The sequence below is a fragment of the Massilia sp. CFBP 13721 genome (assembly GCF_014842025.1).
Lineage (GTDB): Bacteria > Pseudomonadota > Gammaproteobacteria > Burkholderiales > Burkholderiaceae_D > Telluria.
Map to the genome: position 1 here is coordinate 112,889 of NZ_JACYUY010000011.1, position 57,121 is coordinate 170,009.

Genomic DNA, 57,121 nt, shown 5'->3' on the forward strand with positions numbered 1-57,121 from the left:
CTGCTCGGCTATGCCAACAGCCACCTGAACCAGCTGGCGCGGCGCTACCGCCTGGAACGCGTCGACAACGCCGGCGCCCCCTCGCTGGCGCTGATGGTGCGCGACCAGGACATGGGCGGCGAGATCCGCTCGGTCAATTCGCTCTCGGGCGGCGAATCCTTCCTGGTCTCGCTGGCGCTGGCGCTCGGTTTGGCCTCGCTGTCGTCGAACCGCGTGCGGGTCGAGTCGCTGTTCATCGACGAAGGGTTTGGCTCGCTCGACAGCGATACGCTGGGCGTGGCGATGGATGCGCTCGATGCGCTGCAATCGATGGGCAGGAAGGTTGGCGTGATCTCGCACGTGCAGGAGATGACGGAGCGGATCGCGGCCAAGATCCAGGTGCGGCCGGCGGGTGGTGGGAGCAGCGCGGTGAGCGTGGGTGTTTAAACTTGTGATGAACCCTGCGTCGCCCCGTGAGGTGAGCAGCTTTCACGCTGCGGGTCGGCAAGCATCCAGGTAGTCGTTCACCTCAAGGGGGTTCCATAGACAAATTCGGGCCGCCATCCTGACGCCGCACCTCCTTCCCGGTCTGGCAGCCTGATTTTCCGCAGCTCATCGCTTTCAGTTGGTTAGTTACAAAAATTCCCAGGACTGGTAATGGCGCTCCATGCCTGGACGCGCTGAAGTCGATAGGGAATGAAGTCGGCGCCATCTCGCACCTGCAGGAGATGACGTAGTGAATTTCCCGCAATAATCAAGATGCGGCCAGCGGGCAAAAGCAGCGTGGTAAGCAGGGGCTAAATAGACAATCTCATCGCGGGTTTTACTTTGGCTGGTCTTTCTTTCGCCTTGGTTCGGCAACTGCCCGGTCAAAGGAAAACGCAAAGTCGTCCGACATCCGCCATTCTTTACCCGCTGCGTTGCGTTCGAACGTGAACTCGGCGTCGATTATCCTCGGCAACTGCCCCATCATCGTTCGAATGGGATCGTTATGTTCAATCAGGACCCGGCAAATGTACCGCGTTTCTGCCTGCAACGCGCGGCAAGCGCCGATCGGTTCGATATCGGCAATTTCGCGCATCCTATCCTGGTTGACCGGGCTGAACAAATCCATGACTTGATCGATTGCGCTTTTTGGCAGAAAAGCCGCGCGCCCTTCCCTGTTTTGCGCCACGCCTGCGCGGAAAGCAGCTTCCAGATTCTCTCGACCAATCGGCTCGGCCTTGTTACCAAAATCGCCGTCGATTCCGATATTGCTGAAACGCGCCTCGACGATTTCCCTGTTTGCGCCTGCCACGCCTGTCTTGTTCCTCTTGCTTGGAAGTGGTCCGACGATGTAACTGTAAGGAATTGAATCGTCGCCGGCCACCACGTCTGCGGTGCAGCCTCGCTGGCGACGCGCCCAGGCATGGCCGACTTGCCTGACATGTGTCAGTGTCGGATTGAAAACCTGACCGGCGGGAATCTCCCCTCGGACCACGCGGCGCAACGATGCTCCAATCGTTTTCGTCACGATTGGAGCATCGCATGCCGGCACCGACACGAAAACGTGATACAGCAGGTAGCTGCAAGCAAGTACAAAAAAAATAAGAAGTAGGCGCAGCACGGCGTGCAGCCGTGGACGTCGAGCTGTGGATGCCGACGGATAGAGCCTGCGTAGTCGCTCTATTTCGATTGCAGCGTTTTCAAGGAGCCGGAGACGTTGTTTATTCTCGGGGGATCCTTGCTCTGTCCTCACCCGCATCGTCAGCGCATCGAAATCCGCTAGCGACATCGCATTTGCGAGGACAACATGTGCAAGCGCTTGTGCCGGCGTCTGCAGCACAAATGAATTGTATTGAGAGGCTTTCTTCTGCTGTCGCATGCTGATGAGTCCATCGGCCGCCAGTTGTTCAAATAGCTGAGCATTCATTCGGCTACTGAAGGCGTCGCAGGCCGATAAGGCCTCTTCATAGATATCCGACAGCTCCTCCCAATCGGCATCGTTCATGTCCTCATCATCTTCGCCCGTTAGCGCGATCAACTCCATATGCGAAACAATGCGCTGTTCGACCATCCAGGCGAGGCAACCGGCCGGGCTCGCGGTCCCACCGATCTCGTTTCGTTGTGGGTGGCGAACCGCCGCATCTTGCTGGGCGTTCGTGATAATGCCGAGCGCATTGAGACGAGAGTAACTCGTTGCGGTCGCATAGGTAGTCATCTGCATCTCCTGCAAGGTTTTTGCACGGGAACCATCCTAGCGGCCAATCCATACGTGCATTCCGGATAGCTCAACTGCCTGTGGATCTGGCGGCAAGACAGCGTCAGAACCCACTCATCCCTAGTACAATGCGCCCTTTGCACCACACTCCTCAACAGACATGAAACCCGCCCGCACCCTCACCTTCAAATGCGCCAAGTGCGCCAAACCCGTCACCGTCTACCTGCAGAAAGTCTCGGCCTGCTCGCACATCCAGCCTTACCAGGGCATTTGCGGCTGCGGCGAAGTGAAACGCCATGCGACCGGCAATCCGGACGCCGTAAAATCGTTCGTCGAGTCGGCCGACGGCAACTGGCATCACCATCACTGACATGACGCGCATCGAATGGGTTGAAAACGGCGAGTCGCGTTCGGCGCTGTGGCGGTCGGAGAGCGGCTGGCCGGCGCCGAAAAAGGTCGTGATCGCCGACGACACGATGGCGGCCGATACCGCCTACCGGCTGGCCCTGGACGGCACCGCCCTGCTCTGGCGCGGCGATTTCCAGAATGCGCGCCAGCTGGTGCAGGCGCTCGCACGCCGCATTGACCAGAAGCCGGCGCGCGCAAAGCGCGCCAGGGCGGGGACAACGCCGCCGACGCTCACCGAACAGTTCCACCGCCACCGCCTGGCGCAGCTGCAGCGCGCCCGCACGCTGGCGATGCTCTTGATTCCCTTCGATGCCGATTACACGATCCCGCTGCGGCGCGCGCCCGACGTGCGCCAGGCTTGCAACGAAGCCTATGGCGCCGCGACCGAACCGTTCGTGGTTTCGCTGCGCGAGCTGCTCGGGCTGATCGGGGCGCACGAGTGGCGCAGCAAGGGCGTGCCGATTGCGGCGCTAGACGATCGCATCCACCCCTGGTACGGCGTGTTCTCGCCGGTGCGTGGCGAATACGTCGAGCTGGTGGCGCAGGCGCCGCTGCCGCAGAAGACCGACCTTGCCTTCGACATCGGCGCCGGCACCGGCGTGCTGTCGGCCGTGCTGGCGCGGCGCGGCCTGCGCCGTGTCGTCGCCACCGACATGGATGCGCGCGCCCTCGGTTGCGCGCGCGAGAACATCGCGCGCCTGGGACTCGACGAGCAGGTCGAGATCGTCGAGGCCGACCTGTTCCCACAAGGCCAGGCCGACCTGGTGGTCTGCAATCCGCCCTGGCTGCCGGGCAAACCGAGTTCGGCGATCGAATACGCGATCTACGATCCGGACAGCCGCATGCTGCGCGGTTTCCTGAACGGCTTGAAGGCGCACCTGGCGCCGGGCGGCGAAGGCTGGTTGATCCTGTCGGACTTCGCCGAGCACCTGGGCTTGCGCACGCGCGAACAGCTGAGCGGCTGGATCGCCGCCGCCGGCCTCGAAGTGGCCGGCCGCCACGACGTGCGTCCGACCCACGCGAAAGCACAGGATGCGGACGACCCGCTGCACGCGGCGCGTGCACAAGAAGTGACTTCGTTGTGGCGTTTGCGCGCCATCTGAACGCCGATTTGCATTCTGGCGCACCCCGCAGTACAATAGCGCTGCGGGGTGGAGCAGTCTGGCAGCTCGTCGGGCTCATAACCCGAAGGTCACAGGTTCAAATCCTGTCCCCGCAACCAAACACTAGTTTCAGACAAGCCCGACTCTCGTAGCCGGGCTTTTGTTTTTGGGCCCAGCGACACCGGATGAGAGACAAGAAAGACAACGCGACGATCGACCTGCCGGGTTTCGAACCGGCCGCCCCGCTCGACAGCGGTGCCGTCGAGCCTGCGGTCGACCGCCCAGCTGAACCTAAACGCATTCCCCGTCCGCGCCGCACCGGCATGAAGCAGGAACAGATTTCCCTGCTCGAAGAAACCGACAACTCCGGCCTGCCAGTCTGGCGCCGCGACGACAACCTTGATCTGACCGGCTTGCCGGTCTGGGCGCCGGCTCCATAACCGGCTTTCCGGCTGGAGGCCGCATGACCACACCATTCAATACGCTGCCGCTGGCACCGCAATTCCTCGCCAACCTCGATGCGCTCGGCTACCACGCCATGACGCCGATCCAGGCCGCCAGCCTGCCGTCCGTGCTGCAGGGACGCGACCTGATCGCGCAGGCGAAAACCGGCAGCGGCAAGACCGCGGCCTTCGGCATCGGCCTGCTGCAAAAGCTCAATCCGGCCTGGTTCGCGGTCCAGGGCCTCGTCATGTGCCCGACGCGCGAACTGGCCGACCAGGTCGCGGGCGAACTGCGCCGCCTGGCGCGCGGCGTCGGCAACGTCAAGATCCTGACGCTGACCGGCGGCGTGTCGATGCGTCCGCAGATCGCCTCGCTCGAACACGGCGCCCACATCGTGGTCGGGACGCCTGGCCGCATCCGCGACCACCTGGGCCGCGCGACGATCGACCTGTCGAAAGTGCAGACGCTGGTGCTCGACGAAGCCGACCGCATGACCGACATGGGTTTCTACGACGAGATCGCCGGCATCGTCTCGGCCTGCCCGCAGCGGCGCCAGACCCTGCTGTTCTCGGCGACCTACCCGGACGACATCCGCCACGCCACCGCCGGCTTCCTCAACGACCCGGTCGAGATCGCGGTCGAAAGCCAGCACGACGCGTCCAAGATCGAGCAGCGTTTCTATGAAGTCGGCTTCGACAACCGCGACGACGCCGTGGCGCGCCTGCTGCGCCACTACAAGCCGGTATCGACCCTCGCCTTCTGCAACACCAAGGCGCATTGCCGCGAACTGGCCGATTCCCTGCGCGACCAGGGCTTCTCGGCCCTCGCCCTGTACGGCGAACTCGAGCAGCGCGAGCGCGACGAAATCCTGATCCTGTTCGCCAACCGCAGCTGCTCGGTGCTGGTGGCAACCGACGTCGCCGCGCGCGGCCTCGACATCGCCAACCTGGAAGCGGTGATCAACGTCGACGTGTCGAAGGACGCGGAAGTGCACGTACACCGCATCGGCCGCACCGGTCGCGGCGAAGAGACGGGCCTGGCCTTGTCGCTGTGCGCGCCGAACGAAAAGAAATGGGTGCGCGCGATCGAGGAATACCAGGACGCCCCGGCTTCCTGGTACAAGCTCGACGACCTGGGCGACTCGGTGCTGCCGGCCGAACCGGCGCCGATGTCCACGCTCATCATCGCCGGCGGCAAGAAGGACAAGCTGCGCCCGGGCGACGTGCTCGGCGCCCTGACCGGCGACGCCGGCTTGCTCAAGGACCAGGTCGGCAAGATCAACGTCACCGAATTCCAGACCTATGTCGCCATCGCGCGCGACGTGGCCGACGCCGCTTACCGCAAGCTGAATGCCGGCAACAAGCTGGGCCCGGACTTCGGCAGCTTCAAGGGGCGCAGTTTCAAGATGCGTTTCCTCGACGTCTAATCGATCCGACGCCGCGCACGCTTGATTAAAACGCGGCACCGATGCTGTAAATCTGGCATAGTTTTGCTAAAAATAAACGTTTAGCACAATGACCAGCCAACACACAACGATCTATACGCCGTTCGCGGACGGGCGCCCGGTGCGCGACATCGTCGAGCACACGCCCGCCCAGGTGGACGAGGCCTGGTGCCGCAAGCTGCTGCACCACACCCTCGATTCCCTCGAACGGCAATACGCGACCGGGGCGCCGCACCGCCCCATCACGCCCGAGTCGCTGGTGATGCTGGCCAATGGCGACGCCTTGCTGATGCCCGCGGCCGACGAGGCGCCGGGCGCCGCGGCGAACCTCCCGGCCGACCTGCATGCGCTGGCGCTGGTCGTGCATTACGCGATCACGGCCGAGCTGCCGCCGGAGGGACCGCTCGGCCCGCGCCTGTACGACAATTACAGTGAGCAATTGACCAAAGGACTGGATTGCTGCCTGGGGCCGAACCGGCGCCTGCGTCCGCAGTCGGTGGACGACATGCGCGCCCTGCTCGGCATTGAGGCGGGGTCGGGCGAGGTGATGGTGCCGGCGCCTGCTGCGCAGGAGCCGATCGCAGAGCCGGTCACGTTCGTGGAACCACCGGCCGCAACCGATGCAGCGGTTGACGCAGCGCCGCCGGCGGGCGACTTCGCCGCGCCGGCCAGTATCCCGGTGCCAGCAGCAAACCCGCTACCGGAACCGCTCAGCCTGCGCGAACGCACCGAAGCCGGGATGCTGCGCAAGCCGGCCAGCGCGGACGGCGCGGCCGCGGATGCGCCGCGCCCGGAACGAATCGCCCCGGCGCCCCTGCAAGAGCGCGTCGAACCGATCCAGATTGCGCCACGCAAGCCCTCCGCGGCCATACCGCCGAGCGCGCCGGGGACCGTGCGCGGCCCCACGCAGCCAACGAAAGGCCGCAGCAACCGCGCCCAGCGCTGGGGCATGATCGCGGGTGCGGCGATTGTCGTGCTGGCGGCCGGCGGCGCCCTCGTGTCGTACATGAACCAGAACGATGCGCGCGACCTGGTGCCGCTGACCCTGCCGCCGGCCGAACGCGCCGCGACCGGGCTCGATGGCGGCGAAACGGTCGTCGCGCCGCCGTCCGCCTCCGCTCCGGCCACCGACCAGCCTGCCGGTCGGCAGCCGGCCGACAGTGGGCTCGACGCGACCACGGGCGCGGCGCCGGACACCGGCCCGGCCCCGGTGGCGACGCCTCCAGCGCAAACGGCCGCTGTGGCAGCGTCCACCGAGGCGGTCGTCAACGGCACCACCTATAAACTGCTGATCAAGCCCTGGGCCACGGTCTATGTCGACGGCATCGAGCGCGGCGTCAGCCCGCCGATCAAGCGCCTGACGCTGGCGCCGGGCCGCCACACGATCCGGGTCACCAATCCGAACTTCGCCGAGCACACCATCACGGTCGATGCCGGCACGCGCGAAACGGCGACCATCACCTACGATTTCAGGGCCCCGGCCCAATAAGGAGGCTGCCATGTTCCCACTCCCTCCTCCACGCTTCATGGCAACGCTGCTGGCGGCGAGCCTGCTCGCCGGTTGCGCCGAACTAGCGCCGATGTTCGAGCGCAATCCCGAACGCAACCATCCGCGCATCAGCTCGCGCAGCGCCAGCCAGGAGGAGACCCGCCCGCGTGCCGAGACGGCCCGCGCCGACAACCCGTCCGGACGCGAACAGGCCGCGCTGCGCGACGGCATCCGCCTGTACCACGACGGCGATTTCGACGGCGCCATCAAGCGGCTCGGCTCGAACGACATCCGCGCCAACGCGCCGGCGCGCGTGCGCGTCATGGCGCTGAAGTACCAGGCGTTCAGCTATTGCGTGACGTCGCGCCCGAAACAGTGCGAGCAGGCGTTCGAGCGCGCCTTGAAGATCGACCCCGACTTCACGCTGGAAGCGGGCGAACAGGGGCATCCGCTCTGGGGTCCGGCGTTCGAGCGGGCCAAGCGCGGCTAAGGGCAATACGGCACCAACATTTGTTGGCACCGTATTAACATTTGTTTAGGCCTTGATGTTGACCGAGCCCGGGAAGGCCGGCGCGCGGCGCCGTTTCGAGGCTTGCTCGTAGGCATAGGCCATGCCGATCAGGGTCGCTTCGCTGTAGGCGCCGCCGACGAACGAGATGCCCACCGGCAGCCCGTGCGCAAAACCGGCCGGGACCGTGATGTGCGGATAGCCGGCCACCGCCGCCGGCGACGAGAAGCTCATGCCGTAGTGGTCGCCGTTGATGTAATCGGTCAGCCAGGCCAGGCCGCCGGTCGGCGCCACCAATGCGTCGAGCTTTTCTTCGCGCATGATCTTGTCGATGCCTTCTTCGCGCGAATAACGGCGGTTGTTGGCCAGCGCCTCGCGGTAGGCTTTCCCCTCCAGCCCCTCCTTGTCCTGGGCGGCGATCAGGTGTTCCTGGCCAAAGTGCGGCATTTCGCGCGCGGCGTGCTTGTCGTTGAAGGCGATCACGTCGGCCATGTTTTTCACGGGCGCGTGCGGGGCGTAGCCGGCCAGCCAGGCGGCCAGGTCCGGCTTGAATTCTGACAGCAGCACTTCGACTTCGGTTTCGTTGTACTTGTCGGTGTTCGGCAGCTTGACCTCGACCAGGATCGCGCCCTGCGCTTTTAACACCGCCAGTTCCTTTTCGACGACCTCGTCGACGGCCGTGCTGCCGCCAAAGAAATTGCGCGCCACGCCGATGCGCTTGCCGCGCAAGCCGTCCAGGCGCAGGGCTGCCGCGTAGTCGGCGATCTTGCCCTGGCTTTCGTTGGTGACGGCATCGTCCTTGTCGACGCCGGTCATGGCCGCCAGCATGAAGGCGGCATCGGCCACGCTGCGCGTCATCGGGCCGGCGGTGTCTTGCGAGTGGGCGATCGGGATGATGCCGCTGCGGCTGACCAGGCCCAGCGTCGGTTTCAGGCCGACGATGCCGCAGCTCGAACTGGGCGACACGATCGAGCCGTCGGTCTCGGTGCCGACCGCCAGCGTGGCCAGGCTGGCGGCAATCGCCGCGCCGGAACCGGAACTCGAGCCGCTGGTGTTGCGGTCGAGGGCGTGGGGATTCCTGGTCTGGCCACCGCGGCCGCTCCAGCCGCTGACCGAGTGGGTCGAGCGCATGTTGGCCCACTCCGACAAGTTCGTCTTGCCGATGATGACGGCGCCGGCCGCGCGCAGGCGCTCGGCAACGAAGGCGTCGCGGGTGGCGCGCACGCCGTCCAGTGCCAGCGAACCGGCGCTGGTGCTCATCTTGTCACCGGTGGCGATGTTGTCCTTCAGCAGGACCGGGATGCCGTGCAGCGGGCCGCGCAGCTTGCCGGCCGCGCGTTCGCGGTCGAGTTCGGCGGCAATGGTGAGGGCGTCGGGATTGAGTTCGATGACGGAATTCAGGCGCGGCCCCGCCTTGTCGACAGCGGCGATGCGCGCCAGGTAGCGTTTCACTAGTTGCTGCGAGCTGAGCTGGCCGGCCGCCATGGCCGCACCCTGCTCGCGCACGCCGGCGTCGAGCAGCTTGTCGAGTGCGACGCCTTTCGGCGCCGCGGCCGCTGCCTCCGCCACCACGCCTGCCACTGCGCCAGCAGCCACACCGAGTCGAACGAAATCCCTGCGATCCATGCTGCTCTCCACTTGTATTTTAGTAAAGCAATAGCATAGCAGTGCTTTCTGTTCGGCACCATTGCATGAGAAATGTCAGAACGAAAAAAAACGCTGCCGGTAAGGGCAGCGTTTTTCTTGACAGCTGGTCGATCAGTGACGTCTTAGTTACGTACCACGCGCTTGTATTCGTTGGTGCGGGTATCGATCTCGATGGTGTCATCTTGGCTCACGAACAGCGGCACCATGACGATGTGCTGGTGGGCTTCGATGGCGTTCTCGATCTTGGCTTCTTTCAGGACGTTGCCCGAGGTATTGCCCTTGACCGCTGGCTCCGAGTAGATGACCTGGCGTGCGATCGTGGTCGGCAGTTCGACCGAGATGGCCTTGCCGTCGTAGAACACGGCTTCGCATTCCATACCGTCTTTCAGGTAGTGCAGCGCGTCGCCCAGGTTCTCTTCTTCGATTTCGAACTGGTTGTACTCTTCGTCCATGAAGACATACAGCGGATCAGCGAAGTACGAGTAGGTCACCGGCTTCTTGTCCAGCACGACGACGTCGAACTTGTCATCGCCACGGAACACGTTTTCCAGCGGAGCATTGGTCAGAAGATTCTTCATCTTCCACTTGTAGGTGAAGCCCGTGCGGCTCGAGCCGTTGACATCGGAACGCAGCACGATAAAAGGCTTCTCATCAACCATGATGATGTTGCCGACACGGATCTCTTTTGCGGGTTTCATAGGAGTCTGAGTATTCTAAAAAGGGGTTGCAGTAACCGGGCATGATATCACGTAACCCGAGCCGTGCCTATCGAAGTGAAGCGGCAATCTGCGTAGCAAATGCGAGCAGGTTCGATGCGAGGTCGCCATTGGCCGTCATCTCCCGTTGCCACGTCCCGGCGCGGACGGCAATGGCGGCTTCGTCGGCCTGCAAAGCCGACCACAAGGCGGGCCAGTCGGCGTTTGCCGCGGCCGCGCCATTCCAATGCAACATGAATTCGTTGAGGCTAGCGAGGTCCGGCGCATAGCGCTCCAGGAAGGCGCGCAGCTTCTTGTGATGCAGGTTTTCGTCTTGCGGATAAATGTGCCAGACGAAAGGTTTGCCGGCCCACTGGGCGCGCACCCAGGAATCCTCGCCGCGCACCAGGTTCAGGTCGCAGGACCACAACAGGCGGTCGTAGTCGGGCTGGGGCACGAAAGGCAGCGCGCGCACGGTCAACATGCCGCGCGTGGCCACGGTGCCGGCACTTGCCTCCGTACCGAGGAAGGCGGCGACGGCATCGGCGGCCACGCCCTCGGGCACCAGGCAGGTCACTTTCCGCGCGCCACCCTGCCAGGCCGCGAACAATTCCGCAACCGGCGCGTGCGGGTAGCAGAACAGCGACACCTTATAAGCGTCGATCTCGGCGTCCGCCAGGCCGAGGCCCTGTAGGAAGGCATGCGCCCGCTCCGGCTGCGCGAGGAAGGCCAGGCGTTCGCGCTCGAGCCCAGCTTCGCGCAGCAGGCCGCCGGTGCGGGCCGTGAAGCCGGGGAAAAAGAAATGCTTGGTCAGCTTCAGGCGCGGATGCATCGACGGCAGCTTGTGGCAACCCTCGACCCATTCTTCCGCCGTCAAGCCTTCCAGGTTCAGCCAGACAGGCCGCGGCGTGCGCGCCGCCATCGCTTCGACGTAGCGCGGCGGAATATCGCAGGCGAAAAATTCGATGACGATGTCGGCGACCTCGGCCGGGGCGAATGCATCGTCCTGGCCGCGCCAGTGGCGCACCGCGACGCCGGCCACGGTCTGCGCTGCCGCCGCGGCATCGACTTCAGGGCAGATGCGGCGGAAGCTGGCCAGGTCATCGACCCACAGCGTCACCGCCACGCCATGCTCGCCATGCAACTGGCGCGCGAGGCGCCAGCAGATGCCGATGTCGCCATAGTTATCGACGACCTTGCAGAAAATGGCAAGCGATGGGGAGGTGGACATGGTGTTGAACAAAAAAACGGCTGGAAAAGCAAAAAGCCGCTCAAGGCGGCTTTTTGCAACTACTGGCGTCCCCACGGGGATTCGAACCCCGGTACTCACCGTGAAAGGGTGATGTCCTAGGCCTCTAGACGATGGGGACCCTGAACTACCGACACTACTAAAACTGCGAATTCTTCTACGTGGTGGAGGTAAGCGGGATCGAACCGCTGACCTCTTGCATGCCATGCAAGCGCTCTCCCAGCTGAGCTATACCCCCCACGGGGCAAAACAACATCATACCATACTGCTCTTGCTTCTACTACTCGCTGCCGCTGGCGCAGCGCCTGGCAAACTTCACCAGAACCTGGCGTCCCCACGGGGATTCGAACCCCGGTACTCACCGTGAAAGGGTGATGTCCTAGGCCTCTAGACGATGGGGACCTAAAACTGTTCCGATTACTACTTTACTGCACCTGCCAAATTCCTGGCGTCCCCACGGGGATTCGAACCCCGGTACTCACCGTGAAAGGGTGATGTCCTAGGCCTCTAGACGATGGGGACCCTGAACTACCGACACTACTAAAACTGCGAATTCTTCTACGTGGTGGAGGTAAGCGGGATCGAACCGCTGACCTCTTGCATGCCATGCAAGCGCTCTCCCAGCTGAGCTATACCCCCCACGGGGCAAAACAACATCATACCATACTGCTCTTGCTTCTACTACTCGCTGCCGCTGGCGCAGCGCCTGGCAAACTTCACCAGAACCTGGCGTCCCCACGGGGATTCGAACCCCGGTACTCACCGTGAAAGGGTGATGTCCTAGGCCTCTAGACGATGGGGACCCTGAACTACCGATTACTACTCTTTACTACGTACTGCACTTCAACTTGGTGGAGGTAAGCGGGATCGAACCGCTGACCTCTTGCATGCCATGCAAGCGCTCTCCCAGCTGAGCTATACCCCCGTACTGCTGAAGTGCGAGCATTATAGCGGGGGTTCTTGCATTACGCAAATACCGATTTAGCGAATCACAAACCGAATCACAAACCTTTCCCTACACGCGCCAAAACGGCCTCGCGTCCGAACAGTTCCAGCACCGCGTCGATGGCCGGCGTCTGCAGCTGGCCCGTGACCAGCAACCGCAGCGGCATGGCGATCTGCGGCATCTTCAAGCCGTGCGCGGCCAGCACTTCCTTGAGCATGGCGGCAATCGCCGCCTTGTTCCACTCGACCGCCTGGCAACGCTCGGCGAACGCCGCCAGCGCCGGGCGCACGGCATCGGTCAGGTGCTGGGCCAGCAGCGCCGCATCCGGCTGCGGCGTGCGGTAGAACAGCATCGCCGCATCGGCCAGCTCATTGATGGTGTTGGCGCGGTCTTTCACCAGCGCCAGCACGCCGGGCAGCGCCGGAGCACCGTCGAATTGCGCGCCCAGCCCTTCCAGCTTCGGACGCACCAGGCCGGCCAGGCGCTCGTTGTCGGCCGCCTTGATGTAATGGTTGTTCAGCCAGGCCAGCTTTTCGGGATTGAACTGGGCCGCCGACGCGGTCAGGTGCTCGAGGTTGAACCACTCGGTGAACTGCTCCATCGAGAAGATCTCGTCGTCGCCATGGCTCCAGCCGAGGCGCGCCAGATAATTGAGCATCGCTTCCGGCAAATAGCCTTGCTCCGGATACTGCATCACGCTGACCGCGCCGTGGCGCTTCGACAGCTTCTGGCCGTCCGGACCGAGGATCATCGGCAGGTGGCCGTACTCGGGCAGCTCGGCGCCGAGCGCGCGCAGGATGTTGATCTGGCGCGGCGTGTTGTTGACGTGGTCGTCGCCGCGCAGCACGTGGGTGATCTTCATGTCCCAGTCGTCGACCGACACGCAGAAGTTGTAGGTCGGGGTGCCGTCCGGGCGCGCGATGATCAGGTCGTCGAGCTCCTTGTTGGCGATCGTGATCGGGCCTTTCACCACGTCGTTCCAGGTCACTTCGCCGTCCAGTGGATTCTTGAAACGCACCACCGGCTTCACACCTTCAGGCACGGTCGGCAGGGTCTTGCCAGGCTCCGGACGCCAGGTGCCGTCGTAGCGCGGTTTTTCACCTAGAGCGCGCATGCGCTCGCGCATCGCCTCGACTTCTTCCGGCGAGCAGTAGCACAGGTAGGCGGTGCCGGCTTCGAGCATGCCCGCCACCACTTCGCGGTAGCGGTCCATGCGCTGCATCTGGTAGAACGGGCCTTCGTCGTGCACCAGGCCCAGCCACTGCATGCCGTCCAGGATCGCCTGCACCGCTTCCGGCGTCGAGCGCTCGAGGTCGGTGTCCTCGATGCGCAGGATGAAGGTGCCGCCGAAATGGCGGGCAAAGGCCCAGGAATACAGCGCGGTGCGGGCGCCGCCGAGGTGGAGGTAACCGGTCGGGCTGGGGGCGAATCGGGTGCGGACGGGTGTGCGGACGGTCATGGCGAAAAGCGTGAAGGTAAAGGGGCTATTCTACCCCGATGCGTCCGATGCGGGCAGTGCCGTGGCCCGCCTCTTTCTGTTCCTCGCGCTGTTCGTCGATATAGCCGGCCAGCAGCCGCACCGTCGGGTAATCGTAGAGCAGTTCGGCGCTGACCGGCACCCCGCTGGCCTGCTCGACTTCGAGCGCCAGCGGCACCGAGGCCAGCGAATCGATGCCGAGGTCGCTGAACGGCGTATCGACGCCCCAGGCCGCCAGCCCGGGTTCCGCCCCGCCGCCCATGCCGGCGTCGCCAAGACCGCCTTCGCGCAGCCAGCGCTGCAGGCAGGCGTGCACCAGGTCCAGGCTCGACGGCGCTGCTGCGGGCGGCGCCGCCACGGGCGCCACGTCGGCAGCCTGGGGCGCCGCCTGGCGCAGCAGGACGTCGAGTCCGCCCGCCTCGCCCGGCGCGCATTGTTCGACGTCGCCGATCGCCAGCGCATGCTGCGCAACCCGCGCCAGCAGCGCGCCGGCGGGCGGGCAATCGGCGACGGCCGCGCTTTCGGCTTCCACCTGGCGGCGCAGCGCGTCCAGGCGGCGTGCCGCCCAGGCCGCCGCGTCGCCACGGGCGGCGGCGGCCAGCAAGGTCCAGGCGGCGAACTCGCCGTTGCGTCCGTCCTGCCAGGCGCCGCTGCCCTGCGCCGGCAGGTTCGCCAGCAGCGCCAGGTAGTCGGGCGCGCCGCAGCGCTCGACCGTCTGCGCGATGGCATTGCCGGGCACGCGCACCAGCGCGCCCAGGTGCGCATACAAGGCTTCGCTCGGCCCCTCGAGGATGCGCAGCACGCGCGCGTCGCGCAGCAGTTGCGGCGCCAGGTTGGTCTCCAGGTAGCCACGCCCGCCCAGCATCTGCACCAGGCGGTCGACCGCCTCCCACAACAGTTCCGACAGCACGCATTTGCAGGCGCTGCAGGCGTCCAGCGGCAGCGCGGCGCCGTCGTCGCTGCTGCCTGCCAGGGCATCGACCAGGGCTTCGGCCGCGCCAATCGCGCAATCGAGTTCGTGCAGGCGCAGCAGCGTGAGCGGATTGTCGAACAGGCGCCCGCCGGCGATGTCGCGCCGCGCGGCGTAGCGCGTCATCAATTGCAGGCAGCGCTTCATGGCGCCCACGCACAGGGCGCCGATGCCGAGGCGCGCGAAACCCATCGCGTCCTGCGCCACGTCCATGCCGGCGCCGGGCGTGCCCAGCACCTGGGCGTCGGGCACGAACACGCCGTCGAAGCGCACCGCGCTCTGCGGCATCGCGCGCATGCCCATGGTCAGCGCTTCCGGCCCCAGGTGCAGGCCCGGCGCGTCGCCCGGGACCAGCAGCGCCACCGTGCCGAGCGCGCGTCCGGCGGGGTCGAAGGCGCGCGCGAACACGGTCAGCACGCCGGCCCAGGCCACCAGACCGATCAGGTGCTTTTCGCCGGTCAGGCGCCAGCCGTTGTCGAGGCGGTCGGCGCGGGCGCCGATGGCGCGCGGGTTCGATCCGGCCTGCGGCTCGCTCAGCGCAAAGGCGGCCAGCTGGCGGCCCGCGGCGAGCTGCGGCAGCCAGTGGGCGCGCAGCGGCGCGGGCGCGAAGCGCAGCAAGGGCCGCAGGCCCAGGCCATTGTGCACGCCGACCATGGTCGCCAGGGTCAGGTCGATCGCGGCCAGTTGCGCCATCACGCGCACCAGGTCGCGCGTCGCCAGCGCCAGGCCGCCGCTGCCCTGCGGCGCCTGCAGTCCGAGCAGGCCGCGCGCGCCGAAGTCGAGCAGCACGTGCGGCGCCAGCGAACGGCGTTCGTCGGCCAGGCGCGAATCGAGCCGGCGCGCCGCATAAGCGCGCAGCCAGCCGATGACGGCATCGGCGCGCGTGGCGCTGCCCTCCATGCCCGGAGAACGCATTGCCAGCAGCGCCAGGCTGCCCTTGTGCAGCGCCTCCTTGCAGCGCGCGCGCTGCACCTTGCCGCTGGTGGTGCGCGGGAAGCCGCCCGGCGCCACGAATGCCAGCGTATGCAGCGTCATGCCGGTGCCGAGCGCCACGGCCGCGCGGATGCGGCGCGCCAGCGCATCGACGTCGCCGCCGCGTGCCAGCGCGCGCGGCGCTTCCACCACCAGCGCCAGGCTTTCGTTCTCCTCGCCGTCGAGCGCGAAGGCCGCGCAGCTGTTCGGCGCCAGTTCGGCGCAGGCGTCCTCGGCCAGCGCCTCGACGTCGCGCGCATGGATCTTGCGCCCGCGCACGACGATGACATCCTTGCAGCGCCCGGTAATATAGACTTCGCCCGCGTGGACGAAACCGAGGTCGCCGCTGCGCAGCCAGCGCGCGCCGGCCAGCGCCGGCGGCGCACCGGCTACGCGCAGGTTGAATAGCTGGGCGCTGTCCTGAGGGCGGCCGTGATAGCCGCGCGCGACGCCCGGCCCGGCGATCCAGAGTTCGCCGATCGCCCCCATGGCGGCCGGCACGCAGCGCGCCGGGTCGACCACGGCCACCTCGACACCCGGCGCCGGCGCGCCGCAGCCCACCAGCGTGCGGCTGGCGGCCTGGCCGGCGTCCGCTTCTTGCACGTCGCCGCGCTCGAGCGCGGCGGCGTCGACGGTGAGCGTGCGCGGCGCCCGGGCGCGCGGCCCGCCGGCCACCAGCAGGGTCGCCTCGGCCATGCCGTAGCACGGAAACACCGCCTCGGGCCGCAGGCCGCAGGCGCCAAAGGTGGCGGCAAAGCGCGCCAGCGTGGCCGCGCGCACCGGTTCGGCGCCGTTGTAGAGCACCTCCAGGCTGGACAGGTCGAGCCCTTCCCTTTGCGCGGCGCCGATGCGGCGCAGGCACAGGTCCCATGCAAAATTCGGCCCGCCGCTGCAGGTGGCGCGGTAGCGCGTGACCGCTTCCAGCCAGGCGCTCGGGCGGCGCAGGAACACGCCGGACGCCATCAGCACCGAACGAAAGCCGATCGCCAGCGGCGCGGCGATGCTGCCGATCAGGCCCATGTCATGAAACGGCGGCAGCCAGCTGACCATGACGGTGTCGAGACCGAAGCCGAAGGCGCTGCCGATCGCGGCCACGTTGGCGCCGATGTTGGCGTGGGTGACTTCGACGCCCTTCGGCTGGCCGGTCGAGCCGGAGGTATATTGGAGAAAGGCGACGCTCTCCGCCGGCGGCAGCGGCAACACCGCGCTTGCCGCACCGGGCACAGCGCCGGCAACAGGCCCGAGCAGCGGCGCCGTGCAACCGGCACGCGCCAGCGCCGCGGCGGTGGCGACCTGCGCTTCAGGCGCGCATAGCACCAGCGCCGGGGCCGCGTCGCCTACCAGGCCGGCCAGGCGTGCCGCGTCGCGCGCACGGTTGGCCGGCGCCGCCGGCACCGCGACCACGCCGGCCGCGAGGCAGGCGAAAAAGGCGACGATGAAATCGATCCCGGCCGGATACAGCAGCAGGACGCGCGCGCCCGGGTCCGCGTGCCGGCGCAGGTGCGCAGCGAGCGCATCGACGCGCGCGGCCAGCGCGGCGTAGCCGATATCGTGTGCGCTGCCGTTTTCGCGCAGGAAGGTGTAGGCGATGCGCTCCGGGGTGCGCTCTGCCCGCTCGCGCAAGCGCTGCGCGAGGAGGAAACTGTCCGGCAGGAGACAGTCCGGCTCGGTAACGTCAGCCACGGGAGCGCTCCCGTGGCCCCGGCTGGCGTGCCGGCTCGACGCCGAGCGCGGCGCCGGCGCCGCTCACCGCCGCGCCGATCATGCGCGCGCCCTGGCGCAACTGGCCCGGCCGGTGCCCCGACATCACCTGCAGGCGCAGGCGCGCCGCCCCCAGCGGCACGCCCGGGTACTCGACGGCGTTGACGAAGACCCCTTCGCGCGCCAGCGTGCGTCCGGCCAGGCGCGCCACCTGTTCGCTGCCGATCCAGAGCGGCACGATCGCCGAAGGCACGCCCAGGCAGCGCATCCCGGTTTCGGCCAGGCCGGCGCGCAGTGCCAGCGCATTGGCCAGCAACGCTGCGCGCAACGCATCGCCCTCGGCGCCAGTGACGATGCGCAGCGCCGCCAGCACGCAGCCCGCCTGCACCGGCGAGAGCGCGTTCGAAAACAGGTGCGGGCCGGCGAACAGCTGCAGCTGGCGTTTCACTGCGCGCGAGGCGCAGGCGACGAAGCCGCCGTTCGAGGCGAAGGTCTTTGAAAACGCGCCCATCACCAGGTCGACCTTGCCCAGCATCGATTGCAGGCCCAGGCTGCCGCTGCCGCCCGGTCCGAGCGCGCCCAGGTCGTGCGCGACGTCCACCAGCAGGGTCGCGTTGTACTCGCGGCACAGGTGCTGCATCAGCGGCAGGTCGGGCATGTCGGCATCCATGCTGAACAGGCCTTCGGTGACGACCAGGATGCCGTTCTCGGTGTCGCGCGCGCGGATCGCGGCCAGCAGCTCGCGCACGTGGCCGGTGTCCAGGTGCCGGTGCAGCGCCACGTTGCGGGTGGCGGCGTTGGCGCCTTGGCGCAGCGAGGCGTGCGCGAGCTGGTCGACCAGCACGTAGTCGCGCGCATTCACCAGCGCCGTGATGACGCCGAAGGCGGCGCCCCAGCCGGTCGGGAACAGGGTCACGTGCTCCATCTGCACCAGCCCGGCGAGCGCCGCTTCCAGCGCCAGCGACAGGCGGTTGTTCCCGAGCAGGACCGCCGAACCGGCGCTGTGCGGACCGGCTTCGTCGAGCGCCGCCTGGGCCGCTTCGCGTATCGCCGGATGGGCGGCGAGCGACAGGTAGTCCTGCGAGGCGAAATTGATGCCGCGCGTCGCCGTATCGGGCGGCGCGCCTTCTTCGTGCAGGTTCGATTCCGGGCCCGGGGCGCCGTCGAGCGCGCGCGCGTACTGCCAGACGCCGTGCTGCGCGCGCAGGCGGCACCAGCTGTCGAGCGCCTCGGTGCGGCGCATCAGGTTGGCGCCGCGCGGCTGCGCGAACTGGGCGACGCTGCCGCGCAGCGCGCCGCAGGCTTCCAGTTGCGCCACGTCGGCGGCCCGCTCGAAGACGATCGTTTCCTCGTGCACGGTGTACTCCTCGCTAAAAGGGAAAAACGGGGGAACCAGGAATCAGGCCGGCGCCAGCGCCTGGTCGGCCTGGTGCGCCAGCAGCGCACCGACCTGCTCGGCGGGCAGCGGACGGTGGAACAGGTAACCCTGGGCGACGTCGCAACGCATGGCGCACAGGTCGTCCAGCTGCTCGGCCGTTTCGACGCATTCGGCGATCACCTTCAGGTCGAGCCGGTGCGCCATCGCCGCGATCGCCTCGGCGATCGCATATGGCCGGGCGCGCACGCTCTGGCCGAGGCGGCGCACGAACAGGCCATCCATCTTGAGCACGTCGACCGGCAGTTCGGACAGGTAGTTCAGGCTCGAGTAGCCGGTGCCGAAGTCGTCGATCGAGACCAGCACGCCGGCGGCGCGCAGCGCGCCCAGTACCTCGCGGTTGGCGGCCAGGTCGTCGATCAGCACGCCTTCGGTGATTTCGAGGTCGAGGCAGCCGCTCGGCAGCACCGCGTCCTGGACGATTTCCAGTACGCGCGCGGCGATGCCGGGATGGCGCAACTGGCGCGCCGACAGGTTCACGGCCGTCTTCACGCCGGGCAGTCCGGCGTCGCGCCAGGCGCGGTTCTGGGCGCAGGCGGTACGCAGCACCCAGTCGCCGATCGGCACGATCATGCCGGTTTCCTCGGCCAGCGGGATGAAGCGGCCCGGATCGATGCGGCCGTAGACCGGATGCTGCCAGCGCAGCAGCGCCTCGACGCCGACGATGCGGCGCGTGGCCAGGTCGACCTGCGGCTGGTATTCGAGGAACAGCTGGCCGCGCGCCAATGCCTCGCGCAGGCCGTTCTTGAGCGTCAGGCGCTCGCTTTGCGGCTCGCAGGCTGCGCTCGAATACAGGTGCACGCTGTTCTCGCCCCAGGCGCGCGCGCTGCGCATGGCGATGTCGGCGCGCTTGAGCAGCGCGTCGAGGTCGCAGTCTTCGGCGGGATACAGCGCGATCCCGACCGACAGCGTGACGAAGCATTCGCGCGCCTTCCCCGCCGGTTCCAGCGAGAGCGGCAGGCCGAAGCGGTCGAGGATCTTTTCGGCCACCTGGCGCGCATCGCCCTCCTCGCTCATGTCTTCGAGCAGCGAGACGAATTCGTCGCCGCTCCAGCGCGCCACGGTGTCGCCGTCGCGCAGGCACTGGCGGATATTGGTGCTCACCTGGACCAGCAGCGCATCGCCGGCCTCGTAGCCGAGGGCGTCGTTGACTTCCTTGAACTTGTTGATATTCAGGAGCAGCAGCGCGACCAGGCGGCGGTTGCGGTCGGCGCGGTCCATGGCGTGGCGCAGGCGGTCGCGCAGCAGGCGCCGGTTCAGCAGCCCCGTGAGCTGGTCGCAATGGACGCCGTCGAGGATGCGCCCCACGCTCGCGCCCAGGTCGCGCAGGCCGGCGCTGCCCGCCTCGCCGGTGCGCAGCGCCTGCGCCGCCGGCGCCGTCGCTTCGCCATGGCACACCACCCGGTTGCGTCCGCTCGACTTGGCCAGGTACAAGGCTTCGTCGGCGCGCGCGACCGCCAGCCCGACCGCCTCGCCCACGCGGTACTCGGCCAAGCCGATCGACACCGTCAAGGCGATCTCGTTGCCGCCGTCCAGGCAGCGCATCTTCTCGATCGCCGCACGCACGCGCCCGGCCAGCACCATCGCGTCGGCGGACGGGGTTTCGGGCAGCATCAAGAGGAATTCCTCGCCGCCATAGCGCCCGAAGCAGTCGCTGCCGCGTACCTTGCCCTGCACGGTGCCGGCAAAGGCGCGCAGCACCGTGTCGCCGGCGGCATGGCCCCAGGTGTCGTTGATCCGCTTGAAGAAATCGATGTCGAGCAGGCACAGGCAAAAAACGCGGCCATTGCGGTCGCAGCGCTCCTTTTCCTTTTCGATCAGGCGCATCAGGTGGCGGCGGTTGTGCACGCCGGTCAGCTCGTCGCGGATCGCCAGTTCGTTGATGGTGCCGAGCGCCTGCTCGAGCTTCACGAAGCCCTTGGTCTTGGTCAGCTCGAACAGCAGCGCGAAGATCAGCACCACCACGAACAGGCCGAGGTGGCAGACCAGGTACAGCAGCGCCATGTCGGCCACCGGGTGAAGCGGCAGCGGATGGCCGGCCCCGGGCAAGGCATAGATGGCGATGGCGGCAGTGCAGCTGAGCGCCAGCCAGAACAGCGCGCTGGCCACGCCGCCGAGGAACATCGCCACCAGCGGCGCGGTGATCAACCAGCTGGCGGTGGGCGCGCCGATCCCGCCCAGGTTATAGCTGAGCCATGTGAAATTGAAGAACAGCGCGCACAGGAACAGCTCGCGCGCCGCCCAGATGCTGCCGCTGGCGCGCAGCAGCAAGGGCGAACCGAGCATGCAGGCGCAGCACAGCAGGATCTCGATGGCGGCGGCGTCGAATCCCAGCAGGTGGTACGCGAGCGCGTAAAAGGGGCCGGCGGTGACGGCCAGCAGGGCGGCATTGACGACGTTTTCGGCGCGCGCGCGTGCATTCGCGGCCTGGTTCAACAGGTCGGCAGGAATGAACCAGTGGTTGGCGCCCATATAACGGTCGCTCCAGCGCGCGCAGGTGCTGTTCATGTGTCCTCTGTACGGCCAGACGGCCGCTTGGCGAGTAGGGTCAAACGCCAGTGTAGGAAGGAAATTTCCTACAGACTTTATTTTTAAACAGGAACAACGTGGAAAAACATGCGCGCAACGCTTGACAAGAAAATTTGTCGTGTTTTGCCGAAAAGTGGTTTTAAGCGCGTTCGAGCGGGATGGTGCGCGCGGCGCGGGCGCGCAGCTGCCCGCAACCGCCCTCGACATCCTGCCCCGCCGAGTCGCGCAGCTTGGTCAGCACGCCGCGCGCATGCAGCGCCGCCGCGATCGTCCGCGCGCGTTCCCAGCTCGGGCGGCGGAAGGCCAGGTCGGGGATGGTGTTGTAGGGGATCATGTTCAGGATGGCGTACTTGCCGCGCAACAGCGCGACAATGCCGTCCAGTTCATCTTCGCCATCGTTGACGCCCTCGAGCAGCGTCCACTGGTACTGGATCGGATAGCCAGTCAGGCGCGCGTAGGTTTCGCCGAATTCGACCAGCTCGCCAGGGGTCAGGCGCGGCGCGCGCGGCAGCAGTTCGGCGCGCAACGCCGGTTTGGTCGTATGCAGCGACAGCGCCAGCGCCGGTTTGACGCGGCCCTGCGCCAGGCGCTCGAAGGCGCGCGGGTCGCCGACGGTGGAAAACACCAGGTTTTTATGGGGGATGTTGGCTTCGACCCCGAGCAGCTCGATGGCTTCGAGCACGTTATCGAGGTTATGGGCGGGCTCGCCCATGCCCATGAACACGACTTTCTTGACGGGCCGCTGCGCCCGCGCCAGCACCACCTGCGCCACGATTTCGCCGCTCGTCACCTGGCGCAGCAAACCGTCGCGCCCGGTCATGCAGAAGCGGCAACCGACGGCGCAGCCGACCTGGCTCGACACGCAGACGCCGTCGCGCGGCAACAGCACCGTCTCCACCGCCTGGCCGTCGGCCAGCCCCACCAGCAGGCGCGCCGAGCCATCCTCGGCCGGGTGCGTGCTGATGACGCGTGCAAGTGCAGCCAGTTCGGCGTCGAGCTGCGGCAGCGCTGCACGCACAGCCTTGGGTAAATAATCGGCGGGACGGCGCCGCCCGCGTTCGTGCGGCGCGCCCTACACCCAGTCGCGCAGGACGCGCGCCTGGTGTTCGGGTAAGGCACCGAGAGCGGCCAGCCGTTCCCGGATCGAACCGATCCGCATTAATCGTTCTTGACGACGATCGTAGGGAATTTACTCGTCATGTCCTTCGCCTTCTCGGCCACCTTGACGGCAACCTTGCGCGCGATCTCTTTATAGACGGAGGCAACGGCACCGTCCGGATCGGCCACCACCGTCGGGCGGCCGGAATCGGCCTGTTCCCGGATCGACATCGTCAGCGGCAGCGCGCCGAGGAAATCGACGCCGAAATCCTTGCACATCTTTTCGCCGCCGCCATGGCCGAAGATCGCCTCGGTATGGCCGCAGTTCGAGCAAACGTGGGTACTCATGTTTTCGACGATGCCGATGATCGGAATCCCGACTTTCTCGAACATTTTCAAGCCCTTGCGCGCGTCCAGCAGCGCGATGTCCTGCGGCGTGGTAACGATCACGGCGCCGGTGACCGGCACTTTCTGCGACAGCGTCAGCTGGATGTCGCCGGTGCCCGGCGGCATGTCGACGATCAGGTAATCGAGGTCGCGCCAGTTGGTTTGCTCGAGCAGCTGCTGCAGCGCCTGCGTGACCATCGGGCCGCGCCAGACCATCGGCTCGTCCGGATCGATCATGAAGCCGATCGAGGACACCTGCACGCCGTGGTTTTCCAGCGGTTCCATGGTCTTGCCATCGGTGCTTTCCGGACGCGCATTAATGCCCAGCATCATCGGCTGCGAGGGGCCGTAGATGTCGGCATCGAGCACGCCGACGCTGGCGCCTTCGGCGGCCAGCGCCAGGGCCAGGTTGACGGCGGTGGTCGACTTGCCGACACCGCCCTTGCCGGACGCGACCGCGATGATGTTCTTGACGTTCGGCATCACCTTCAGGCCGCGCTGCACCGCGTGCGACAGGATCTTGACCTGGACGCTGACGCTGACGTTGCTGACACCCGGAATGGTCTTGACGCCATTCACGACGGCCGCGCGCAGCAAAGCGATCTGGCTCTTCGCCGGATAACCCAATTCCAAGTCGAGGGAAACGTCGTTTCCATCGACCAGGACATTCTTGACCGATTTCGAGGACACGAAGTCCTTGCCCGTATTAGGATCGATGACCTTTGCCAATGCGGCTTTGACGTCGTCTGCAGTGATGCTCATGTATTTCTCCAATGTGATGAGCGCAGTGTAGCAAAAAACGCTCCAATCCTTGTTGTCGGAGTGATCATTCCCGCCAATACCCCCTGCGCGCTCAGGGCCATCCGCTGGTAAAATGTTTTCTTTCATTCTTCCAATAGCGTTTCGACCATGACCCGCAAGCTGTTCGTCACTACCGCCCTGCCCTACGCGAATGCCGCCTTCCACATCGGCCACATGATGGAATACATCCAGGCCGACATCTGGGTCCGCTTCCAGCGAATGCAGCGCGACGGCGATACCCGCAGGCAGGTGCATTTCGTCTGCGCCGACGACACCCACGGCACGCCGATCATGATCGCCGCCGAAAAGGAAGGCATCACCCCGCAGGAATTCGTGGCCAAGATCGCCGCCGGCCGCGCCCAGTACCTGGACGGCTTCCACATCGGCTTCGACAACTGGTATTCGACCGATTCGCCGGAAAACGTCGAACTGTCGCAGGGCATCTACCGCAAGCTGCGCGATGCCGGCCTGATCGTCACCAAGACCGTCGACCGCTTCTTCGATCCGGTCAAGGGCATGTTCCTGGCCGACCGCAACATCAAGGGCGAGTGCCCGCAGTGCCACGCGAAGGACCAGTACGGCGACAACTGCGAAGTCTGCGGCGCGGCCTACCAGCCGACCGAACTGATCAATCCGTACTCGGTGTTCACCGGCTCGACCCCGGTCCTGAAGCCTTCCGAACAGTATTTCTTCAAGCTGTCCGACCCGCGCTGCTTCCATTTCCTCAAGGAATGGCTGAACACGCCAGGCCGCCTGCAGCCGGAAATGGTGAACAAGGTGTCCGAGTGGCTGGGCGAATCCGGCGACAAGCTGGCCGACTGGGATATTTCCCGTGACGCGCCCTATTTCGGCATCCCGATCCCGGATGCGCCGGGCAAGTTCTTCTATGTGTGGCTGGACGCGCCGGTCGGCTACCTGGCGTCGCTGAAGAATTATTTCGACAAGCAGGGCCTCGACTTCGACGCCTTCCTGAAGGATCCGAACGCCGAGCAGGTGCACTTCATCGGCAAGGACATCGTGTCCTTCCACCTGCTGTTCTGGCCGGCGATGCTGAATTTCTCGGGCCACCCGATCATCGACAAGCTGAAGGTCGCCGTCCACGGCCACCTGACGGTGAACAACGAGAAGATGTCGAAGTCGCGCGGCACCGGCATTTCGCCGCTGCGCTACCTGGAACTGGGCATGAACCCGGAATGGCTGCGCTATTACCTCGCCTTCAAGCTGAACGCGAAAGTCGAAGACCTCGACTTCAACGGCGAGGATTTCGTCGCCCGCGTGAATAGCGACCTGATCGGCAAGTACGTGAACATCGCCAGCCGCTGCGCCGGTTTCATTGCCAAGAAGTTCGACGGCAAGCTGGCTTCCGAACTGTCGGACAACGCAAAGGGCTGGATCGCCAAGGCATTGACTGTTGAGGGCGCCGAGCGCCAGGCCAGCATCGCGGCCAGCTTCGAAGCGCGCGAATTCGGCAAGGCATTGCGCGAGATCATGGAAATCGCCGACGTCACCAACCAGTTCGTCGACGAAAACAAACCGTGGATCCTGGCCAAGGATGAAACCAAAACCGCCGAACTGCACGACGTCTGCACCACCGCCCTGATCCTGTTCCGCCAGCTGACCATCATGCTGTCGCCGGTACTGCCGCAGGTGGCCGCGCGCGTGTCCGAATTCCTGGGCGACGGCGCCCTGGGCTGGGCCGACACGCAAGGCGAGGCCGTGACGGCGTCGATGCTGGGCCGCACGATCGGCGCCTACAGCCACCTGATGCAGCGCGTCGACGCCAAGATGGTCGAGAACCTGTTCGACAAGCCCGCGCCTGCCCCGACTGCGGTCGTATCGGATGCCAGCCTGGCCGTCGCCGCGCTGGCCGACGAGGACGACGCTGCCGAGGCCGCCGACATCGAAGCACTCGCGCCCGAAATCTCGATCGACGAGTTTACCAAGATCGACCTGCGCGTGGCGCGCATCGTCAATTGCGAACACGTCGAAGGCGCCGGCAAGCTGCTGCGCCTGACGCTGGACGTGGGCGAAGGCCGCCACCGCAACGTGTTCTCGGGCATCAAGTCGGCCTACAAGCCGGAAGACCTGGTCGGCAAGCTGACGGTGATGGTGGCCAACCTGGCGCCGCGCAAGATGAAATTCGGCGTTTCCGAAGGCATGGTGCTGTGCGCCTCGGCTGCCGACGAGAAAACCAATCCGGGCCTGTACCTGCTCGACCCGATGCCGGGCGCGACGCCGGGCATGCGCATCCGCTGATCAAGTAAGAATATGGCAACATCGCCCCGGAGCGAACATTTTCCAGGGCGCACGGCGGCGTTATAATGCCGTTTTTCGTCAAGAAACACGCGCCCCAGACGCCCCTACAAACTCCTTGAGAGGTAGAAAATAACATGACCGAACTCACTCCCCTGCGCCACATCCCTACCGCCAACGTGTTCCGCAAGGGCGACGTCTTCGTCCTCTTCGGCGAACTGTTCGGCCGCGGCTATGTGAACGGCCTCATCGACGAGGCGCGCGACGCGGGCATGACGATCGTCGGCATCACCGTCGGCCGCCGCGACGAAACCGGCGCCCTGCGCGCCCTGACGGCCGAAGAACACGCGGAAGCCGAAGAAAAACTGGGCGGACGCATCATCAACGTGCCGCTGATGGCCGGCTTCGACATGGACGCCCCGGAAGGCGAACAGAACCCGACCGAGATGCTGGCAGGCGTCAAGCTGAAGACCTGGCAGGAAGACAAGCTGGACTGGGAAAAGATCGAGCGCTGCCGCGAAGCCGGCGTGCGCCGCTTCACCACCGGCGCCGCCCAGGTCATGGGCGAAATCGACAAGCTGATCCCTGACGGCGCCAACGTGTTCTTCGCCCATACGATGGCCGGCGGCATTCCGAAGATCAAGGCCTTCCTGGCCATTGCCAACCGCATCTATAAAGGCCGTGGCGAGCGTTTCGAGTCCTCGCGCGCACTGTTAGAGAGCGACCTCGGTAAACTGATCCTGATGAACTTCGACGAAGTCACGGCCAACACGCTGAAGTACCTGATCGATGCCTCGGCGCCGATCCGCGAGCGCGTGACCAAGGCCGGCGGCGAAGTGCGCTACACCGCCTACGGCTACCACGGCACCGAGATCCTGATCGGCGGCCAGTACGTCTGGCAGACCTACACGAATTACACCCAGGGCTACGCCAAGATGCGCCTGGAAAGCATCGCCGAAGCGGCCTGGAAACAGGGAATCTTCGCGACCGTCTTCAACTGCCCGGAAATCCGCACCAATTCGTCGGACATTTTCGTCGGCGTCGAGCTGTCGCTGTTCCCGCTGCTGACCGCCCTGAAGAAGGAAGGCGGCGGAGAATGGGCAGAGAAGCAGTGGGCAATCTGCCAGGACCTGCTGGGCGAAGGCACCTCGCTGCAATCGCTGCTCGACACCATCGAACGCTACAACAACGAGCCGACCAGCGCCGAGTTCCGCAACTTCGAAGCCTGGCCGATGGACAATACCCCGGCCCTGGCTGAGGTCATGATCGGCACCTCGGAAGCCATCACCGACTTGCACAAGGACAAGAAGGCGCTGATCACCGACCACCTGTCCTCGCTGGTGCTGGAAGGCGCCGGTCCGCTGATGTTCCATGGCGCGTCGGAAAAGATTGCCCCGGTCGTGTGGCTGAACCACGACATCATTGCACGCCAACTCAACGCGCTGCACCCGTAATCCTTGACGTCGGAATGCGCGGGCAGAACAATCTGCCTCGCCATCCCGGCTTCCTTTTTTATCGACCAAGACAATGCCTAAATTTACCGGTTACGTATCCGAGCACACCAAGTTCATCGACGAGCTGAAGTCCAAGACGCCGGGGATGGAAGAGCGCCAGCAGGAAGGCCGCTCCCTGCTGTGGGACAAGCTGCCGATTTCGCTCGACGAAGAAGCGCGCACCAAGGAATCGCGCCTGCGCCAGAACGCCTATCCGTACCAGACCAAGTTCTAAAGGCTGAGGGGCGTGTTGCCGGAGCAGGTCGTGCCTGATGCGCCAGAGGCGGCCGACGTCGTCGCCGCAGACCTGCCTGCCGCGGCACATGTCGACCCGGCCGGCCTCGACGACATCGCGGCGGCCGCGATTGCACGCCTGTACGGCGAGCCGCTGCTGCGCATGCCGAACGACCTGTACATTCCGCCCGATGCCCTCGAGATCTTCCTCGACGCCTTCGAAGGTCCGCTCGACCTGCTGCTCTACCTGATCCGCAAGCAGAACTTCAACATCCTCGACATCCCGATGGCGCAGGTCACCCTGCAATACCTGGAATACGTCGAGGAAATCCGCAAAAGCAACCTCGAGCTGGCGGCCGAGTACCTGCTGATGGCGGCGATGCTGATCGAGATCAAGTCGAGAATGCTCTTACCCAAAAGGCAGGACGACCTCATTGAAGACGGCGGCGACCCGCGTGCGGAACTCGTGCGGCGCTTGCTGGAATACGAGCAGATCAAGATCGCGGCCGTGAACCTGGGACTGATTCCGCAGGAAGGACGCGATTTCCAGCGCCCGTCGCTGCCGGTCGAGCAAAGCCTGGAGCCCGTCTGGCCGCAGGTCGATCCGCACGACTTGCAGCGCGCCTGGCTCGACGTGCTGCGCCGCGCGAAACTGACCCAGCACCACCGCATCGGGCGCCAGGAACTGTCGGTGCGCGAGCACATGTCGGCCATCCTGCGCACGTTGCAGTCGCAGCGCTTCGTCGAATTCGGCGAACTGTTTCATGGCGCGGCCTCGGTGCCGATCGTCGTCGTCCACTTCGTCGCCCTGCTCGAACTGGCCAAGGAAACCCTGGTCGAAATCACCCAGGCCGAGCCGTTCGCACCGATCTACGTGCGCCTGGCATACTCGCCGGCTTAGGCCAGCATATGCCGCACATCATTTTACGTACCTAATTATGAAAATCATCACGACCATTGACGAACTGCGCGACCAGCTGCGCGGCCAACTGCGCACCGCTTTCGTGCCGACGATGGGCAACCTGCATGAAGGCCACCTGTCTCTGATGCGCCTGGCGCGCAAGCATGGCGACCCGGTGGTGGCCTCGATCTTCGTCAACCGCCTGCAGTTCGGCCCGAACGAAGACTTCGACAAATATCCGCGCACCTTCCAGGCCGACGTCGAGAAACTGGAAAAGGAAGGCGTCTACGTGCTGTTCGCGCCGACCGAGAAGGACCTGTACCCGGAACCGCAGGAATACCGCGTGCAGCCGCCTGACACCCTCGGCAATACGCTGGAGGGCGAATTCCGTCCCGGCTTCTTCGGCGGTGTGTGCACGGTCGTCACCAAACTGTTTTCCTGCGTGCAGCCGCGCGTGGCCGTGTTCGGCAAGAAGGATTACCAGCAGCTGATGATCGTGCGTAACATGGCGCGCCAGTTCGCGCTGCCGACTGAAATCATCGGCGCCGAAACCTTCCGCGCCGACGACGGCCTGGCGCTGTCCTCGCGCAACATGTATCTGTCGCCGGAAGAACGCGCCGAAGCGCCGGCCCTGTACCAGGGCCTGAATTTCGTCGCCAACGAAATGCGCGGCGGCCACCTCGACATCTTCTCGGTCGAGCGCGAAGCGATGGCGCAACTGGCCGCGCGCGGCTGGAAGCCGGACTACATTTCGGTGCGCAAGCGCGTCGACCTGCAGCCGCCGTCGGCCGGCGACCTGGCGCAGGGCGCGCCGCTGGTGGTGCTGGCCGCGGCCAAGCTTGGCACCACGCGCCTGATCGACAACCTCGAAATCTGAGCGTGACCGCTGCGCAACGGCAGCGCTGACATCCTGCAAACAACTATTAACTTTTTGCAACTGGAAGCGCGGCGGTTTATACTGCTGCTTGCCCGGCGTCCTGCCGGGCAGTTTTTTCCGCCGCAAGGATCGCCGCCGTGACCGACACCCCACTCCATCCGCCCCGCCCAGCCGACATGCTCGCGCGCATCGACGCCGACGCGTCCCCGCACGAGATGCGCGATCCTTTCGACATCGGCGAAACCCTGACGAGCCTGGCCAGGCTCGGCGCGCCGCTGACGGTCTACCCGAGCCTGGGGGAGCCGCTGCTGGCGCGCATCGACTTCGTGCACCCGGAAGAACCGCAATTCACGCTCGACCTCGCCGGTGAACTGCCCGCCGGCCGCGCCACCTTCGTCGCCGCGCTCGAGGGCGATGCCAGGCTGCAGTTCGAACTGGACAGCGACTGGGCCGCCCTCCCCGGCACGCCCCACCTGGTGCCGGCCGTGTTCCCCGACACCTGCCTGGTCCTGAACCGGCGCGCGGTGCCGCGCCTCGACACCCCGATCAACGGCAGCTACGCCGCCACCTTCACCCTGCTCAACAAGCAATTCGAGATGCCGCTGTGCGACTACTCGACGGGCGGCGTCGGCCTGCGCGCCACGCCGGGCGAAGCGGCCGAACTGTATATCGGAAGGAAATTGAAGAGCGTGCGCCTGCAGCTGGGCCCGGCGCTGGCGATCGTCGCCGACCTCGAAATCCGCCTGCTGCGCCCTTTCCGCAGTTTTCTCTTGGGCGAACAGGTGCAGGTCGGGTGCAGTTTCGACAGTATCGGGATGCAGATGCAGCAGAACCTGGAGCGGCTGGTGACGTCGGGGCGAGGATAAGGATTCGACTTGCATGGGCCGCATCCGCGTGGGTACAAGTGCCCACCCTACGGTGCACGGCCGCACGTAGCAAGTTCATGGAACCGTAGCGTAACGTAGGGTGGGCATGCCCACGCGATTGAAACGCATGCTCAACGGCACATTCAAACATCGATCACAGCGTTTGAATGGCGATCACTGCCCTACTGCGTCACCGCCTGCGCCCACGCCAGCGCCGACAGGTGCGCCTTGTTGACTTCCAGCGGAGTCAGGCCGAGCGAACCGGCCAGCGCACCGACCAGGTTCGAACTGAGCTCGCACGCCTCGGCCAGCGCCAAGTAAGGCCCGTACATCCCCTCGCGCGCCATCAGCGCGCGCACGACTTCGGGCGGCAGCGGGATCGTTTCCAGCACGTCCTTCATCGGCAGCCCGAGCAGCCGGTCCAGCAGCGAGAACATGCCGGCGACGAACAGGTGTTCGCCCTCGCCTTTCGGCAGCGTATGCAAACCCAGCAGTTCGGTCAGGCGTCCGCGCACCACGGCCGTTTCCATCAGCACCGGCGAATAACCGCTGGCGCTGGCGCTCGCCAGCAGCATGGTCAGCCAGCGGTACAGCGGCGCGTAGCCCATCAGGCTGATGGCCTGGCGGATCGACTGCACCTCGCGCCCGGCGCCGAAACCGGCCGAGTTAATGTTGCGCAGCAGCTTATAGGTAAGCGCCGGGTCGCGTTTCAGCACGCTTTCGAGCTTGGGAATGTCGTCGTTGTTCTGCACCATCTGCATCAATTGCAGGATGATGGTCTGCGCCGGGTTCAGCCCTTTGACCGGATTGCCCGGGCGCGGGGTCAGGTGCAGCTTGCCGACGAAGGCATCGAGGCCGAGGGCGGCGCAGGCGTCGTAGTCGATCCAGTTGGTGACCGGGCGCCCGACCATGCGCAGCGCCGATTGCCGCGCGGCCGCATAGGTGCGCGCCTGCTCGGCCACGTTGATGCCGGCAAAACGCATTTCGACGTGCGAGGCGTAGGGCGCGAGCGCCGGGGTCAGGTGCTTGACGTCGAGCCCGCGCAACGAGATGCCGACGCCGCCGGCGCGCACTGCCTGCACCACGGCGCGCGCATCGCGGTCGGTCAGGTGGCGTGCCTGCAGGCTCAATACCGTGTGCTCGGGCGGCAGGTTGAACAGTGCGTCGGTCGAGAGCATGGCGGGGACGGCGTCGAGGAACAGCTTCTTGTCGCGCAGCAGCCAGCCGTGCTCGTCGTGATTGACGTATTCCGCAACAAAGGCGACCAGTTGCTCGAGGTCGGCGTCGGGCGTGGCCTGGCCGCTCCTCTGCCACAGCAGTTCGTAGCCGATGACCCGCTGCGCCGGATCGAGCAGCGGTTCGCGGACAATATAGTTGGTGTGATGCATGACGTGCCCGCGCTAATACAGAAGCGGCTGGATGCCGCCGGTACTCAAGTTGCTGTTAAAACCCCAGGCTGTCGAGCAGGTCGTCGACCTGGCCCTGGTTGGCCACCACGTCGGTGTTGTTTTCCGGCTTGATCTGCGGACCGTTCAGCAGGCCGCTGTCGAGCTCGCGCCTGATTTCGCTCGGGGCGAAATCGATCAGCACTTGCACCAGCTGCTTTTCCAGGTCTTGCGCGATCGAGGTGATCTTGCCGATCACCTGGCCGGTCAGGTCCTGGAAGTCCTGGGCCAGCATGATATTCATCAGCTCGGCGCGGGTGGCGGTCGCGGCCCGTTCGTTCTCGGCCATCGTCGCCACCGTGCGTTCGGCCAGGGCGCGCCAGTCGGCCTCGCCGCCGGCGCCCTCATTGTCTGCATCAAGCAGCGCCTGCCACGCGGTGCGCACCTCGGCGCTGCGGCTTTCGACCGCATCCTGCAAGGGACTGGCCGTATCGGTGGCGTCGAGCACGCGCCTGGCGGCCTGTTCGGACAGGCGTGCCACGTAATCGAGCCGGTCGCGCGCATCCGGAATGTCGCTGGCGGCTTTTTCGACCAGCTTGTCGAGGCCCAGGCCGCGCAGGCTGTCGTGCAGCGCGCGCGTCATGTGGCCTACCCGGACCAGGACTTCGTCGTGTGCGACCCCATCCACGGCAACTGCGGCGATCGGCTCGACCATGATCAGGCCTTTTCCATTTTCTCGAAGATCTTGTTGAGCTTCTCGTCGAGCGTCGCGGCGGTGAATGGCTTCACCACGTAGCCGCTGGCGCCGGCCTGGGCCGCCGCGATGATGTTTTCCTTCTTCGCTTCCGCGGTGACCATCAGCACCGGCAGCTTGGCCAGCGCGGGATCGGCACGGATGTTTTGCAGCATGGTCAGACCGTCCATGTTGGGCATGTTCCAGTCCGAGACCACGAAGTCGAATTGCTCGCTGCGCAGCTTGGCCAGCGCCATGACGCCGTCTTCCGCTTCGTCGACGTTGGCGTAGCCCAGTTCTTTCAACAAGTTCCGGACGATGCGGCGCATCGTCGAGAAATCGTCAACAACCAGGAAACGCATCTTTGGATCAGCCATGAAATACTCCGTTTGATTCTTTTACTATGGTTAGTGTGGCTTGAGTCGCTGGCATATGCAGCATCGAGCAAGCTCAAGGATAGCATTTTTGTTGCCGTACGGCGATAAAACAGACCCGAAACGCAACGATTCCCGACGATCCGGATCAAACGCGCAACGCTCGGCCGCCATGTGCCGCCAGATGGCCGAGCACCAGGCCCGGCAAGGCCGTCAGCGGCGCCACTTCGTGGGCGGCGCCGATCGCGATCGCTTCGCGCGGCATGCCGAAGACGACGCACGAGGCCTCGTCCTGGGCGAAATTCTGGGCGCCAGCGTTTTTCATTTCAAGCATACCAGCAGCGCCGTCTTTTCCCATGCCCGTCAGGATCACGCCGACTGCGTTCTTGCCGGCGGCCAGCGCCGCCGAGCGGAACAGCACGTCGACCGAAGGCCGGTGCCGGTTGACCGGCTCGCTCTGTTCGAGGCGGGTCATGTAGTTGGCGCCGGAACGCGCCAGCAGCAGGTGCGAGTGTCCCGGCGCGATGTAGGCATGACCAGGCAGCACGCGTTCGTTGCCGGCGGATTCACAGACGGTGATCTTGCACAGCGAATCGAGGCGGCGCGCGAACGAGGTGGTAAATCCTTCCGGCATGTGCTGGGCGATCAGGATGCCCGGGCAATCCGAGGGCATCTGCATCAGGAATTCGCGGATCGCCTCGGTGCCGCCGGTGGACGCGCCGATGATGATCAATTTTTCCGACGAAATCAGCGGGCTGCGCATCGACGGCAACGCCGCCGTCGGGGCGACGCTCACCGCCGTGCGTTTCACGCGGGCGCGCGCGGCGGCTCGGATCTTTTCGGCGATCAGCTCGGTGTATTCGCGCATGCCGCTGCCGATCGAGATCTTCGGTTTGGTGACGAAATCGACCGCGCCCAGTTCCAGCGCGCGCATCGTGATTTCCGAGCCGCGCTCGGTCAGGGACGACACCATCAGCACCGGCATCGGGCGCAGGCGCATCAGCTTTTCCAGGAAATCGAGGCCGTCCATCTTCGGCATCTCGACGTCGAGGGTGAGCACGTCGGGATTGTGTTTCTTGATCAGTTCGCGTGCGACGAGCGGATCGGGCGCCGTGGCCACGACTTCCATGTCGGCTTGCGAATTGACGATCTCGCTCATCACGCTGCGGATCAGGGCCGAGTCGTCGACGATCAGGACCTTGGTTTTCATTGGGTCTCCAGGCAAGTCAAAACAGGGTCAGAACAGATCGATCGCGCCGCCGACCGGCTCGACCTTCAGGCGCCTGGCGTAGTCGAGTTCGCGCTTGGCCACCGTATCGTTCTGGGTTTGCATGAGCTTTTTCACCAGCACCTTGCCTGTCTTCGGGAAGAAGTACACCTTGCGCGGGTGGATGTCGTTCAGGTCTTCGGCCAGCACCGGGATACGCTCCATCTTGAGGAACTGCATCACGAAGGCGGCATTGCGTTCGCCGACATTCATCGCGGTGAAGCCGCGCAGCACGGCGCCGCCACCAAAAACTTTCGCTTCCAGGTGCTCGCGGCGGGCGCCGGCTTTCAGCAGATCGTTGATCAGGACTTCCATGGCAAAGCTGCCGTAGCGCATCGAGGCCGACACCGGGCCGCTGTCGCCGCCGTCGGGCAGCATGAAGTGGTTCATGCCGCCCAGGCCCGTGACGCGGTCGCGGATGCAGGCCGAGACGCAGGAGCCGAGCACGGTCACGATCAGCATGTTCTTGCCGGTGTAGTAATACTCGCCGGGCAGGATCTTGGCCGCGTCGCAGTCGAAGGTGCGGTCGTAGTACACGTTGGTGGCGAACTGGCTATTCGAATGCATGGTGTTCCAGGCTAGACGCGGCGGTCGTTGCGAATTTCATTGAGCTCATAAACGGTCTTGCCGCGCAGGCGCAACGCATCGGAGACGTAGAGGAAGTTCTCCGAGTGGCCGGCGAACAGCAGCGCATGCGGTTTCATCAGCGGCACGAAGCGCGCCAGGATCTTGCGCTGCGTTTCCTTATCAAAATAAATCATCACGTTGCGGCAAAAAATCGCATCGAACTGGCCATTCACGGGCCAGCTGTCGCTCAGCAAATTCAACTGGCGGAAGGTGACCAACTGGCGCAATTCCGGACGCACCCGCACCATCCCTTCGTTGCGTCCCTTGCCGCGCAAGAAGAAGCGCTTCAGGCGCGCCGGGTCCATCTTTTCCACGCGCTCCAGGCCGTACATGCCTTCGCTGGCCGTGGCCAGCACGTTGGTGTCGATGTCGGTGGCGATGATCTGCACCGGCGGCGTGAGCGAGTCGAAGGCTTCGCACAGCGTCATCGCGATCGAATACGGCTCCTCTCCGGTCGAACTGGCCGAGCACCAGATCGTCAGCGGCGCGTGTTCGCGCCCACGCAAGGCGTTCGCGTGCTCGGCCAGCAGCGGAAAGTGGTGCGCTTCGCGGAAGAACGAGGTCAGGTTGGTAGTGAGCGCATTCGTGAACGACTCCCACTCCTCGCCCAGGCGCCCTGCTTCGAGGTCGTCGAGGTATTTACCGAAGGAGACGATGCCGGTCGCGCGCAGGCGCCGCGCCAGCCGGCTGTAGACCATTTCCTGCTTGCTGTCGGCCAGCGAGATGCCGGCGCGGCGGTAGATCAGGGCGCGCACGCGCTCGAAGTCGGCGCGCGTGAAGTCAAATTCCTTGACCGTGTCGGATGTGTGTAACGGCACTTTGCCTTACCTATGTTTCGTTGCCGGTTTAAAGCCGGCGGTTGTCTGCTCGGTGCCGTGCGGCTTATGCAGCCAGCTTGTTGTCGATCAGGCCCATTTCGGCCGAGGACATCAGGCGGTCGATGTCGACCAGGATCAGCATGCGCTCGTCGACCGTGCCCAGGCCGATCAGGTAGTCGGTACTGAAGGCGCTGCCCATGTCCGGGGCTGGCTTGACCTGGTCCGGGGTCAGCGTGGTCACGTCCGAGACGCTGTCGACCACCATGCCCATCACGCGGCCGGCGATGTTCAGGATGATCACGACCGTGAACTGGTCGTAGGTCGGCGTGCCGAGCTTGAACTTGATGCGCATGTCGACCACCGGGATGATGATGCCGCGCAGGTTGATCACGCCTTTGATGAATTCGGGCGCGTTGGCGATGCGGGTCACGGCTTCGTAGCCGCGGATTTCCTGCACCTTCAGGATGTCGATCCCGTATTCTTCCGAGCCGAGCGTAAAGGCGAGGTATTCGCTGCCTGCGCCATCGGTGGCTTGGGAAAGGTTCATGGACATGGTTGTATTCCTAGTGATGTATTCAGTTAAGAGGCGATGGCCTCGTCGGCGAGCTGGCGCAAAGGACTCGACGAGCGTACCAGCGCCGCCACGTCGAGGATCAGCGAGACGCCGCCATCGCCCAGGATCGTGGCGCCGGAAATGCCGGCCACCTTGCGGTAATTCGCTTCCAGGTTTTTCACCACCACGTGCTGCTGGCCGACCAGGTCGTCGATGAGGAGCGCCGCGCGCTTGCCTTCGGATTCCAGGATCACGACGATGCCTTCGCTCGGGTCCTGCACGGTTGATGCGATGCCGAACATGCCGTGCAAGGCGATCAGCGGCAGGTATTCACCGCGTACTTTCAGCACCTGGCCGCGCCCCGCAATGTCGCGCACGTCTTCGCGGCGCGGTTGCAGCGACTCGACGACATAGCCTAACGGAAGGATATAGATTTCCTCACCGCAACGTATAGTCATCCCATCCAAAATCGCGAGTGTCAGCGGCAAAGAGATGGAAATCGTGGTGCCGAAGCCACGCGCCGAGCGGATATCGACCGAGCCGCCCATCGCGGTGATATTACGTTTGACAACATCCATGCCGACGCCGCGCCCCGAGACGTCGGTGACGACGTCGGCCGTACTAAAGCCCGGCGCGAAGATCAGCTGCCAGACTTCGCTGTCCGGCATGTTGTCCGAGACCGGGATGCCGTTCTGCGCCGCTTTCGCCAGGATGCGTTCGCGGTTCAGGCCGGCGCCGTCGTCGGCCACTTCGATGACGATGTTGCCGCCCTGGTGCCCGGCCGACAGGAACAAACGCCCGGCTTCGGACTTGCCTGCGGCCGCACGCGCAGCCGGCATCTCGATACCGTGGTCGATGGAATTGCGCACCAGGTGGGTCAGCGGATCGACGATGCGCTCGATCAGGCCCTTGTCGAGCTCGGTCGCGGCGCCGTGGGTGATGAAATCGACCTTCTTGCCGAGCTTGCCGGCGAGGTCGCGCACCATGCGCGGGAAACGCGAGAACACAAAGTCCATCGGCATCATGCGGATCGACATCACCGCTTCCTGCAGCTCGCGCGTGTTGCGCGTCAGCTGGGAAACCGACGACAGAAGGCGCTCGTGCAGCATCGGGTCGAGATTACTGGAGCGCTGCTCGATCATCGCCTGGGTGATCACCAGTTCGCCGATCAGGTTGATCAATTGATCGACCTTTTCGACCGAGACCCGGATCGAGGACGTTTCGGCGCCTTTGTCGTCTTTCCTGGCAGCCTTCGCTTCGACCGCTTCGACGGCGATCGCCGCCGCGGCCGGCGCATCGACGCCGGCCAGCGCGCGGATCTGTTCGATCGGCTGGAAGAAACCGTAGCCGCGCTCTTCGTCGGACAACTCGGCCTGCGCCACCGGCGCGTCGTCGGCCGGGTCGAAGAAGCCGTAGCCCTGCTCGTCCTCGATGCGGGCGCGTTCGGCCGCCTCGAGCGCGCGCTGCTGCGGCGTCAGCGCCGGCGCCTCGAAAATCCTGAGGTCGTCCGGGTCGAGCACGAAGGAGCAGATGGCAACGATGTCGTCGAGCTTCTCGTGCGTCGTGATGACGAGCGCACTGCGTCCGCCCTCGAGCGGGGTCACCGACACGCGGCCCATCAGACCCAGTTCGTCGACCAGCGCATTCACGTCGCGCTGCTCGACGACCGGGAGTTCGATCTTGTAGCGGTGCGCGCCTTCTCCCGTCTGCGCCTTCGGTTCGGCGTGCAAAAAGGAAGGTGCAACCATCGATGCCGCCGGCACCAGCCCTTCGGACAGGTCGTGCAGCATCATGCGCACGGTGGCGACCGCGTCCTGGTCGACGGCGGCGCCGTTGCGGTGGCCGTCGAGCTGCATCTTGAGCGTGTCTTTCGCCGCCAGGAAGGCGTCGACGTGCCCGCTGGTGAGCGCCATCTCGCCCTTGCGGATACGGTCCAGCAGCGACTCGAGCACGTGCGTCACTTCGCTCATGTCGGTGATGCCGAAGGTCGAGGCGCCGCCCTTGACCGAGTGCGCCGTGCGGAAGATGGCGTTCAGGTCTTCGCTGTCCGGCGCGGCCACGTCCACGTTCAGCAGCAGCCGTTCCATTTCGGCGAGCAGCTCTTCTGCTTCGTCGAAAAAGACCTGGTAAAACTGGCTGATGTCGATCGTCATGGTCTAACCCCGGATGGAACCGCATGCAAGCGCTGCGTCATCGCCTCAGCCGATCACTTTCTTGACGACTTCGATCAGGCGCTGCGGATCGAAGGGCTTGACCAGCCAGCCGTTGGCGCCGGCCGCGCGGCCCTTCGCTTTCATCTCGTCCGAGGATTCGGTGGTCAGCATCAGGATCGGCACCTTCTGGTACTCGGGCAGAGCGCGCAGGTGCTTGATCAGCGCCAGGCCGTCCATGCGCGGCATGTTCTGGTCGGTCAGGACCAGGTCGACGACCTGGTTGCGCGCCTTGTCGAGGCCATCCTGGCCGTCGACCGCTTCCACCACCTGGTAGCCGGCGGCTTTCAGGCTGAACGCCACCATCTGGCGCAGCGAGCTTGAATCGTCGACCGCGAGAATTGTTTTAGCCATGCTGTGCTCCTGCTTTTTTTTGGATTGCTTGAATGTGGGTTGGACGCGAACCGTCAGAACAGTTCGATGTCGCCGCTTTCGAGGTGTTGTTGTTCGACCGATTTGCGCAGCACGCTGCGCAGTTCGAGCGACTGGATCGCCAGCGCCATGCTGACCTTGCCCAGGCGCTCGACGATTTCGTCGCTGTCCGTGTCGGGGCCGATGGCCGCCCCGTGTTCGTCGAGCGTGCCGAGGAATTCGCGCAAGCCGGTCACGCGCTTGAGGGTACGCGCGATCAGCTGGCTCGTCATGTCCTGGAACTGCATGCTGGTGATCGCCGTGTTGACGTGGGTGCCGACGTCGCCCGACATCGCCGCCAGCTGGGCCGCGTCTTCAGGGGCCAGGGTGGCGCCGGCGAGCAGGCGGTCGATCGCGTCCTGGCGCGCGCCGACGGCGCCATGGATGGCCATGAAACTGCTGGTAAGCTTGTCCACCGCTTCTTCCAGCAGCAATTCGGTCTGGTGCAGGTCGGTCTCGACTTCGGCCAGGTGGCGCCGCCCGTGCGCCGACACACCCGACAGCAGGCGCTTCACGTGCGAACCCAGTATTTTTTTTCTTGCCATCTTGTCCTCCGGTCGCTGCTGCTTACTTCGTCGCCGCCACCACGGCCTCGGCCGCCGCCGCGCCATCCTGGGCCGGCACGTCGAGGGTAGCGGCGTCGCGCATGACGGCGTCTTCGGTACGCTTGTTCATCACGATGATGCTGATGCGGCGGTTGATCGGGCTGAAGGGGTCGGCGCGGTCGAGCGGCGCCGCCGCGGCCAGGCCGACCACGCGCAGGATCTTGTCGTCGGCCAGGCCGCCCACGACCATGGCGCGGCGCGAGGCGTTGGCGCGGTCCGCCGACAGTTCCCAGTTGCTATAGCCGGCGTCGCTGAAGTACGGCGTCGAATCGGTGTGGCCGGACAGGCCGATCCGGTTCGGCACGTCGTTCAGCACCATGCCCAGCACGTGCAGGATGTCGCTGGTATAGGGTTGCAGCGTGGCTTTCGCCAGCGCGAACATCGGGCGGTTCTGCTCGTCCACGATCTGGATGCGCAAGCCTTCGCTGGTGATGTCGAGCAGCAGCTGGTTCTGGTATTTCTTCAACGTCGGATTGGCGTCGATGACTGCCTCGATCTTCGCTTTCAGCGTGCGCAGGCGCTCGCCCTCGGCCTTTTCCAGCGCCGCCTTGGCGTCGTTCAGGTCGTAGGTCTTCTTGTTGGTTTCCATGTCGCCCTTCTTGACCTGGCCGTTGCGGCGCGTGAGGTCGGTGCCGCCGCCCTTGATGATGGACGAGCTGTCGCCGGAACCGTCGCCGCCCGCCATCGCCACCTTCAGCGGATTCTTGAAGTGCTCGGCGATACCCTCCAGGTCGCCCTTGGAGGTCGAACCCAGCAGCCACATGAGCAGGAAGAAGGCCATCATCGCCGTCACGAAGTCGGCGTAGGCAATCTTCCAGGCGCCGCCATGATGTCCGCCCGCGGTCTTCTTGATCCGCTTGACGATAATCGGGCGCATTCCTTCATCGGCCATGGCTTACTTCGCTTTCGATTTCTTGATGTGTTCTTCGAGCTCGGCGAAGGTCGGGCGCTCGGTCGAGTACAACACCTTGCGGCCGAACTCCACGGCCAGGGCCGGCGCATAGCCGTTCAGGCTGGCCAGCAGGGTCACCTTCACGCACTGGAACATCTTGCTCGACTCGTCCAGCTTCTGCTCGGCCAGGCCCGACAGGGGCGCGACGAAGCCGTAGGCCAGCAAGATGCCGAGGAAGGTACCGACCAGCGCTTTCGCGATCAGGATGCCCAGTTCCGCCGGCGGGATGCCGACCGACTCCATGGTGTGCACCACGCCCATCACGGCGGCCACGATACCAAAGGCGGGCAAGCCATCGCCCAGCTTGGCGAGCACGTGGGCCGGCACCGCGCCTTCATGGTGGTGGGTCTCGATCTCGTTGTCCATCAGGTTCTCGATCTGGAAGGCGTCCATGTTCCCCGACACCATCAGGCGCAGGTAATCGGCCATGAATTCGATGATGTGGTGGTCGGCCAGCACCAGCGGATACTTCGAGAACAGCGGACTCGCTTCGGGCGACTCGATATCGCCCTCGATCGACATCAGGCCTTCCTTGCGCACCTTGGAGAGCACGTCGAACAGCAGCGACATCAGTTCCATGTACATGTCGCGCGTGTAGGGCGAGCCCTTGAACAGGCCGGGCAACGCCTTCATGGTCGCCTTGATCGACTTGCTGTTGTTACCGACAAAGAATGCGCCGACGGCCGCGCCGCCGATCATCAACAACTCGATCGGCTGGAACAGCACGGCTGCGTGGCCGCCGGCCATGATGAAGCCGCCAAACACCGACGCGCAGACAATGACGTAACCAATAATGACTAACAAGAACGTGCTCCAGAAAGCGATCGATGGGAGGGCCGGACGCGGGCAAGGATCCGAGACAATGTATCTCAGAAAAAATATTTACGTGGGGAACTACATTAGCTGGAACAATAGCTTGAGAATGGCCTATGGGCAAGTAAAAAGGCCCGATCTGTGGCCTAAAAGTGCCATATGTAGAGAGTTCGACCAGTATCTTGTAGATAGAGCGATACGGGTGCTTGTGCATCTGGAATGGCGAACTCATAACTCATCAGCATGCTGCCCGGACGCATCTCGCGCCGCGCCTTGCGCCACAGCGCCGTCATCGCCGCCGGCGACAGGTAGGCGAAGACGGCGTCGTAGCTGCCGAAGTCGAGCGACTCGTAGTCGCCGCGAATGAAGCGGGCGCGGCTGCCGCTCAGGCGCGCGCGCAGGTAACTTGCCAGCCAGGGCAGCGGCGCCAGTTCGATGCCGGTGGCGTCGAGATCCGGCCGGCGCCGCGCCAGGTCCATGACCAGGCCGCCGAGGCCACTGCCGATGTCGATCACCCGCACCGCCCTGCCCTGCGGCAGCTGTTCGGCCACGGCATTCCAGGCGCTTTTTCCCGACGGGTAATACGGCACCTGGGTGCGGAAGGTCGACCAGTACAACACCAACATGAACAGGAAGACGGCGAGGAACAGCCAGGGCGGCAGGTCGAGGCCACTGGCGCCGTACAGGGCCAGCGGAAACAGCAGGCAGATCGCGATCCACCATGGCGCCAGGCGCCAGCGCCAGGTCAGTAACGCGGCAAACCCGCCCTGCAGCAGCGCCGCCGCCAGGTAGGACGGTTGCAGGGCGGCGCGCGCGAGCAGCCAGACCGCCAGCAGGGTCAGCGGAAAGGCGGCGAGCTGGCACAGGAGTGCGCGTACGCTGGGCGCGCGCAGGAGATGCATCAGTGGAGCGATCACGGCGGCACGGTCAGCGCGGGCGGCCGCGCTCAGCCCTCGCCCTGGGCATCCTGGCGCACCGCGGCTTCGGCGGCGCTCTGGGCGGCGGCATCCTTGGCTTTGCGGGTCTTGCCGGCGCGCGAAGGCATGTGGCACAGGCCGCACAGGTAGTCGCGGTTGAGGTCGAAGGTATTCACGACGAACTTGCCCTTGCACTTGCCGCACGGGGCCAGCGCCAGCATATTGCTCTGGAAGAAACGCACCAGGGTCCAGGCGCGGGTCAGCGAGAGCAGCGGCTCTTCGCCGGGCGCGGCCGGCATTTGTTCGAGGTAGAGCTGGTAGGCCTTCATCACCGCCTGGACACCGGAAGCGCCGGCATGTTCGACCAGGAAGTTATAGATATTGATGAACAGCGAGGAGTGGATGTTCGGCTGCCAGGTCAGGAACCAGTCGGTCGAGAACGGCAGCATGCCCTTCGGCGGCGACATTCCCTTCAGTTCCTTGTACAGCTTGATGAGGCGTTCGCGCGACAGCGAGACTTCGCTCTCGAGCAGTTGCAGGCGAGCCCCTAAATTGATCAGCTCGATGGCTAGCTGGATTTCCTGCGCTTCAGATACGACGCTTTTTTTGCTCATCCCACGGCTCCGGATTGTGTCACAGCTATCCTACACTATGGGCGCAAGCTCAACGGGGATTTTACAATGTGTCTTGGAAGGAATTCTTAGAACGACGCCAGGCGAAAGCGATCAGGCGATTTCTTCGGCTGGCTGGCCGGCCATCAGGATGGCGGCGTGCGACTGCGCCAGGGCGCGGTCCTTGCTGTGGCTGGTGAGCATCGACAGGATGGCGGTGTCGTCGAAGCGGAAACGGGCCAGCATCATGTTGCCGCCGGCAAGCTTCAGGATCTGGGCATTGCTCATGCCTTCGATCAGGTCGGCGATGTCGGCCGAAATTCCGAGACGGAAAATGGCGGTGACTTTGTCGGCGCGGATCATTTGCTGCGCCAGCATCAAGTAGCTCAGGTTGGCGTCCCGGATCTCGGCCATCATGTCGTTTGCAGTCATTTTCTTCTCCATCTTCCGTTGAACCTGGCAGCGTGTGTGTTGCCAGTGAGATAGATTCTGACTGTAGAGAAACATTTGGGGAATCGGACGAACGCTGTATTTTGCGTCCGGCAAACGCGGGTGTGCCCGTAGGAGTTTGTCTGACAAACCCGGGCTGATGAGGGGTGTGCTCCTATGAAAAAGGAGGCGGTACTACGGGATTGAGTTACGCTGAATCAACAAGTTGCCCAGTGCGGCAATGCGTTCATGTGTTGGTTTACGTCAACCAAAACCAGAACTTGAGAGTGCTTATGAAGTATTTTTCGCACTCTTTCTTGCCTGATGCACCATTAACGGCAGCATCGCGAGGAACTTTAGGGTGTTGTCGAACTATTTTTGAAATAATTTTCGACACCGTTTTGTTGGCTCTGACTCCTTTACGGCAGCGCTCGCCTGAACTTGAGGGTTGAAAGCAAAATAATTTGAAAAAAATGCAAAGTGAGGTAAGCACCCTTTGGAAGATAACAAATCGTCATCGGGCAACGCTCTTCGCCCAGCTTTTTCTTGCTACACTGCCGCCCGAACGGCCCGCCCCTCCACTCTCCTATAGATACCAGCATGAGCGACACTTCGATTACCCGAGCCAGCTGCAGCGCCCGCGACGCCGCCGATCCGCTGGCGCCGCTGCGCGACCGCTTCGACCTGCCGCCGGACCTGATCTACCTCGACGGCAATTCGCTCGGCGCCCGCCCGCGCGCCGCGCTCGAACGCGCGCAGGCGGTGGTGGCGCGCGAATGGGGCCATGACCTGATCAAGAGCTGGAACACGGCCGGCTGGTTCGACCTGCCCAAGCGCCTGGGCGAACGCCTGGCGCCGCTGATCGGCGCCGAGGCCGGCGAAGTCGCCGTCACCGACACCACCTCGCTCAACCTGTTCAAGGCGCTGGCCGCCGCCGTGCAGATGCAGGCCGCAGGGCCGAATGCGGCACGGCGCGTCATCGTTACCGAGCGCAGCAACTTCCCGACCGATATCTACATGGCCGAAGGCCTGGCCGACTGGCTCGAGCGCGGCTACCGCGTACGCCTGGTCGACTCCGTGGAAGCGCTGCCGGCGGCGATCGACGGCGACTGCGCCGTCGTCATGCTGACCCACGTGAACTACCGCACCGGCTACCAGCACGACATGACGGCCCTGACCCGCCACGCGCACGCGAGCGGCGCCCTGATCGTCTGGGACCTGGCCCATTCGGCCGGCGCCGTGCCGGTCGACCTGAACGGCGCCGAGGCCGACTTCGCCGTCGGCTGCACCTATAAATACCTGAACGGCGGCCCCGGCTCGCCCGCCTTCATCTGGGTGCCGCGGCGCCACCAGGCGCAGTTCGCGCATCCGCTCACCGGCTGGTGGAGCCACGCCAAACCGTTCGCGATGGCGCATGGCTTCGCCCCCACCGACGGCATCGGCCGCGCGCTGTGCGGCACCCAGCCGGTGGTGTCGCTGGCGCTGGTCGAATGCGGCCTGGAAGTGTTCGAAGCGACCGACATGGCGGCGATCCGCGCCAAATCGCTGGCGTTAACCGACCTGTTCATCGACCTGGTGGAAGCGACCTGCGCCGATCACCCGCTCGGGCTGGTCACGCCGCGCGAGCATGCGCGGCGCGGCAGCCAGGTCAGCTTCACCCATCCGCACGGCTATGCGGTGATGGCGGCCCTGATCGCGCGCGGCGTGATCGGCGACTACCGCGAGCCGGAGATCATGCGCTTCGGCTTCACGCCCCTGTACACGCGCTTCGTCGACGTCTGGGATGCGGTAGCGATCCTGAAGGATATCCTCGACCGCGCCGATTACGACGTGGCCGCCGAACGCAGCAACGTGACCTGAAAGCCGACCCTCATGGACAGCAAGCAGAACAAAAGCGCCGACTGGCATGGCGCCAAGATGGATTTCAAGGAGTCGATGAGCTATGGCGACTACCTCGGCCTGAACCAGATCCTCTCGAGCCAGCACCCGCTCTCGCCGAACCACAACGAGATGCTGTTCATCATCCAGCACCAGACCAGCGAACTCTGGGTCAAGCTGATGCTGCACGAACTGCACGCCGTGCGCGTGCACCTGCGCGCCGGCGAACTCGATCCGGCCTTTAAAATGCTGGCGCGGGTGGCGCGCATCATGGACCAACTGGTGCATGCCTGGGACGTGCTGGCGACGATGACGCCGTCCGAGTACACGGCCATCCGGCCCTATCTCGGCGCCTCCTCGGGCTTCCAGTCGCACCAGTACCGCGAACTCGAATTCATCCTCGGGAACAAGAACGCGGCCCTGCTGGCGGTGCACGAAAAGAACCCGCCGGCGCATGCGATCCTCACCGCGGCGCTCGACACGCCCTCGATCTACGACGAAGCCGTGCAACTGCTGGCGCGCGCCGGTTTCGCGATCGCGCCCGAACGCCTGGCGCGCTCGCCGATCGAGCCGACCGCGCACGACGATTCGGTGCAGGTGGCCTGGCTCGCCGTCTACCAGGAACCCGAGCGGCACTGGGGCCTGTATGAACTGGCCGAGAAGCTGGTCGACCTGGAGACCGCCTTCCGCTTCTGGCGCTTCCGCCACGTGACCACGGTCGAGCGCATCATCGGCTTCAAGACCGGCACCGGCGGCACTGCGGGTGTCAGCTACCTGCGCAAGATGCTCGACGTGGTGCTGTTCCCGGAGCTGTTCGCGCTGCGCACGGCGCTGTAAGGATGTTGTCGAGCAGGCCATGTAGAATGGCTTGAATACAAAGGAGATTCCATGGATGGCGACGTACTGATTCTTTCCGGCTTGTGGGATTCGGGCCCGCAGCACTGGCAGTCGCACCTGGAAGCGCGTAACCCCGACTGGCGCCGGGTCGCGCACCGCGACTTCAACAACCCGGCCCGCGACGAATGGGTGGCCGAACTCGATGCGGCGGTCGCCGCCTGCAACGGCGCGCCGGTGCTGGTCGCGCACAGCCTGGGCTGCATCCTGGCCGCGCACTGGGCCGCTTCCTGTTCGCCCCTGCGCGCGGCCGGCGCCTTCCTGGTGGCGCCGAGCGACGTCGAGGCCCCTTCCTACCCGATCGGCAGCAACGGCTTCGCGCCGGTGCCGCTGGTACCTTTACCTTTTCCCAGCCTGGTGGTGGCCAGCACGAACGACGAATTCGTCACGCGCGAACGGGCGCAGGCCTTTGCCGCAGCCTGGGGCAGCCGTTATGTCGAGATCGGCGACGCTGGCCACGTGAATGCCGACAGCGGATATGGCGACTGGCCCGAGGGCGAACGGCTGTTGCTGGAATTCCTGGCGCAAGTGCGCACGTAGAACAGACAATTGCCATTTCAATAGCTTGCCGATAGGTATGCGGTTATGATGGCGGCTGTACACTCCGGCATCCCGATGGCACTTACGGCCCCTTCCCTTCCGCGCACGTTCTCGCTGTACCTCGATGGCTGCCGCTTCCTCGCAGCCATGCTCGTCGTCCTCAGTCATTTCGGGCCCTACGGCGCGATCATGCCCGGGTTCAAGCCATGGTGGCTGACCCTCGGGCGCGAATCGGTGGTGGTGTTCTTCGTACTGTCCGGCTTCGTGATCGCCTACACCACCGAGCGCAAGAACACGGGGCTGCGCGATTACTGCATCGCCCGCTGCACGCGCATCTATTCGGTCGCCCTGCCCCTGCTGCTGCTCGCCTTTGCCGCCGCGCTGCTGCTGACCTGGGGTGGGTTTGTCACGCCGGGAACCTACTACCAGCTCGGCAAGCCCTGGCTCTACCTGCCGCTGCACCTGCTGTTCATGGGCGAACTCTGGACCATCTCCGAGCCGCCGCCGCTCCTCGCCCCCTACTGGTCGCTTGGCTACGAGGTCTGGTATTACGTGCTGTTCGGCGCCGCCTTTTACCTGCGCGGCGCGCGCCGCATCGTCGCCGTCGGCTCGCTGCTGCTGTTCGTCGGCCCGAAACTGTGGCTGCTGCTGCCGGTCTGGCTGGCCGGCGTCGGCGCCTACCACTGGCAAAAAAAGCACACCATCGCGCGCCAGCTGGCCCTGGCCGGCTGGGCGCTGTCGCTGGCCTTGCTGACGCTGTACAAGGCGAGCGATACCGAGGCCACGCTGCGCGCGCTGGCGCACGCGTACTGGCCCTTCGCCGCCCTGGAGCTGAAAAGCGCCGACCGCTTCCTGGCCGACTACCTGGTGTGCATGCTGGTGGCGCTCAACTTCGTGTGCGCGAAGCACCTGGATTTTCGCGCCCTGCTGCGCGTGGAGCGCCCGCTGCGCTGGCTGGCCTCGTACACCTTCACGCTCTACCTGGTGCACGCGCTGGTGATGCGGGTGTGGCTGGTCGTGTATCCGCACCGGCGCTCGGATCCGGTCGACGTCCTGTCGCTGGTGGTCGTCATCTTTTCGGCGACCTGGCTGGCGGGGGAGATTACCGAACATCGCAAATGGTGGTTCGAGGCGATGTTCGTGTGGCTCGCGGCGCGCTTGCCGTTCGGGGACCGAAGGGGCGGCGCGAAATTCATGCGGTGATGACGCGTGGGCTCGGGAGCCCACCCTACGAGGATGTGAAAAAATCGCCATGGCTGCGTTGCCTCGTCTCGCCGTACGCTCGTACTGTCTTCGACTCGGCGCCTTGCCCTGACGTTTTTTTCACATCCTCTACGGTGCGCCTCTGCCAACGGCTGTCGCGTAACGTAGGGTGGGCACCTGTGCCCACGCGTTTGCAAACGATGATCATTCGCGGCGCATTCACCATCCGACAAGGCACAAAAAAACCGGGCACGCAGCCCGGTTTTCATTTGAACGACAACGTTTACTTCGCCAGCAGCATCTCGTTCAGGCGCTTCACGAAGCTCGCCGGATCGGCCAGGCTGCCGCCTTCGGCCAGCATCGCCTGGTCGAACAGGATATGCGACCAGTCGGCAAAGCGCGGGCTCGCCGCGTCTTCGTACTTCAGGCGCGTCACCAGCGGGTGGTTCGGGTTGATCTCGAGGATCGGCTTCGACTCGGGCGCGTTCTGGCCGGCGGCTTTCAGCATGCGCACCAGGTTGGCCGACAGTTCGTGCTCGTCCGCCACCAGGCAGGCCGGCGAATCGGTCAGGCGGTGCGTCACGCGCACGTCCTTGGCTTTGTCAAGCAACGCGCCCTTCATCTGCTCGACCAGTTCCTTGTAATGGGTCTCGGTCTCTTCGTGTTCCTTTTTCTCGGCTTCGTCTTCCAGCTTGCCCAGATCAAGGCCGCCCTTGGCCACCGAGGTCAGTTCCTTGCCTTCGAATTCGGTCAGGAACGACAGCATCCACTCGTCGACGCGGTCGGTCAGCAGCAGCACTTCGACGCCCTTCTTGCGGAAGATTTCGAGGTGCGGGCTGTTCTTCGCGGCGTTGAAGTTATCGGCCGTGACGTAGTAAATCTTGTCCTGGCCTTCCTTCATGCGCGCGACGTAGTCGGCAAACGAGACGGTCTGATCGCTTGAATCGTTCTGGGTCGAGGCAAAGCGCAGCAGCTTGGCGATGCGGTCCTTGTTGGTCGCGTCTTCGCCGATGCCCTCTTTCAGCACCTGGCCGAATTCCTTCCAGAAGGTGACGTACTTGTCCTTGGTTTCCTGCTCGTCCGCGTTCGCCAGTTCTTCCAGCATGCCCAGCACGCGCTTGGTCGAACCTTCGCGGATCACCTTGACGTCGCGCGACTCTTGCAGGATCTCGCGCGAGACGTTCAGCGGCAGGTCGGCCGAATCGATCACGCCCTTGATAAAGCGGAGATAAGTCGGCATCAGCTGCTCGGCGTCGTCCATGATGAAGACGCGTTTTACGTAGAGCTTGATGCCGCCGCGCTTGTTGCGGTCCCACAGGTCGAACGGTGCGTGGCTCGGCACGTACAGCAGCTGGGTATACTCGCTGCGGCCCTCGACGCGGTTGTGCGTGTAGGTCAGCGGTTCCTGGAAGTCGTGCGAAACGTGCTTGTAGAATTCGTCGTACTGCTCTTTGGTGATGTCCGAACGGTTGCGCGCCCACAACGCGCTGGCCTGGTTGACGGTCTCGAATTCGTCCTTCAGCACGGTGGCTTTCGCTTCTTCGTCCCACTCTTCCTTCTGCATCAGGATCGGCAGCGAGATGTGGTCCGAGTACTTGCGGATGATCGATTTCAGCTTCCAGTTCGACAGCAGCTCTTCCTCGCCCGCACGCAGGTGCAGGATGACGTCGGTGCCGCGGCCGACCTTCTCGATCGATTCGACGCTGTAATCGCCTTCGCCGGTCGATTCCCAGCGCACGCCTTCACTGCCTTCGGCGCCGGCGCGGCGCGTCTCGACCGTGATGCGGTCGGCGACGATGAAGCCCGAATAGAAACCCACGCCGAACTGGCCGATCAGGGCCGCGTCGGCTTGCTGGTCGCCCGACAGGCGCGAGAAGAATTCCTTGGTGCCCGACTTGGCGATCGTGCCCAGGTGCGAAATCACTTCGTCGCGGCTCATGCCGATGCCGTTGTCGGAGATCGTGACGGTCTTCGCATCCTTGTCGAAGCTGACGCGGATCTTCAACTCATGGTCGTTGCCGTACAGGGCGTCGTTGTTGATCGCTTCGAAGCGCAGCTTGTCGGCGGCGTCGGAAGCGTTCGAGATCAGTTCGCGCAGGAAGATTTCCTTGTTGGAGTACAAGGAGTGGATCATCAGTTGCAGCAGCTGTTTGACTTCAGCTTGAAAGCCAAGGGTTTCTTTTTCGGCGTGCGCCATCTTGTTCCTCGTTGTGGTTCTGGTTAACGATACGGTTGAACGGATTGTTGCAATATTGGGATAGCGTTACGCTTTTCAAGAGGAGTCTGATGCTGAACCTGCACCCGCGCAGTACTTACCCAGGGCACATACCTCGTGCCCCAGTGTCCAGCGCACCTTTCAAGTCGTACAATACCGGCTTCATCCACGCTACAGAGAACACCATGTCCGTCTACGACAAACTGAAGGAACTGAACATCACCCTGCAGAACGCCGCCGCCCCGGCCGCCGCCTACGTCATGTACGTGCAGACCGGCAACCTGGTCTTCGTCTCGGGCCACATTGCCAAGAACGCCGACGGTTCGGTCAACGTCGGCCAGCTGGGCAAGGACAAGAGCACCGCCGACGGCCAAGCCGCCGCACGCGCGATCGCGATCGACCTGATGGGGACGCTGCAGGATGCCTGCGGCGGCGACCTGACGCGTGTCAAACGCATCGTCAAGCTGATGAGCCTGGTGAACTCGACCCCGGACTTCACCGAGCAGCACCTGGTCACCAACGGCGCCTCGGAACTGTTCGGCGACGTCTTCGGCGACGCCGGCAAGCACGCCCGCTCGGCCTTCGGCGTGGCCCAGATCCCGCGCGGCGCCTGCGTCGAGATCGAAATGATCGTCGAAGTGGCGTAATAACTGTCGTTCACGAGCCGGGCCACAAGCCCGGTTTTTTTCGCGGGCAGCTTACCGAGCGCCCATCATGGCCGGCCAGCCGGCGGTTCCTTCTGAGAGACCAGCATGAAAATCGAGAATCCCCATCCCATCCAGTGGCAGTTTTCGGAACGCGCGCAGGGCCTGCAAAGCTCGTTCATCCGCGAGATCCTGAAGATCACCCAGCGTCCGGAGATCATCTCCTTTGCCGGCGGCCTGCCCTCGCCCGCGACCTTCCCGGTCGAGCGCATGAAGGCGGCCTACGACAAGGTGCTGTCGCAGACCGGCAAGGTCGCCCTGCAATACGGCCCGACCGATGGCTTCGCGCCGCTGCGCGAATGGATCGCCGGTTCGCTGTCGACGGAAGGAACGAAGATCCTGCCCGAGCAGATCCTGATGGTGTCGGGCTCGCAGCAGGCGCTCGATTTGATCGGCAAGGTGCTGATCGACGAAGGCAGCCGCGTGCTGGTCGAAACGCCGAGCTACCTGGGCGCGCTGCAGGCCTTTTCGGTCTACCGTCCCGAGTTCGCATCGGTCGCCACCGACGACGACGGCCTGGTGCCGTCCTCGATCGAGAGCGTGGCCGACGGCGCCCGCCTGCTGTATTCGCTCCCGAACTTCCAGAACCCGACCGGCCGCTCGCTCTCGATCGCGCGCCGCCGGGAGCTGGTGGAAACCTGCGCGCGCCTGGGCCTGCCGCTGATCGAGGACGATCCCTACGGCGCCCTGTCGTACTCGGGCGAACCCATGCCGAAGATGGTCGCCATGAACCCGGACGGCGTCATCTACATGGGTTCGTTCTCGAAGGTGCTCACGCCCGGCATCCGCCTCGGCTACGTGTGCGCCCCGCTGCCGCTGGTGCGCCGCCTCGAGCTGGCCAAGCAGGCAGCCGACCTGCACACCGCCCAGCTGACCCAGATGGTGGTGCACGAAGTGGTCAAGGATGGCTTCCTCGACGAGCATATTCCGACCATCCGCACCCTGTACGGCAACCAGTGCCGCGCCATGCTCGATGCGATGGACGAGCACTTCCCGGCAGGCGTCAGCTGGACCAGGCCGGATGGCGGCATGTTCATCTGGGTCACCCTGCCGAAGAGCATCGACGCCATGAAGCTGCTCGACACGGCGATCGCCGCGCGCGTCGCCTTCGTGCCGGGCGCGCCCTTCTATGCGAACGAAGGCGAGCGCAACACGCTGCGCCTGTCGTTCGTGACGGTGCCGCCGGAGCGGATTCGCGAAGGGATTGCGATCCTCGGCAACTTGATCGCAGCGATGCTGTAATACTTGTACGCGTGGACGGGGGACCCGTCCACCCTACAAATTTGCACCATCTTGGTGCAGAAATTTCATATTGCCGCCTCTTCTGGTTGCAGTATTGCAACAAACAAAACTGGCTAACAAGCAACAAAATTGCCCGCTTGTACCGACATCGCGGTATGATTTTGAACGAGATCACACCCGTCACCACGACGCACGCAATGTCCACTCCCGTCCCCGCCCAGGCCGCAAGCAAGCGCCAGGCTGCCATTTTGATCGTCGACGATGCCCCTGCCCAGCTCGGGATGATGCGTTCCATGATGCTCCAGCAGGGTTACCAGACCTTCGTTGCCACCAGCGGCGAACGGGCGCTGACCATCGCCCAGCACGCCCAGCCGGACCTGGTCCTGCTCGACATCGTCCTGCCCGGCATGGACGGCATGGAAGTGTGCCGGCGCCTGAAGGCGCATCCGGGTACCTGCAACATCCCCGTCATCTTCATGAGCGCGAAGACGGATACCGACGACATCGTGGCCGCCTTCGACATCGGCGCCTCCGACTACATCGCCAAGCCGCTGCGCCTGGCCGAAGTGTGCGCCCGCGTGCGCGCCCAGCTGCAGTTCCGCCGCACCAGCCTGTCGCAGCAACAGCAGGCCGAGCGCCTGCGCCTGATCGTCGACAGCATGGACGAGGGCCTGATGGTGATCGAGCCGTCCGGACGCATCCAGTACACCAATCCCGCCTGCGACCGCTACCTCGGCTATGCGGCGGGAGAATTGAGCGGCGCCGCGCTCGACGACCTGCTGGCGCCCTCGGTGGCGCAGGAATATCTCGACCTGTTCAGCCAGGAGATGGCTGAAGGAGCGAACCCGGCCTGCCGCGGCGCCCGCGAAGTGCTGATCCGCCGCCGCGACGGCGTCCTGCGCGCGATGGATTTCACGCTGACGCCGATGGCGGCCGACCAGCCGCTGTTCGTCGCCCTGCTGCACGACATCACCCACCACAAGCAGTCCGAGAACGCGCTGCAGCGCGCCGCCCTGGCCGACCCGCTCACCAAAATCGCCAACCGGCGCCACTTCGACGGCTTCATGGACAAGGAATGGCAGCGCGCGGTCCGCTCCGGCGAGCCGCTGTCGCTGATCGTGCTCGACGTCGACCACTTCAAGGGCTACAACGACAGCCTCGGCCACGCCGCCGGCGACACCTGCCTGCAGCAGGTGGCGATGGCGCTGCAGTCGCATGCGCTGCGCGCCACCGACCTGGCCGCGCGTTACGGCGGCGAGGAGTTCGTGCTGCTGTTCGGCGAGACCGGCTTCGAGGCCGCCTGCGCGCTGGCCGAAGCGATCCGCGCCCACGTCGAGGCCCTCAACATCCCGAACCCGCGCTCGTCGACCTCGCGCTGGGTCACCGCCAGCCTGGGCGTGGCCACGATCGTGCCGACCCAGCTCGACGATATCAAGGAATTTTTCGTCTGCGCCGACCGCGCCATGTACGCGGCCAAGGACGCCGGGCGCAACGGCGTGCGCGCGGTGCGGATGGGCGCGACCCTGGACACGATCGAAGCGGCACTGCAAGCTTGAAGCCAAGCGTGCCGGCGGCGGCGCGACGCCCAGAGTTATTGGCTTGACTTATTTGGTCAATTTATCGGCTTATAATGGTCGTTTCGCGTTTCTACCTCGACCGCCGTGAATCCCAACCTCGACAAGCTCCACCCCTACCCCTTCGAAAAGTTGCGCGCGCTGTTCGCCGGCGTGACGCCGAATGCGGATCTCGCGCCGATCAGCCTCGGCATCGGCGAACCGAAGCATCCGACGCCCTCGTTCATCGAAAAGGCCCTGATGCATGCGGTGGCCGGCCTGTCGAACTATCCGAGCACGGTCGGCGGCGAGCCGCTGCGCGCCGCGATCGCCGGCTGGCTCGAACGCCGCTACGGCCTGCCGCACCTGGACCCGGCGACGATGGTCCTGCCGGTCAACGGTTCGCGCGAGGCGCTGTTCGCCATCGCCCATTGCGTCGTCGACGCCAGCCGCCCCGATCCGCTGGTGCTGTGCCCGAACCCGTTCTACCAGATCTACGAAGGCGCGGCCTACCTGGCCGGCGCCACGCCGTATTTCGTCAACTCGGACCCGGCGCGCAACTTCGCGCCCGACTACAGCGCCGTGCCGGACGACGTGTGGGCGCGCGTGCAGCTGCTGTACGTCTGCTCGCCGGGCAACCCGACCGGCGCCGTGCTGACGCTGGAAGACTGGCGCGAACTATTCGCGCTGGCGGACCGCCACGGCTTCGTGATCGCGGCCGACGAATGCTATTCCGAGATCTATGCCGGCGCGGCGCCGCCGCTGGGGGCGCTGGAAGCGGCGCACCAGCTCGGCCGGCACAGTTATGCCAACCTGATCGTGTTCTCCAGCCTGTCGAAGCGCTCGAACGTGCCGGGCATGCGCTCGGGCTTCGTCGCCGGCGACCCGGCCCTGCTCAAGCGCTTCCTGCTGTACCGCACCTACTGCGGCGGCGCCATGTCGCCCGTGGTGCAGGCCGCCTCGATCGCGGCCTGGAACGACGAAACCCACGTGCAGGACAACCGCACGCTGTACAAGGAAAAGTTCAAGCTCATCACGCCGCTCCTGCGCGAAGTGATGGACGTCGAACTGCCCGACGCCGGCTTCTACCTGTGGGCCGACGTGCGCAGGACCGGGCTGTCGGATACCGACTTCGCACGCCGGCTGTACGCCGAATATAATGTGACGGTTCTGCCCGGATCCTACCTCGCGCGCGACGCGCACGGGACCAATCCGGGCCTTGACCGCATCCGCATGGCGCTGGTGGCAGGCGTCGACGAAGGGCTGGAAGCAGCCAATCGCATCGTCCAGTTCTGCCAATCGCTTCGCAAAGATTCCTGAAACGAGAAACCCAATCATGACCCAACAACTCCAGAACATCATCGACACCGCGTGGGAACAGCGCGCGGACTTCAGCCCATCGACCGCTCCGGCCGACGTGCGCAACGCCGTGGCCGAAGTGCTGGCCGGCCTCGACGCGGGCACCCTGCGCGTGGCGCAAAAAGAGGGTTCCGAGTGGATCGTCAACCAGTGGATCAAGAAGGCCGTGCTGCTGTCGTTCCGTCTCGAGAACAACGTCCCGGTCGAAGCCGGTGGCATGCAGTTCTACGATAAAGTGCCGACGAAGTTCGCCGACTACACCGCCGACGATTTCGCCAAAGGCGGTTTCCGCGTGGTGCCGCCGGCAGTCGCCCGCCGCGGCTCCTTCATCGGCAAGAACGTGGTCCTGATGCCGTCCTACGTCAACATCGGCGCCTACGTCGATGAAGGCACCATGGTCGACACCTGGGCCACCGTCGGCTCCTGCGCCCAGATCGGCAAGAACGTCCACCTGTCGGGCGGCGTCGGCATCGGCGGTGTGTTAGAGCCGATGCAGGCCAATCCAACCATCATCGAAGACAACTGCTTCATCGGCGCCCGTTCGGAAATCGTCGAAGGCGTCATCGTCGAAGAAAACTCGGTGATCTCGATGGGCGTCTACATCGGCCAGTCGACCAAGATCTACAACCGCGAAACGGGCGAAGTGACCTACGGCCGCATCCCGTCGGGTTCGGTGGTGGTGTCGGGTTCGCTGCCCTCAAGCGATGGCAAGTACAGCCTGTATTGCGCCGTGATCGTCAAGCGCGTCGATGCGCAGACACGTTCGAAGACGGGCATCAACGAGCTGCTGCGCGGGGTTTAAGCTTCGCGGCTGCTCGTGAGCCGGTTGAACGCGTGGGCTCAAGAGCCCACCCTACGGTGCACCACCGCCGTTGGCAAGCTCCACGGCCGCCGCGTAACGTAGGGTGGGCTCCCCGAGCCCACGCGTTCACCGCCTCATGAACCCGCACCATCAAAAGCATCACCCGGGAGACATACCACATGCCCATGGACCGCCTGTTCCAGCTCATGAAAGAAAAAAACGCGTCGGACATGTTCTTCGCGGTCAATTCTCCCGTCCACATCAAGATCAACGGGAACCTCATCCCGATCAACCAGCACAAGCTCGACCCCGACAACATCGACTCGCTGCTGTCTGAAATCGCCACGCCCGCCCAGCTGGAAGAACTGCAGCGCACCAACGAACTGAACATGGGCATCTCGGTTCCCAACCTGGGCCGGTTCCGCCTCTCGGCCTTCCGCCAGCGCGGCAGCATCTCGGCCGTGTTCCGCTTCGTGCCGGCCACGATCCCGCCGCTGGGCGAACTCGGCCTGCCGCCGGTATTGGCCGAACTGATCATGGAAAAGCGCGGCCTGCTGCTGGTCGTCGGCGCCACCGGCTCCGGCAAGTCGACCACGATCGCGTCGATGCTCGACTACCGCAACGAAGGGCGCAGCGGCCACATCCTGACGCTGGAAGACCCGATCGAATACCTGTTCAAGAACAAGAAATCGATCGTCAACCAGCGCGAAATCGGCAGCGACGCGCTCGACTTCGACCAGGCCCTGCGCAACAGCCTGCGCCAGGCGCCCGACGTGATCCTGATCGGCGAAATCCGCGACCAGGCCACCATGGGCGCGGCCCTGGCCTACGCCCAGTCCGGCCACCTGGTGGTGGCGACCCTGCACGCCAACAACAGCTATAACGCCCTGAACCGCATCATCGGCTTCTACCCGGTCGAGAACCGCCCCGCCCTGCTGCAAGACCTGGCCTCGGCCACGCGCGCCATCGTCTCGCAGCGCCTGGTGCGCGCAGCGGCCGGCGGGACGCGCCAGCCGGCGGTCGAAGTCATGCTGAACACGCGCTACATCGCCGACCTGATCGAAAAGGGTGAACTCAGCGCGATCAAGGACGCGATGGACAAGAGCCTCTCGCCCGGTTCGCAATCCTTCGAATATGCGCTGCTGGCGCTGGTACAGGCCGGCCTGGTGACCCAGGAAGAAGCACTGGCGAATGCGGACTCGGCGACCAATCTGCTCTGGCTGCTCAACAATGGGCCGGCGCAGGGAGCCAACGAGACGGCCAGCAAAGATGAGCCACCGGAAGCTTCATTTACCGAGTTCACCCTGAACACCTGAGACAGGCTAGCAGGGTACCGGCTCCTGCAGCATACAGAACCAGAACGGCCCTGTGCGACATCTCCGGCCGGGATGCGCATATGCTATCCTCTCGCCCTTCCCGCACCACCGCGCTTCCGGCAACGCTCGTTGTCCCTGACTATCTACACCCATGAACAAGACGCTCTACGGTATTCCCAACTGCGACACCGTCAAGAAAGCCCGCACCTGGCTGCTCGACAACGGCGTCGACTTCGCCTTCCACGACTTCAAGAAGGCGGGCCTCGACCGCGAGACGGCGTCGCGCTGGCTCGACCAGCTCGATTGGGAAATCCTGGTCAACCGCAAGGGCACGACCTGGCGCAACCTGCCCGACGAGCGCAAGGCGGCGGTCAATGACAAGGCGTCGGCCCTCGAACTCATGCTGGAACATACCTCGGTGATCAAGCGCCCGGTCCTGGAAGGCGACGGCGCGCTGGCGGTCGGCTTCAGCCCCGACAACTACGCGCGCCTCGTGGGGGCCGCATGATCCGGACCTCGCGCACCCAGGAGCTGGCCGCCGAGCTGATCGCGCTCGATTCGATCACGCCGCAGGACAAGGGTTGCCAGCAGCGCCTGGCCGAAC

50 protein-coding genes, 8 tRNA genes and 1 pseudogene (2 of these 59 cut by a window edge) are annotated in these 57,121 nt (G+C 64.9%); 26 read left to right on the forward strand and 33 right to left on the reverse strand.

Annotated features, from left to right (window positions below; all coding sequences use genetic code 11):
• Positions 1 to 426, forward strand: the final stretch of a protein-coding gene (locus tag IFT60_RS12740) for an AAA family ATPase (RefSeq protein ID WP_192052350.1). Its footprint begins 3,336 nt before the window's first position; 426 of the gene's 3,762 nt are visible here — the last part of the coding sequence; the start codon falls outside the window, past its left edge; it ends in the stop codon at positions 424 to 426.
• A 376-nt stretch (positions 427 to 802) separates the two neighbouring features.
• On the opposite strand, the gene IFT60_RS12745 is transcribed toward IFT60_RS12740, so the two are convergent.
• Complete coding sequence (locus IFT60_RS12745) at positions 803 to 2,179, reverse strand: hypothetical protein (protein ID WP_192052351.1); 1,377 nt, start codon at positions 2,177 to 2,179, stop codon at positions 803 to 805.
• Positions 2,180 to 2,339: 160 nt separating this feature from the next.
• Between IFT60_RS12745 and IFT60_RS12750 the strand changes: the two genes are divergently transcribed.
• The 7 genes from IFT60_RS12750 (at position 2,340) to IFT60_RS12780 (ending at position 7,557) form a co-directional block, all read left to right on the forward strand.
• The gene (locus IFT60_RS12750) at positions 2,340 to 2,549 is read left to right on the forward strand and encodes a hypothetical protein (RefSeq protein WP_192052352.1); all 210 of its coding nucleotides are present in this window, start codon (positions 2,340 to 2,342) and stop codon (positions 2,547 to 2,549) included.
• Positions 2,542 to 3,690, forward strand: coding sequence for a methyltransferase (locus IFT60_RS12755; protein ID WP_192052425.1), 1,149 nt, complete (start codon positions 2,542 to 2,544; stop codon positions 3,688 to 3,690). The genes IFT60_RS12750 and IFT60_RS12755 overlap by 8 nt, the downstream gene beginning before the upstream one ends.
• A 42-nt stretch (positions 3,691 to 3,732) precedes the next feature.
• Positions 3,733 to 3,809 (forward strand) — tRNA-Met (locus IFT60_RS12760).
• 66 nt (positions 3,810 to 3,875) lie between these two features.
• A complete protein-coding gene (locus IFT60_RS12765) occupies positions 3,876 to 4,130 on the forward strand; it encodes a hypothetical protein (protein ID WP_192052353.1) in 255 nt (84 codons plus the stop codon).
• Between the two features lie 23 nt (positions 4,131 to 4,153).
• Complete coding sequence (dbpA, locus tag IFT60_RS12770; protein ID WP_192052354.1) at positions 4,154 to 5,560, forward strand: ATP-dependent RNA helicase DbpA; 1,407 nt, start codon at positions 4,154 to 4,156, stop codon at positions 5,558 to 5,560.
• 88 nt (positions 5,561 to 5,648) lie between these two features.
• Positions 5,649 to 7,067 (forward strand): PEGA domain-containing protein, encoded by a 1,419-nt coding sequence (locus IFT60_RS12775; RefSeq protein WP_192052355.1) that lies wholly within the window; start codon positions 5,649 to 5,651, stop codon positions 7,065 to 7,067.
• Positions 7,068 to 7,077: 10 nt separating this feature from the next.
• Positions 7,078 to 7,557: a TssQ family T6SS-associated lipoprotein gene (locus IFT60_RS12780; protein ID WP_192052356.1), complete on the forward strand. Its 480-nt coding sequence runs from the start codon at positions 7,078 to 7,080 to the stop codon at positions 7,555 to 7,557.
• Between the two features lie 45 nt (positions 7,558 to 7,602).
• Here the strand turns inward: IFT60_RS12780 and IFT60_RS12785 are convergent, their stop codons facing one another.
• The 16 genes and pseudogenes from IFT60_RS12785 to apbC form a co-directional block, all read right to left on the reverse strand.
• Positions 7,603 to 9,201 carry an amidase gene (locus IFT60_RS12785; RefSeq protein ID WP_192052357.1) on the reverse strand — a complete coding sequence of 533 codons (1,599 nt, stop codon included), beginning with the start codon at positions 9,199 to 9,201 and terminating at the stop codon, positions 7,603 to 7,605.
• Between the two features lie 143 nt (positions 9,202 to 9,344).
• Entirely contained in the window at positions 9,345 to 9,920 is a 576-nt protein-coding gene (locus tag IFT60_RS12790; RefSeq protein WP_192052358.1) for an elongation factor P, read from the reverse strand.
• A 67-nt stretch (positions 9,921 to 9,987) separates the two neighbouring features.
• Positions 9,988 to 11,148: an elongation factor P maturation arginine rhamnosyltransferase EarP gene (gene earP / locus IFT60_RS12795; protein ID WP_192052359.1), complete on the reverse strand. Its 1,161-nt coding sequence runs from the start codon at positions 11,146 to 11,148 to the stop codon at positions 9,988 to 9,990.
• Positions 11,149 to 11,211: 63 nt separating this feature from the next.
• Positions 11,212 to 11,287: transfer RNA gene (locus tag IFT60_RS12800), tRNA-Glu, on the reverse strand.
• 41 nt (positions 11,288 to 11,328) lie between these two features.
• Positions 11,329 to 11,404: transfer RNA gene (locus IFT60_RS12805), tRNA-Ala, on the reverse strand.
• Positions 11,405 to 11,492: 88 nt separating this feature from the next.
• Positions 11,493 to 11,568 (reverse strand) — tRNA-Glu (locus IFT60_RS12810).
• A 44-nt stretch (positions 11,569 to 11,612) separates the two neighbouring features.
• Positions 11,613 to 11,688 (reverse strand) — tRNA-Glu (locus tag IFT60_RS12815).
• Positions 11,689 to 11,729: 41 nt separating this feature from the next.
• Positions 11,730 to 11,805: transfer RNA gene (locus IFT60_RS12820), tRNA-Ala, on the reverse strand.
• 88 nt (positions 11,806 to 11,893) lie between these two features.
• A tRNA-Glu gene (locus IFT60_RS12825) sits at positions 11,894 to 11,969 on the reverse strand.
• Positions 11,970 to 12,015: 46 nt separating this feature from the next.
• A tRNA-Ala gene (locus tag IFT60_RS12830) sits at positions 12,016 to 12,091 on the reverse strand.
• 76 nt (positions 12,092 to 12,167) lie between these two features.
• Positions 12,168 to 13,571 carry a glutamate--tRNA ligase gene (gene gltX / locus IFT60_RS12835; RefSeq protein ID WP_192052360.1) on the reverse strand — a complete coding sequence of 468 codons (1,404 nt, stop codon included), beginning with the start codon at positions 13,569 to 13,571 and terminating at the stop codon, positions 12,168 to 12,170.
• 25 nt (positions 13,572 to 13,596) lie between these two features.
• Entirely contained in the window at positions 13,597 to 17,214 is a 3,618-nt protein-coding gene (locus IFT60_RS12840; RefSeq protein WP_192052361.1) for an AMP-binding protein, read from the reverse strand.
• Positions 17,207 to 18,589: an aminotransferase class I/II-fold pyridoxal phosphate-dependent enzyme gene (locus IFT60_RS12845; RefSeq protein ID WP_374000877.1), complete on the reverse strand. Its 1,383-nt coding sequence runs from the start codon at positions 18,587 to 18,589 to the stop codon at positions 17,207 to 17,209. Before IFT60_RS12845 ends, IFT60_RS12840 begins: the two co-directional genes overlap by 8 nt.
• 42 nt (positions 18,590 to 18,631) lie before the next feature.
• Positions 18,632 to 21,175, reverse strand: a complete 2,544-nt coding sequence (locus IFT60_RS12850; protein ID WP_192052362.1) for a diguanylate cyclase — start codon at positions 21,173 to 21,175, stop codon at positions 18,632 to 18,634.
• 160 nt (positions 21,176 to 21,335) lie between these two features.
• Positions 21,336 to 22,355 (reverse strand): annotated as a pseudogene (locus IFT60_RS12855) (RNA methyltransferase).
• Entirely contained in the window at positions 22,355 to 23,443 is a 1,089-nt protein-coding gene (apbC, locus tag IFT60_RS12860) for an iron-sulfur cluster carrier protein ApbC (RefSeq protein ID WP_192052363.1), read from the reverse strand. Before apbC ends, IFT60_RS12855 begins: the two are co-directional and overlap by 1 nt.
• Positions 23,444 to 23,590: 147 nt before the next feature.
• Here apbC and metG point away from each other — a divergent pair, with 147 nt between their 5' ends.
• The 6 genes from metG (at position 23,591) to IFT60_RS12890 (ending at position 30,106) form a co-directional block, all read left to right on the forward strand.
• Positions 23,591 to 25,738 carry a methionine--tRNA ligase gene (gene metG / locus IFT60_RS12865; protein WP_192052364.1) on the forward strand — a complete coding sequence of 716 codons (2,148 nt, stop codon included), beginning with the start codon at positions 23,591 to 23,593 and terminating at the stop codon, positions 25,736 to 25,738.
• A gap of 134 nt (positions 25,739 to 25,872) precedes the next feature.
• A complete protein-coding gene (locus tag IFT60_RS12870; protein ID WP_192052365.1) occupies positions 25,873 to 27,189 on the forward strand; it encodes an enoyl ACP reductase FabMG family protein in 1,317 nt (438 codons plus the stop codon).
• A gap of 73 nt (positions 27,190 to 27,262) precedes the next feature.
• Positions 27,263 to 27,463: a DUF3460 family protein gene (locus IFT60_RS12875; RefSeq protein WP_192052366.1), complete on the forward strand. Its 201-nt coding sequence runs from the start codon at positions 27,263 to 27,265 to the stop codon at positions 27,461 to 27,463.
• Positions 27,464 to 27,493: 30 nt separating this feature from the next.
• Positions 27,494 to 28,363, forward strand: coding sequence for a segregation and condensation protein A (locus IFT60_RS12880; RefSeq protein ID WP_374000874.1), 870 nt, complete (start codon positions 27,494 to 27,496; stop codon positions 28,361 to 28,363).
• A 37-nt stretch (positions 28,364 to 28,400) separates the two neighbouring features.
• On the forward strand, positions 28,401 to 29,240 hold the full coding sequence (gene panC, locus IFT60_RS12885; protein WP_192052368.1) for a pantoate--beta-alanine ligase: 840 nt from the start codon (positions 28,401 to 28,403) through the stop codon (positions 29,238 to 29,240).
• Between the two features lie 137 nt (positions 29,241 to 29,377).
• Positions 29,378 to 30,106: a PilZ domain-containing protein gene (locus IFT60_RS12890; RefSeq protein WP_374000871.1), complete on the forward strand. Its 729-nt coding sequence runs from the start codon at positions 29,378 to 29,380 to the stop codon at positions 30,104 to 30,106.
• 182 nt (positions 30,107 to 30,288) lie between these two features.
• Here IFT60_RS12890 and IFT60_RS12895 read toward each other — a convergent pair whose 3' ends face one another.
• From IFT60_RS12895 to flhD, 15 genes are all read right to left on the reverse strand, one after another.
• Positions 30,289 to 31,494, reverse strand: a complete 1,206-nt coding sequence (locus IFT60_RS12895; RefSeq protein WP_192052369.1) for an EAL and HDOD domain-containing protein — start codon at positions 31,492 to 31,494, stop codon at positions 30,289 to 30,291.
• Between the two features lie 55 nt (positions 31,495 to 31,549).
• Positions 31,550 to 32,206 (reverse strand): protein phosphatase CheZ, encoded by a 657-nt coding sequence (gene cheZ, locus IFT60_RS12900; RefSeq protein ID WP_192052370.1) that lies wholly within the window; start codon positions 32,204 to 32,206, stop codon positions 31,550 to 31,552.
• A 2-nt stretch (positions 32,207 to 32,208) separates the two neighbouring features.
• Entirely contained in the window at positions 32,209 to 32,601 is a 393-nt protein-coding gene (cheY, locus tag IFT60_RS12905; protein WP_192052371.1) for a chemotaxis response regulator CheY, read from the reverse strand.
• A 145-nt stretch (positions 32,602 to 32,746) separates the two neighbouring features.
• Positions 32,747 to 33,808, reverse strand: coding sequence for a protein-glutamate methylesterase/protein-glutamine glutaminase (gene cheB, locus IFT60_RS12910; protein ID WP_192052372.1), 1,062 nt, complete (start codon positions 33,806 to 33,808; stop codon positions 32,747 to 32,749).
• 27 nt (positions 33,809 to 33,835) lie between these two features.
• The gene (cheD, locus tag IFT60_RS12915; protein ID WP_192052373.1) at positions 33,836 to 34,432 is read right to left on the reverse strand and encodes a chemoreceptor glutamine deamidase CheD; all 597 of its coding nucleotides are present in this window, start codon (positions 34,430 to 34,432) and stop codon (positions 33,836 to 33,838) included.
• 11 nt (positions 34,433 to 34,443) lie between these two features.
• A complete protein-coding gene (locus IFT60_RS12920) occupies positions 34,444 to 35,310 on the reverse strand; it encodes a CheR family methyltransferase (RefSeq protein ID WP_192052374.1) in 867 nt (288 codons plus the stop codon).
• A 64-nt stretch (positions 35,311 to 35,374) separates the two neighbouring features.
• The gene (locus IFT60_RS12925; protein ID WP_192052375.1) at positions 35,375 to 35,863 is read right to left on the reverse strand and encodes a chemotaxis protein CheW; all 489 of its coding nucleotides are present in this window, start codon (positions 35,861 to 35,863) and stop codon (positions 35,375 to 35,377) included.
• Positions 35,864 to 35,889: 26 nt separating this feature from the next.
• Positions 35,890 to 38,016, reverse strand: coding sequence for a chemotaxis protein CheA (gene cheA, locus IFT60_RS12930; RefSeq protein WP_192052376.1), 2,127 nt, complete (start codon positions 38,014 to 38,016; stop codon positions 35,890 to 35,892).
• Positions 38,017 to 38,061: 45 nt separating this feature from the next.
• Positions 38,062 to 38,427, reverse strand: coding sequence for a response regulator (locus tag IFT60_RS12935; RefSeq protein WP_192052377.1), 366 nt, complete (start codon positions 38,425 to 38,427; stop codon positions 38,062 to 38,064).
• A 53-nt stretch (positions 38,428 to 38,480) separates the two neighbouring features.
• Positions 38,481 to 39,029 (reverse strand): chemotaxis protein, encoded by a 549-nt coding sequence (locus tag IFT60_RS12940; protein WP_192052378.1) that lies wholly within the window; start codon positions 39,027 to 39,029, stop codon positions 38,481 to 38,483.
• Between the two features lie 22 nt (positions 39,030 to 39,051).
• Positions 39,052 to 39,981 (reverse strand): flagellar motor protein MotB, encoded by a 930-nt coding sequence (motB, locus tag IFT60_RS12945; RefSeq protein ID WP_192052379.1) that lies wholly within the window; start codon positions 39,979 to 39,981, stop codon positions 39,052 to 39,054.
• 3 nt (positions 39,982 to 39,984) lie between these two features.
• Entirely contained in the window at positions 39,985 to 40,845 is an 861-nt protein-coding gene (gene motA / locus IFT60_RS12950; RefSeq protein WP_192052380.1) for a flagellar motor stator protein MotA, read from the reverse strand.
• A 155-nt stretch (positions 40,846 to 41,000) separates the two neighbouring features.
• On the reverse strand, positions 41,001 to 41,756 hold the full coding sequence (locus IFT60_RS12955; RefSeq protein WP_192052381.1) for a class I SAM-dependent methyltransferase: 756 nt from the start codon (positions 41,754 to 41,756) through the stop codon (positions 41,001 to 41,003).
• 44 nt (positions 41,757 to 41,800) lie between these two features.
• Complete coding sequence (gene flhC / locus IFT60_RS12960) at positions 41,801 to 42,385, reverse strand: flagellar transcriptional regulator FlhC (RefSeq protein WP_192052382.1); 585 nt, start codon at positions 42,383 to 42,385, stop codon at positions 41,801 to 41,803.
• Between the two features lie 111 nt (positions 42,386 to 42,496).
• Positions 42,497 to 42,814: a flagellar transcriptional regulator FlhD gene (flhD, locus tag IFT60_RS12965; RefSeq protein WP_047826184.1), complete on the reverse strand. Its 318-nt coding sequence runs from the start codon at positions 42,812 to 42,814 to the stop codon at positions 42,497 to 42,499.
• Positions 42,815 to 43,411: 597 nt separating this feature from the next.
• On the opposite strand from flhD, the gene kynU reads away from it, so the two are divergent.
• The 4 genes from kynU to IFT60_RS12985 all read left to right on the forward strand — a co-directional run bounded on the left by kynU (position 43,412) and on the right by IFT60_RS12985 (position 47,326).
• On the forward strand, positions 43,412 to 44,671 hold the full coding sequence (kynU, locus tag IFT60_RS12970; protein ID WP_192052383.1) for a kynureninase: 1,260 nt from the start codon (positions 43,412 to 43,414) through the stop codon (positions 44,669 to 44,671).
• A 12-nt stretch (positions 44,672 to 44,683) separates the two neighbouring features.
• A complete protein-coding gene (kynA, locus tag IFT60_RS12975) occupies positions 44,684 to 45,526 on the forward strand; it encodes a tryptophan 2,3-dioxygenase (RefSeq protein WP_192052384.1) in 843 nt (280 codons plus the stop codon).
• A 51-nt stretch (positions 45,527 to 45,577) separates the two neighbouring features.
• A complete protein-coding gene (locus IFT60_RS12980; RefSeq protein WP_192052385.1) occupies positions 45,578 to 46,123 on the forward strand; it encodes an RBBP9/YdeN family alpha/beta hydrolase in 546 nt (181 codons plus the stop codon).
• Positions 46,124 to 46,198: 75 nt separating this feature from the next.
• Positions 46,199 to 47,326, forward strand: a complete 1,128-nt coding sequence (locus IFT60_RS12985) for an acyltransferase family protein (RefSeq protein ID WP_192052386.1) — start codon at positions 46,199 to 46,201, stop codon at positions 47,324 to 47,326.
• Positions 47,327 to 47,609: 283 nt separating this feature from the next.
• Here IFT60_RS12985 and htpG read toward each other — a convergent pair whose 3' ends face one another.
• Complete coding sequence (htpG, locus tag IFT60_RS12990; protein WP_192052387.1) at positions 47,610 to 49,523, reverse strand: molecular chaperone HtpG; 1,914 nt, start codon at positions 49,521 to 49,523, stop codon at positions 47,610 to 47,612.
• Between the two features lie 203 nt (positions 49,524 to 49,726).
• On the opposite strand from htpG, the gene IFT60_RS12995 reads away from it, so the two are divergent.
• The 8 genes from IFT60_RS12995 to dapE all read left to right on the forward strand — a co-directional run.
• Positions 49,727 to 50,188 carry a RidA family protein gene (locus IFT60_RS12995; protein WP_192052388.1) on the forward strand — a complete coding sequence of 154 codons (462 nt, stop codon included), beginning with the start codon at positions 49,727 to 49,729 and terminating at the stop codon, positions 50,186 to 50,188.
• A 105-nt stretch (positions 50,189 to 50,293) separates the two neighbouring features.
• Positions 50,294 to 51,487 (forward strand): aminotransferase-like domain-containing protein, encoded by a 1,194-nt coding sequence (locus IFT60_RS13000; RefSeq protein ID WP_192052389.1) that lies wholly within the window; start codon positions 50,294 to 50,296, stop codon positions 51,485 to 51,487.
• 197 nt (positions 51,488 to 51,684) lie between these two features.
• Positions 51,685 to 53,043, forward strand: a complete 1,359-nt coding sequence (locus tag IFT60_RS13005; RefSeq protein ID WP_192052390.1) for a diguanylate cyclase — start codon at positions 51,685 to 51,687, stop codon at positions 53,041 to 53,043.
• A gap of 105 nt (positions 53,044 to 53,148) precedes the next feature.
• A complete protein-coding gene (dapC, locus tag IFT60_RS13010; RefSeq protein WP_192052391.1) occupies positions 53,149 to 54,360 on the forward strand; it encodes a succinyldiaminopimelate transaminase in 1,212 nt (403 codons plus the stop codon).
• A gap of 16 nt (positions 54,361 to 54,376) precedes the next feature.
• Positions 54,377 to 55,201 carry a 2,3,4,5-tetrahydropyridine-2,6-dicarboxylate N-succinyltransferase gene (gene dapD / locus IFT60_RS13015; RefSeq protein WP_192052392.1) on the forward strand — a complete coding sequence of 275 codons (825 nt, stop codon included), beginning with the start codon at positions 54,377 to 54,379 and terminating at the stop codon, positions 55,199 to 55,201.
• Between the two features lie 179 nt (positions 55,202 to 55,380).
• On the forward strand, positions 55,381 to 56,517 hold the full coding sequence (locus IFT60_RS13020) for a PilT/PilU family type 4a pilus ATPase (RefSeq protein WP_192052393.1): 1,137 nt from the start codon (positions 55,381 to 55,383) through the stop codon (positions 56,515 to 56,517).
• A gap of 151 nt (positions 56,518 to 56,668) precedes the next feature.
• Positions 56,669 to 57,025: an ArsC family reductase gene (locus IFT60_RS13025; protein ID WP_192052394.1), complete on the forward strand. Its 357-nt coding sequence runs from the start codon at positions 56,669 to 56,671 to the stop codon at positions 57,023 to 57,025.
• Positions 57,022 to 57,121 carry the start of a succinyl-diaminopimelate desuccinylase gene (gene dapE / locus IFT60_RS13030; RefSeq protein WP_192052395.1) on the forward strand. It continues 1,040 nt past the right edge of the window, so only the first 100 of its 1,140 coding nucleotides appear in the window; it begins with the start codon at positions 57,022 to 57,024; the stop codon falls past the right edge of the window. The genes IFT60_RS13025 and dapE overlap by 4 nt, the downstream gene beginning before the upstream one ends.

Excerpts from the sequence above, each read along its gene's own strand:
- IFT60_RS13020 (WP_192052393.1), top strand. The coding sequence starts at position 55,381 with ATGCCCATGGACCGCCTGTTCCAGCTCATGAAAGAAAAAAACGCGTCG.
- IFT60_RS12870 (WP_192052365.1), top strand. The coding sequence starts at position 25,873 with ATGACCGAACTCACTCCCCTGCGCCACATCCCTACCGCCAACGTGTTC.
- IFT60_RS12995 (WP_192052388.1), top strand. The coding sequence starts at position 49,727 with ATGTCCGTCTACGACAAACTGAAGGAACTGAACATCACCCTGCAGAAC.
- cheA (WP_192052376.1), bottom strand. The coding sequence starts at position 38,016 with ATGACGATCGACATCAGCCAGTTTTACCAGGTCTTTTTCGACGAAGCA.
- IFT60_RS12940 (WP_192052378.1), bottom strand. The coding sequence starts at position 39,029 with ATGGCAAGAAAAAAAATACTGGGTTCGCACGTGAAGCGCCTGCTGTCG.
- htpG (WP_192052387.1), bottom strand. The coding sequence starts at position 49,523 with ATGGCGCACGCCGAAAAAGAAACCCTTGGCTTTCAAGCTGAAGTCAAA.
- cheY (WP_192052371.1), bottom strand. The coding sequence starts at position 32,601 with ATGGCTGATCCAAAGATGCGTTTCCTGGTTGTTGACGATTTCTCGACG.
- flhC (WP_192052382.1), bottom strand. The coding sequence starts at position 42,385 with ATGAGCAAAAAAAGCGTCGTATCTGAAGCGCAGGAAATCCAGCTAGCC.
- cheB (WP_192052372.1), bottom strand. The coding sequence starts at position 33,808 with ATGAAAACCAAGGTCCTGATCGTCGACGACTCGGCCCTGATCCGCAGC.
- dapD (WP_192052392.1), top strand. The coding sequence starts at position 54,377 with ATGACCCAACAACTCCAGAACATCATCGACACCGCGTGGGAACAGCGC.
- IFT60_RS12775 (WP_192052355.1), top strand. The coding sequence starts at position 5,649 with ATGACCAGCCAACACACAACGATCTATACGCCGTTCGCGGACGGGCGC.
- IFT60_RS13005 (WP_192052390.1), top strand. The coding sequence starts at position 51,685 with ATGTCCACTCCCGTCCCCGCCCAGGCCGCAAGCAAGCGCCAGGCTGCC.
- IFT60_RS12980 (WP_192052385.1), top strand. The coding sequence starts at position 45,578 with ATGGATGGCGACGTACTGATTCTTTCCGGCTTGTGGGATTCGGGCCCG.
- apbC (WP_192052363.1), bottom strand. The coding sequence starts at position 23,443 with ATGAGCATCACTGCAGACGACGTCAAAGCCGCATTGGCAAAGGTCATC.
- IFT60_RS12790 (WP_192052358.1), bottom strand. The coding sequence starts at position 9,920 with ATGAAACCCGCAAAAGAGATCCGTGTCGGCAACATCATCATGGTTGAT.
- dbpA (WP_192052354.1), top strand. The coding sequence starts at position 4,154 with ATGACCACACCATTCAATACGCTGCCGCTGGCACCGCAATTCCTCGCC.
- metG (WP_192052364.1), top strand. The coding sequence starts at position 23,591 with ATGACCCGCAAGCTGTTCGTCACTACCGCCCTGCCCTACGCGAATGCC.
- IFT60_RS12985 (WP_192052386.1), top strand. The coding sequence starts at position 46,199 with ATGGCACTTACGGCCCCTTCCCTTCCGCGCACGTTCTCGCTGTACCTC.
- IFT60_RS12785 (WP_192052357.1), bottom strand. The coding sequence starts at position 9,201 with ATGGATCGCAGGGATTTCGTTCGACTCGGTGTGGCTGCTGGCGCAGTG.
- IFT60_RS12780 (WP_192052356.1), top strand. The coding sequence starts at position 7,078 with ATGTTCCCACTCCCTCCTCCACGCTTCATGGCAACGCTGCTGGCGGCG.
- IFT60_RS12750 (WP_192052352.1), top strand. The coding sequence starts at position 2,340 with ATGAAACCCGCCCGCACCCTCACCTTCAAATGCGCCAAGTGCGCCAAA.
- cheD (WP_192052373.1), bottom strand. The coding sequence starts at position 34,432 with ATGCATTCGAATAGCCAGTTCGCCACCAACGTGTACTACGACCGCACC.
- IFT60_RS12875 (WP_192052366.1), top strand. The coding sequence starts at position 27,263 with ATGCCTAAATTTACCGGTTACGTATCCGAGCACACCAAGTTCATCGAC.
- IFT60_RS12895 (WP_192052369.1), bottom strand. The coding sequence starts at position 31,494 with ATGCATCACACCAACTATATTGTCCGCGAACCGCTGCTCGATCCGGCG.
- earP (WP_192052359.1), bottom strand. The coding sequence starts at position 11,148 with ATGTCCACCTCCCCATCGCTTGCCATTTTCTGCAAGGTCGTCGATAAC.
- IFT60_RS12925 (WP_192052375.1), bottom strand. The coding sequence starts at position 35,863 with ATGTCCATGAACCTTTCCCAAGCCACCGATGGCGCAGGCAGCGAATAC.
- flhD (WP_047826184.1), bottom strand. The coding sequence starts at position 42,814 with ATGACTGCAAACGACATGATGGCCGAGATCCGGGACGCCAACCTGAGC.
- cheZ (WP_192052370.1), bottom strand. The coding sequence starts at position 32,206 with ATGGTCGAGCCGATCGCCGCAGTTGCCGTGGATGGGGTCGCACACGAC.
- IFT60_RS12850 (WP_192052362.1), bottom strand. The coding sequence starts at position 21,175 with ATGAACAGCACCTGCGCGCGCTGGAGCGACCGTTATATGGGCGCCAAC.
- kynA (WP_192052384.1), top strand. The coding sequence starts at position 44,684 with ATGGACAGCAAGCAGAACAAAAGCGCCGACTGGCATGGCGCCAAGATG.
- IFT60_RS13025 (WP_192052394.1), top strand. The coding sequence starts at position 56,669 with ATGAACAAGACGCTCTACGGTATTCCCAACTGCGACACCGTCAAGAAA.
- motB (WP_192052379.1), bottom strand. The coding sequence starts at position 39,981 with ATGGCCGATGAAGGAATGCGCCCGATTATCGTCAAGCGGATCAAGAAG.
- IFT60_RS12935 (WP_192052377.1), bottom strand. The coding sequence starts at position 38,427 with ATGGCTAAAACAATTCTCGCGGTCGACGATTCAAGCTCGCTGCGCCAG.
- IFT60_RS12745 (WP_192052351.1), bottom strand. The coding sequence starts at position 2,179 with ATGACTACCTATGCGACCGCAACGAGTTACTCTCGTCTCAATGCGCTC.
- IFT60_RS12955 (WP_192052381.1), bottom strand. The coding sequence starts at position 41,756 with ATGCATCTCCTGCGCGCGCCCAGCGTACGCGCACTCCTGTGCCAGCTC.
- IFT60_RS13000 (WP_192052389.1), top strand. The coding sequence starts at position 50,294 with ATGAAAATCGAGAATCCCCATCCCATCCAGTGGCAGTTTTCGGAACGC.
- IFT60_RS12765 (WP_192052353.1), top strand. The coding sequence starts at position 3,876 with ATGAGAGACAAGAAAGACAACGCGACGATCGACCTGCCGGGTTTCGAA.
- panC (WP_192052368.1), top strand. The coding sequence starts at position 28,401 with ATGAAAATCATCACGACCATTGACGAACTGCGCGACCAGCTGCGCGGC.
- gltX (WP_192052360.1), bottom strand. The coding sequence starts at position 13,571 with ATGACCGTCCGCACACCCGTCCGCACCCGATTCGCCCCCAGCCCGACC.
- kynU (WP_192052383.1), top strand. The coding sequence starts at position 43,412 with ATGAGCGACACTTCGATTACCCGAGCCAGCTGCAGCGCCCGCGACGCC.